This is a genomic window from Candidatus Tokpelaia sp. (genome assembly GCF_008636115.1).
Lineage (GTDB): Bacteria > Pseudomonadota > Alphaproteobacteria > Rhizobiales > Rhizobiaceae > QLZD01.
Genome location: NZ_QLZD01000016.1, coordinates 57672 through 102294 on the forward strand (window position 1 = coordinate 57672; position 44623 = coordinate 102294).

Sequence of the window (44623 nt, forward strand, 5' to 3'; positions counted from 1 at the left end):
CGTGCTGGAAGAACTGGGGATTGGCTTTGTGCCCTTTAGCCCATTGGGCAAAGGGTTTTTAACCGGGGCAATGACAGCAGCAACCAGGCTGGAAAAAAATGATTTTCGCAGCACTGTGCCGCGTTTCTCAGCAGAGAATCGCCAGGCCAATCAGCCGCTGGTGCGCAGGCTGGAGGCACTTGCTGCCGCCAAAGGCGCTACCCCGGCGCAAATCGCTTTAAGCTGGATTCTGGCGCAAAAACCGTGGATTGTGCCTATTCCCGGTACCAGCAAACAAAGCCGCCTGCGGGAGAATTGCGGCGCTGTTAAACTGCGGCTGACAGAGCAGGATCTGGCCGCAATCGCCGCTGTGCTGGCTGCTAATCCGGCACAAGGCGCGCGTTATGCCGAGGCACAGCAGCGTTTGATTGACGGCTGAAAATGGCGTCCGGCCTTCAGAGAATGATGAAAACGGCCTGTCTGACATGCAGGCCGTTTATCTTTGCTGCCTGGCCGGGCCGCCTTTTCCTGTGATTATGTGTCGCTGGCCGATAAAGCCATTGCGCTTTGGCGGTTTTATGCTTTATGCTGGACGGTAAATATAAAAGAGCAGGGGCGCTGCCTGTTGCTGCGTAAAAGCGGCGCGCTCTCGGCTCTCACTCTGTTGAAAAAACGGTTTGTCTCTCATGGAAAAAAACTCTGCGTTTCAGGCTGCCGGTTATATTCAGGCTGTTTTGCGGCAAAACCTGCCGGATTTCAAGCCGCGCGCCGCCTGTATTCTCGGTTCGGGCCTTGGCAGGCTGGCCGATAAACTCACGGATAAAGTGACTATTCCTTATCAGGATCTGGCTGCTTTTCCCATCAGTTCGGTAGAAGGCCATGCCGGCGAACTGGTTGCCGGCCGGCTTGCCGGTGTGCCGGTTTTGTGTATGAAAGGGCGCGGTCATTTTTATGAGGGGCGCGGCATTGGTATTATGACGGCGGCCATACGCACATTCAAACTTTTGGGCTGCGATTTTGTTTTTGTAACGGCTGCCGCCGGCTCGCTGCATAAAGAGATTGCTCCGGGCAGCCTGGTGGCGATAAGTGATCATATCAATTTATTGCCGCAATCACCGCTGGTAGGGGCAAATGATGCGGCTTTCGGCCCGCGTTTTTTCAGTATGGCCAATGCTTATAATGCCGATTTGTGCTCTTTGCTGCGGCAGGCTTTGGTAAAAAACGGGGTTGAGCCGGCGCAAGGCGTTTATGTTGCCTGGAGCGGGCCGAATTTTGAGACAGCGGCAGAAATTCGTATGATGCAGATTATTGGCGGCGATATTGTCGGCATGTCGGTAGTGCCGGAGGTAATTGCCGCCCGCCATTGCGGCCTGAAAGTCGTAGCCGCGGCGGTGATTACCAATTATGCCGAGGGGCTGTCGGATACTGCCTTGTCGCATGAGCAGACTTTGCATTGCGCCGCTCAGGCGGCCGATAAATTTGTGCAGGTGATGACCGGCTTTTTTGCTGAGCTGGCAGAGCCGCCGGCCGGGTGAAGGGGGAAAGTGCGCTATGTCCCGTAACAATCAGGCAGCGGCGCCGACAGGGAGTGAGCGGGAGCGACAGCGTTTTATCACCGGCCTGATAGATTTAACCTCATTGCGTGATGATGACACAAAAGCGCGCATTGCCGCTTTATGTGAGACTTTGTCGCCGCTTTACGACCTGCCGGCCGGTTTATGTATTTACCGGCAGTTTCTCCCCGCGGCCGATAAAATTCTGGCGGCCAAAGGCTTGCGGAAGCAAATAAGGCTGGTGAGTGTGGCCAATTTCCCCGCCGGCGGCACAGATAGTGCCAAAGCGGCGGCTGAGGTGAAAGAGGTGCTGGCACTGGGCGCCGATGAAGTGGATATTGTTTTCCCCTATCATGCTTTAATGCAGGGTGAGGTGCGGGCCGGGCGGTCATTATTGCGTGCTGCCCGGGCGGCGGCCGGTGGAAAAGTGCTGAAAATAATTTTGGAAAGCGGTGTATTGCAGCAGCCGTGCTGGATAAAGCAGGCGGCAGAAATTGCTGTTGGCGAAGGGGCGGATTTTCTCAAAACTTCTACCGGCAAGGCGGCGACTAATGCCACATTGCCGGCCGCGCGGCTCATGCTGGAAGTCATAGCTGAGCATAATCGGAATTGCGGTTTGAAAATTGCCGGCGGGGTGCAAACACAGGCACAGGCAGAAGATTATCTGGCGTTGACTGCCGAAATTCTGGGGCATGGCTGGATAGATCCGCTGCATTTCCGTTTCGGCAGCTCAGTGCTGTATACGGCCTTGCGTGAATCGCGCGGTAATTGCGCTGTTTCTTCTGTTGATAAAGCGGCGGCAGAGCAGTTGACGGCGCTTTCTACCACGTATTAAACGCCCTGAAAAAGGAATTATGGTATATTTGTGAACTTAGCAGCTTGCGCCGGTATTGAGCTGCGGACAGGAAACAGGGAATGGACTATGTCCATAAAGGAAAGAATAAAAATGATTATTCGGGATTTTGTGCTGCAATAATTGGCGGTTGGCCTGGGCGGTATGCGTGCCGGTTTTATCAACCGGCAGAAAGGAATGCCGTTGCTGCCGTGCACATCGGATAGAGCCGTGCCGCCGGCGGAAGTGCTGGAATTTTCGGTTTCCCTGCCGGCAGTATGGTTTGCATTTATTCCGAATGCCGTGTTAACCGGGGCAGTGTCGGTGTTTGCCGGCTGGTTTCTGAAACCTTCGGGCATAATATCGGGGCATGGACAAGAGAGATCTTCCGGCAATATTACCGCGATCACTATAGCGCCGGATAAAGTAATATTGTAAAAAGCTGCGGGGCGAGGTCAATGGCGAGAGCTTTTATTCTGGTTCTGGATTCCTTTGGTATCGGCTCGGCGCCGGACGCCGGCAAATATGGTGATAAAGGTGCCAATACTTTATTGCATATTGCCGAATTTTGCGCTGCCGGCCGGGCTGATAATAAGCGCCGCCGCGGGGCTTTATCCGTTCCCAATTTATGCCGGCTGGGCTTGAATGAAGCGCTGGCGGCAGCCTGTGGCCGCCGTCTTCCTGCTGCTGCGGGTGAAAAAGCGCAAAAATTGATTGGCGCTTATGCTGTCGGGCAGGAAATCAGCGCCGGCAAAGATACGCCCTCCGGCCATTGGGAAATGATGGGTCTGCCGGTGCCAAAGGCCTGGGGCAGCTTTCCGCCGCCGCGGCCGGGTGACCCGGCTTTTGATAAAGGCAGTTATTTTCCGCGCGCGCTGCTGGAAAAAATTTATCAAAAGGGGGGGATTTCCGGCTCACTGGGTAATTGTGCCGCTTCGGGGACAGAAATTATTGCGCGTTTGGGCGCGGAGCATGTCGCCGGCGGCAAGCCGATTTTTTATACTTCCGGCGATTCGGTTTTTCAGGTAGCGGCGCATGAAGATATTTTCGGCCTGGCGCGCCTTTATGATTTATGCACCCTTATTCGCCAGGAAATGGATTTTTATAATGTCGGCCGGGTGATTGCCCGCCCTTTTGCCGGCACGGCCGAACAGGGCTTTAAACGCACCAATAACCGCCGTGACTGGACTATGCCGCCGGCCGAGCCGACTTTATTTGATTATGTCAAAAAACAGGGCGGCACGACTATTGCCATTGGTAAAATTGCCGATATTTTTGCCCATCAGGCTATAGACAAGGTCATCAAGGCCTATGGCACGGCAGATTTATTTGCTGCAACTGTGCAGCAGATAAAGGCGGCGCCTGACAACAGCCTGACCATGACCAATTTTGTTGATTTTGATCAAAATTTCGGCCATCGCCGCGATATTGCCGGTTATGCCGCCGAGCTGGAATTGTTTGACCGGCTGCTGCCGCAAATTTTCCCATTATTGCGTCCGGAAGATTTACTGGTGATCACCGCCGATCACGGTTGCGACCCGACATGGAGCGGCAATGATCATACGCGTGAATATGTGCCGCAATTATTTCACAGTGCCGCTATTGCGCCTGTTAATTGCGGCAAGCATTTGGGTTTTGCCGATATGGGGCAGACTGTGGCGGCCTGGCTTGGTGTCGGCCCGCTGCGGCATGGCATATCATATCTGGATATAATGCTGGGTAAAAGCCCTGCGATGTGAGCCGCCGGCTTTGGCAGCGCCGTCTGCCTGGGGAGCAAATTTATGACTATTCAGGCAAGATTGAAAATCATGTCTTTCCTGCAATTTTTCATTTGGGGAAGCTGGCTGATAACGCTAGGCTCCTATATGATAAAAACGCTGGCCTTTAGCGGCACGCAAGTGGGCAATATTTACAGTATGCAGGGTATCGCCGCCTGTATTATGCCGCTGCTGCTCGGCATAATTGCCGATAAATATATTGCTGCCAACCGGCTTTATGCCTTGTGCCATTTAAGCGGCGGCGTAATATTGCTCATAATGGCGCAAATTACCAATGCCGAAACCATGATATGGGTTATGCTGCTTAATCTGATGGCCTATATGCCCAGCCTGGGGCTGGCCAATGCCATTGCCCATTTTTGCCTCAAGCAAAAACAACTGGATACGGCGGTGCATTTTCCTTCTATCCGTGTTTTCGGCACAATCGGCTTTATCGCCGCTATGTGGATTATCAGCCTTTCCGGCAATGAATTAAGCCCGGTGCAGCTTTATATTGCTGCTGCCGCCTCTTTTTGTCTGGCGCTTTACAGCCTGACCCTACCCTCTCAGCCCGCCGCTGCCGCGCAGGTGCGGGGCGGGTTGGACAGGCCAGCCTGTGGCGGCGCCCCGCGACAGAGGGGCGGGTTGGAGGCTCTCACCTGTGGCGGCGCCTTGCAACAAAAAGGCGATAGCGGTCGGCCGGCTGCGACAGAAAACTGGGCGCACCGCTTAGGCCTGGAGGCTTTGGTGCTGTTAAAACAGCCGCGCCTGGCGGTATTTTTTGCCTTTGCTATGTTGCTGGGCGTGGTTTTGCATATTACCAATACATTTGGCAATCCGTTTTTGCATGATTTGGCTGCCCGCCCGGAGGCGGCAGGCAATGTGCTGCTGCGCTACCCGGATATTTTATATTCGCTGTCGCAAATTTCGGAAATTGCTTTTATTCTGACCATTCCCTTTTTTCTAAAAAAATTCGGTATTAAAATTGTTATGGCGGTGAGCGTTTCGGCGTGGATATTACGTTTTGTTTTTTTTGCTTTTGGCGGCGCATCGAGCTTTGGTATGAGTTTGCTGGTTCTTTCTATGCTGGTTTACGGCTGCGCTTTTGATTTTTTCAGCATTTCCGGCTCTATTTTTATTGAGAAAGTGGTGGATAGTTCCATGCGTTCCGGGGCGCAAGGCCTGTTTATGACGGCGGTCAACGGTTTCGGCACTTTTATTGGCATGTATCTGGGCGGTCGCATTATTGATTATTTTACCGATGAAACAGGGCGCAACTGGCAGGCTGTCTGGCTGGTTTTCGCGGCCTATAGCGCCGTGCTGCTTGTGCTGTTTCTGGTGATTTTCCGCGCTAAAGAGCCGGCTGCTGCCGCAACCGGGCCGCATAATGTATAATGCGGGTGAGCCGGGCGGCGGCTTTGGCCGGCTGCCTCTTGCTGTTCTGGCCTTGCCTGCTATGTATTGGCATCAGACGGTGCGGTTATGCCGGCCGGGCGCAGAGCAGGTAAAAAGAGGAATTTATGTCCAGATTATCACAATGGCTACGGCGTATCCGGCATAGCAATGCCGTTATTGCGCATTTGCCGCAGGATATGGCGGCGCTGGCAGAAAATGTGAAAACAACGCAGCAGGAGATACAAAACGCGGCGGCCTTGTCTGAGGAACAAAGCCGCCGTCTGCAAGGCGAGCTTTATAAAATCAAGCAGACGGTAAATCTGGTTGCCGGCGCTCGCCCGGCCGGCAAAAAAATAAAAGCGGTGTTTCTGATTCACCATATTGAGGCATGGGACAGCCTGGCCGATATTTATGAGGCCATGCTGGCGGCGGAAGATTTCGCACCGCTGGCTGTTTCTATCCGCCGCCGCTTCCCCGGTGAGCAGAATTACGGTTTTGAAAATATAATTCACCAGAAATTGTTGGAATTGGGCATTGAGCATTTGCGCTTCAGCATGGAAGACAGTTTTGAGGGGCTGGATATTTTAAAGGCGCTGGCGCCGGATATTATTTTTCGCCAGTCGCAGTGGGATTGGGATATTCCCCCCGGTTTTCATGTAGAGGAGCTGCGCTTTGCCAGGCTGTGCTATGTGCCTTATGCGGTGACAGCGGTGGCGGATACACGGCTTTTGGCTAAAGAACGCGACCCTGCCACGGATTCCGATTTTCACCGCACTGCCTGGAAGATTTTTTATGCCACGGAAGATCAAAAAACGCGGTTTAAAAAGCATGCCGTGCGCTATGCGCAAAATATGGAAATTGTCGGCCACCCCAAGGTCAAGCGCCTTATCCGCCTGGGGCGGGAGCAGGAGCATTGGCCGATAAAACAGCAAATTTCGGGGCGCCGTTTCCGCCTTATCTGGTCGCCGCATCACAGTGTCGGCAAGGAGTGGCTGCGTTTCGGCCTGTTCCCCGCTATTTATCAGGATATGTTGGCCTGGGTAAAAAGCGACAATAGTATAGAAATGGTGTTAAGCTTTCACCCGGCGGCAATTTCCAAAATAACGGAAGCCGGCGGCCCTTTATCATCTGAGGAAATGGCTGCCTTTTTGCAGGAATGGGATAGCCTGCCCAATACGGCGCGCCATAGTGCCGGCAATTATGCCGGGCTGATGCAGGCTTCTGATTGTATGCTGACGGACGGTATCAGTTTTCTGGCGGAATATCAGTTTTTCACCAAGCCGGTGATTTTTTTGGAGCGCGCCGATCATTTGCCGTTTTCGCCCGCGGGGGAGAGAATTATTGCCGGCACGCACCCGGTGAAAACAGTGGCAGAGGCCAAAAAACTGGTGCATGATTTTGCCGCCGGCTGTGTTGATGTAAAAGCACAGGTTCAGCGCGATAATACGGCCTGGCTGGCGGGTGAAAAACTGGCGGCCGGCACGGCGGCTGAGCGTATTTTGCGCTCTATCCGCCGCGGCATAAGGGAGGAAGAGCGGCCTTAGCTGCATTATTTCTGTCAGCCGGAGAGGCGGCAATCTGCCGGCACGTTTATTTGTCATGGCAGCAGGGGTCGGTTTTGCGCCCTGCTTTTACCGGGGCAGGTTCTTGGCATTTTTACGAAAACAGGGTGAAACCCGGCAGAAATTTCCTAAATCCGGCGCGCGAACGGCAAGAGCATAATTTTTTAGAAAATAAGGCTGAACCGCAACACTGTGTCCTGCGCGTCACGATTGCGGTTGCACTATAGCTATCCAGAAAATGCGGTCAGGCTGCAACGCCAACGCCACAATGGACGCGCAGTCCATGACTATAGCTATCCAAAAAATGCGGTCAAGCTGCAACTCTCTTTTGCTGACAGGCTTAAGGCCGAGGACTATAGTTATCCAGAAAATGCGGTCAGGCTGCAACAGAGGCCGGCCGCTGCCTCATTCAGGAAAAACTATAGTTATCCAGAAAATGCGGTCAGGCTGCAACGATAAGACCGCCATAGCTTATCAGAAAACGCAGACCGGCCGGAATTATAGCCGCCGTTTATTATCGGGATTGCCATTATGCCGCCGCATAATGGCGGTGAGAGAGGGATTCGAACCCTCGATACGGTTTCCCGTATACACGCGTTCCAGGCGTGCGCCTTCAACCGCTCGGCCACCTCACCGCAATATCAACCGCTCGCGCCGCAAAATAACAGGGCGAACGGCCAATAGATTGCCCGCACTATAGCGGGAAGTTCAGGCGGTGCAAGATTATTTTCTGCCTTGCCGGTAAAAATCATGGGAATTTTGCCTTAAAAGCAGTGAAAGCCGCTATAGCAGGCTATTATAACCGGTTTTAGGCCGGGAAACAGCATTTGCCGATTATTTTAAAGATAAGTGAATTTTCACGGGGAGGGCGTCTGCGCCGGTCGGGGCGGCGGCGAAAGCCGGAGGATTCGCCTTACAGGTAATGGTTCGCGCTTCGCTGGTTTTAAATCTGTTGCCGGCTCTGTCGCTGCCGAACGGCACCATAATTGGCCGTTTTTGCATTTCCTTTCCCGGTAATAGTGAAATTAAAGGCAGGGGAGATAAAGCGGCCCATAATTTTACCGCAGCGAAAAACGGGTTAATGCCCTGCCTGGTCGGATTCCCGCACCAGCAGTGAAAAAATATCCATCTGACAGGGTTTGCCGGCAGCATCGCCGCCAATATAAAATTGTGCCGCTTTGCTTAATTTTTGCGGAACCGGCAGACGGAATAAAAGCGGTGTTACTGTTGGCGACAGTTCAAAACGGTAATGCGTGACCGCACCATTGCCAAAATCAGCCATAAGATTAAGCTGACCAATGGCATTATCCCCATTGCGCGCCACCAGTTTGAATGTGGCTGTCTTGCCTTGCAGCGGTATCAGGGCGCCCTGGCCGATTTCTATAATCGCCGCATCATCGGCTTTATAGGAGGTCAGGCGAATAAAATCGGCATCAGGCTCATTATGCAAATCGGCAGAGGCTGTTCCCTGCACGTCCAGGCCGGCAACATTGGCCGGGTTAAAAACTTCAACCCAGCCGTTTTTGCCATAATCATTTTGCTGCGCCGGAGCGGTAGATAAAGCTGTCTGCTTTTTTGCCGCGCCGGGCCGGCCAAAACTGTTATAAAACGACCAGGCAACAAAAACAGCAACAAAAACAGCCAGAATACCGATAATATAACCGCCCGACCGGGCTTTTTTAAGCAATGAAGGCGCGGTTTTATCAGATTTTTTGGCGACTTTTCTGTTGACTTCCTGCTCCAGATAATAAAGCGAAGAATCGTTTTTTTGCTCCTTTTCCCGGTTGTTTACGGCGGCAGCCCGATTATTTGGAGGGGAGGCTGTTGATTGTGCTGCCTCAGCCGTTTTTTGCGGCTCAATCGCGGGAGGCATTTCCGGCGGCAAGGGTGCGTGCTGTTTTTGCCCGTGCTCCCCGCTGCCTGCTGCCTCGGCCTGTGTCAGGCGATATTGCTTTTCTGCCGCTTTCAGCAATTCAGTCAAATGCCGGCGCTTTTCCTGCTTTTGCTCATTATCCGTATTTTGGGCAATAAGAGATTTTTCCTGTATAAGCCAGATATTCTCATAGACTTTTTGCCGCATTTGGGGATCAGATGCGTCAATTTTGGCAAAAGCCTGATGAATAAGCTGCTGGAATTTTTGCAATGCGAACCCCTTTTTTCTGGTTCATCAGGCGGGTAGCGGGTATTGAAAATCACCATATATTTCGCGCAGTGCCCCGCCGAGCATAGGGCAGCAAAAGGATAAATGCAAGGCGATAAAACCACCCCAATACAGTGCCAAAGCCGGTGGAAAGACGGCGCAAACAGCCCGACAGGCGAATCAGGCTGGTGCCGCATACCGGGCTTGAACCAGTGACCCCATCATTACGAATGATGTGCTCTACCAACTGAGCTAATGCGGCATGAGAATCGGCCAAAGCCGGAAACCACCGGATTTGATAGCTAAACTATCCGGCAAAAGCAAGAGAATTTTGCCTTGCCCGGCCTGTTTTGGCCCGGCCGCTCTTATTGGCGGCACAGGCTAATAAAGCGCCGCCAGCAGCAGCGCCAGGCCGCTGAGAAAAATAAAAAGCGCGGCCGCCCATTCCATAATATTTTGCACCCGCCCGGCGCCGGCTTTACCGGCGCTGAGCTTGAGCGCCAGTTTTTTGGCATTGACAGCAATATAAGCAAGGGCGCAAACAATCAGAAATGTGCCGAAAGACATGGCCAGAACAGCGGCTGCCCCCAGAGTGAATAGCCCATTTATCAGGGCAAAACCCATCACTACCAGCGCGCCGGTGCATGGGCGCAGGCCGATAGAGAGAATAAGCGGCAGCGCCTGCCGCCAATTCATGGTTTGCAGGCTATCGGCGGTGCCAATATGACCATGGCAGGAGCAGTCTCCTTTGCCGTGCCGGTGATTATGCGCAGTCTCATAACCCGGCCCACACAGATTCTCGCCTGTTTTTGCTTTATGTCTGAACAAAGCCGCGCTTTTGCGCCATAGCAGCCGCAAGCCCAAAAACATAATCAAGGCGGCACCGATAAGCTCCAGATTATGGGTGGCGGCCTGTTGCGCCTGTTTGCCGGTGATAACAGCAAATATCAGGCCGACAAGAAAAATAGCAATTACTGCCTGTAGCAATGATGACCAGAAGGCCAGCACAATACCGCGCCTTAAAGTCTCATTATTGGCAATAAGATAAGAGGAAATTATCGCTTTGCCATGCCCGGGGCCGGCCGCGTGCAAAACGCCGTAAAGAAAAGACAGGCCAATAAGCCACCAGCCGGCCTGGCTATCCTGACGGAAAGCGCTCATAAGCGCGGTGATTTCCGTATCAAAATTTTGTGGCAAAGCTTGCAGGGCATAAAACAGCGATGACCACAGCCCTGTTGCTGCCTGGGCTGTTTGCTCTGCCGCTGCCTGAGCCGGGCCAAGGCTGAGCGCAAGGGGCAGCAGCATAAGCAACAGGCAAAACCGGCAGAAACGATTCTTGTTACAGCGCATAAATTTCCTTTTTCGCAAATTGCTCATATAGAAAATTATTTTCTCTCCCTTTTTTTGACAGCAGCAAAAAAACGGGAAAAAGGGGTGAGGGTGAGGAGGAACAGCATAAAAGCCATAACCACAATAGAGGGGCCTGAAGGCGTATCAACATAATAAGAGGCATAAAGCCCGCTAATCGCAGCGCCAACAGCAAGAAAGACAGCGGCGAGCGCCATTTTTTCCGGCGTGGCGGCCAGGTGACGCGCTCCGGCCGCCGGCAAAATCAGCAGGGCGCCAATCAGCAGAATGCCGATAATTTTCATGGCAATGGCAATAATCAAAGCCAGCAGCAGCATAAAAGCCATACGCGCCGGCCGCGGGTGCAGCCCTTCGGCCTGTGCCAGCTCATCACTGATTGTGGCGGCAATCAGCGGCCGCCATAAGCGCGCCAGCGCTATGAGCGCCAGCGCCCCGCCAAGCCAGATAAGCGCCACATCGCTGCGCGAGACAGAAAGAATATCGCCAAATAAATATGTGCTTAAATCCTGCCTTACTTGCGGCAGAAAGCTCAGGACAACCAGGCCGAAAGCCAGGCTGGCATGAGACAAAATACCCAATGAGGCATCACCCGACAAAAAAGGCCGGCGTTGCAAAAACAGCAGCATAAGGGCAATAAGCAGGCTTACCAGAAAAACGGCCAGGGTCATGGATATATTAAAGGCAAAGGCCAGAGCTACCCCCAAAAGTGAGGAATGCGCCAAAGTCTCGCCGAAATAAGCCATACGCTGCCACACAACTACACAGCCCAATGGCGCTGCCGCCGCGGCCAGGCCGACGGCGCCGATTAAAGCCCGCATAAAAAAATCGTCAAGCATAGGGTCTTATCCCGTTTTGTTGCAAAAGCCGATTATCAGCACAGACCGGGCTGCCGGCACTCTGCGCCTAATCATGCCGATGGTCGTGGCGGTGCTCATAAAGCGCCAGCAGCGGCGGCTTCGGCCCGGCCCCGGCCCGGTGACCGAACAGGCTCAGATATTCGGCACTTTTGGCTACTTCCTGCGGCTTGCCGCTACAGCAAATATGGCCGTTAAGGCATAAGACACGGTCGGAAGCAGCCATAACAATATGCAAATCATGCGAAATCAGCATAATGCCGCATTGCAGTTTTTGGCAATATTCGCTTATTTTTTGATAAAGAGTTGCCTCCCACGAAAAATCTACGCCTTGCAGCGGTTCGTCCAGAATAAGCAGATCCGGCCGGCGCGCCACAGCACGTGCCAGTAAAACGCGCTGTAACTCGCCGCCGGAAAGGGTGGCAACCTCTTCCTGTTGTTTATGGGCCATGCCCACTTCTGCCAATGCCTGGTCTATATCTGCCTGCGGCAGCTTTGCTGTCAGGCACATGAGACGGCGCACATTTAACGGCAGGCTTTTGTCAAAATGCAGTTTTTGCGGCACATAGCCGATTTTTAGCTTAGGCCAACGCTCTATTCTGCCTTCTGTCGGTGCTAAAATGCCGGCTGCCAGTTTGGCTACAGTGCTTTTACCCGAACCATTGGGGCCGATAAGGGTAATAATTTCGCCCCGCGCCACAGAAAATGTGATATGGCGCACACGCCAATGAGCACCATCGGCAATCCCGGCCTGATAAAGGGATACCAGTTTTTGTTTGCCGGCAGCCGGCTTGTTTTTTGCCGCTTTATGGCGTTTTTCAGGGTTAAACAAAGTGTGAAACTGTGCCATGATAAATCTGCCGGAAATCCGACATAAATTATAAATAATAAATGAAGCCGCTGCTAGCCACAGCCTGTGCAGCATAAAGCAAAACGGCTTTTATGCAACAGATTTTCCCCGCCTCAAGGCGGGTTGCCGTAACAAAAGTGGAAGAAAGGCCTGGCAATGTCTGTTATCAAAAACAGCAAAATCGGCAATAAAGCGCCGCCTTATGGCAGGTGGCGGCTGTGCCGGGCGGCCTGCTTTGCTTTTTATCTGGGTTTTACCGGTTTTTTACCCGCTTTTGCCGGTTTGCCGGGGAGCGAAGCGCCGGCGGTCAAAAAGCCGCCCAAAATTGCCGTGTCGATAAAGCCGCTGCATTCTCTGGTGAGTGCGGTTGCGCAAAATATAGCAGAGCCGGCGCTGATTATGCAGGGCAGCGGGTCGGAACACGGCTATGCCTTGCGGCCGCAAGATGCGGAAAATTTGAGCCAGGCGGATATTGTCTTTTGGGCCGGGCCGCAAATGGAAACTTTTTTGCAAAAGCCCTTGCAGAATTTAAGCCCGCAGGCCGAAATTATTGCTTTGGCGACCGCGCCCGGCATAGAATTATTGCCTATGCGCCGTGGCGGCGTTTTTGTTGTGCCTGATAGTGAAAAAGGTCACAGCTATAGAGAGAGGGGTGAAGAGCAAGGCGCTGATTTGCATTTCTGGCTGGATCCGCAAAATGCCAAAGCGGCCGTGACTTATATTGACAGGATTTTGTCACAAAAAGACCCGGCACGGGCGGCCTTATATCACAGTAATGCAGAAAATTATCGCCGGCGGCTGGATAGGCTTATCGGCCGGGTTAATGAGGAACTGGCACCGGTGCGCGGCCGCCCCTTTATTGTTTTTCATGATGCCTATCAGTATTTTGAGCGGCGTTTTGCCATGCCGGCCATGGGTGCGATAACAGTCAACCCGGAGCAGGCGCCGGGCGCGCGGCGGGTAGCGGCCATGCGCGCCCGGATAGTAAAATTTGCCGGCAAAGCGCAGGCAGGTTTTTGCATATTTTCCGAGCCGCAATTTGAGCCGCGGCTGGTGCGGACAATAAGTGAAGGCACAAAAGCACGCACCGGAGTGCTCGACCCGCTGGGGAGTAATTTACTGCCCGGGCCGGAGCAATATCCGGCACTTATCCAAAATCTGGCGGATTCCCTGACCCAATGCCTTTCCGGTGCGGCGCGTCAGGTAAAAGCAGGCCTTTCACCATAGGCCAAGAATTTTCCACCACAGGCCGCCAATAAGGATAAAAACCAGCATATTGACAATACTCATAATAAAACCTGCCCCCCACCACAGCCCAAGGCTGACAAAACCGCTGCCGAAAATAATTGGCGAAGTGCCGGTGGCGTAATGGGTGAGTCCCATCATCACCGTAGAAGCGGCGAGCATAAGCAGCATAAAAACAGCGAGATATTCTGCCGGGATAAGATGGGCGCCGACAGTCAGAAAAGCGAGCATCATGGCGCTGACATGCGCCGTGGTGCTGGCAAAAGCATAATGGGAATACATAAAAGTAGCAATCAGAATTGCCATGGCAATGGGCCAGCTAACGCCGCTCTGCTCAATCGCCAGGCGCAAATTATCGGAAAACCAGGCAATAATGCCGAGTTTGTTTAACTGCCCGGCCAGCATAACCAGTGCCCCAAACCAGATAAGCGTATCCCAGGCACTTTTTTCTGCCAGAATATCCTGCCAGCTTAACGTGCCGCATAAGAGCAGGACAGTGAGGCCGATAAGCGCCACTAATGTGGAATCCAGCGCATAAGCAGGGCCGAAAACGGCAGCCGGCCCGCCTGCCCACAAAACCAGCATCAGCAGAAAAGTCAGCATCATCACAATTTCTGACGCTTTCAGCCGGCCAAGATTTTTTAATTTTTCCCGGGCAAAGGGCACGGCGTCCGGTGTTTGTTTTAATTGCGGCGGCGAGAGCACATAAATCACCAAAGGCATGAGCAAAAGCGCGGCCAGGCTGGGGATCAGCATATAAAGCGCCCAGCTATTCCAGCTTAAGCGAAAGCTGCCGCCTGTGGCCTCGGCAATATAATTGACCGCGAGCGGGTTAGGCGCGGTGGCGGTGACAAACATAGCGGAAGTGATAGGATTGGCATGATAATTGACCAGCGCCAGATAAGTGCCGACTTTGCCTTGCGTGCCTTTGGCCGGGTCGGAATTAAAGGCCAGGGCGATAGAGCGCATAATCGGGTGCATAATGCCGCCGCCGCGCGCCGTATTACTGGGGGTTATCGGCGCCAGCAGCAATTCACACAGCGCCAGGCCATAGCCGATACCGATAGTATGTTTGCCTAAAAGGGCGATAAAACAATAGCCGAGCCGGGCGCCCAGCCCGGTTTTAATCAGCCCGCGCGCCACAAGGACAGAAACGACAATCAGCCAGATAAGCGGGTTATTATAGCTGTTCAGCGCATCGGCAACGGCCTTGGCTGAAGTGGCGGAAGTGGTTTTTGACAGGCTGACTATGGTAATGGCAATAATGGAAACCGCGCCAATCGGCATGAATTTCAGGATAATGGCCAAAATAGCGGTGACAAAAATGGCAACAAAATGCCAGGCTTCCAAACTCAGACCTGCCGGCTTGGGCGCATAATAAAAGACGCAATAGGTAATAAGGCAGATTAAAGCAGGGATAAGGCGAAATGGGAGCTTTTCCTGCAATAAGTGATAGAAACCCGGCTTATTCATTCGTCTCTGCTTTCATTTTGCTGCCTTTCTTGACCACATATTACCCATGCCCCACAAGCGCCGCCATCATAGAGGCAGGATTTCGCCGCGGCAAGAGTGGTGCCGCACTGTCCCAGCCCTGTGCAAAACGGCGGGAAGCCGGTAAGGCAGAACGAAAAGGCATAAATCACCGGACGAAATAGTAACAGCCGCGCTTTCCCGCAATGGCGAAACCTGAAAATGCGGTGGGCGTTTTTGGCAATGGGCCATAGGCTGCGGGGCAATCAGCAGCATTGCTGCCGACTTTGCCGGAATTTTTATAAAAATGCGTGAGAAGTCTGGACAAAAGGCATGATTATCCTTATGAAGAGTAGCGCCGCCGGGCTTTATTCAAGATGCGGCGGCACATGGTTATACGCCGCGAATATGCGGCTTTTGCGGGTGATTAGCTCAGTTGGTAGAGCAGCTGACTCTTAATCAGCGGGTCGTGGGTTCGAGCCCCTCATCACCCACCATTTACCGCCCGGTCTATTTGATTGGCGCCGGATTTGCCTTAATATGGGGCTGGGGGCGGGCTGCGGCAAAAATGTAAAGCGTGGTTTGGCGCTGTTTTTCATCTGGCAATTTTTTTGAATTTCAGGTTATATAAACAAAAATGCCGCATTTTTGGCAGCAGGCGCTGTCGCTCTTCTGTCTGAATCTGAGAGAAAAATTTAACAGGAAAAGAGTTTTTCATGGAATGGCTTGCCGATCCCAATACTTATATCGGGCTGGTAACACTGATTTTACTGGAAATTGTTCTAGGTATAGATAATCTGGTTTTTATTGCTATTCTTGCCGAAAAATTGCCCGTTAGCCAGCGGCATAAAGCGCGGATAACCGGGCTTTTCTGCGCTTTGCTTATGCGCCTTTTACTGCTGAGCCTGGTCAGTTATATGGCGCATTTGACCCGCCCGCTTTTTACTGTTTTAGGCTTTGGTTTTTCCATACGCGGCCTGATTATGATTTTCGGCGGTGTTTTCCTGCTCGGCAAGGCGACAATGGAGCTGCATGAAAGGCTGGAAGGCTCGGGTGAGCGGCAGCAAAATCGTGGTATAGGCGCCGTATTCTGGCAGGTTATTGCGCAAATTGTCATTCTGGACGCTGTTTTTTCGCTGGACAGTATTATTACCGCTGTAGGCATGGTGCAGCATGTGCCGATTATGATGGCAGCGGTTATTATTGCTGTCGGTATGATGATGCTGGCTTCCCGTCCGTTAATGGATTTTGTCAATCGCCACCCCACTATTGTTATTTTATGTCTCGGCTTTTTGATGATGATCGGTTTTAGCCTGGTAGTAGAAGGTTTCGGCTTTGATGTGCCGAAAGGCTATCTCTATGCTGCTATCGGCTTTTCTGTGCTTATTGAAGGGTTTAACCAGCTTGGCCGCTATAAGCGCGAAAAGCGTATAGGCACTAATGATTTGCGCTCGCGCACGGCTGATGCGGTGTTGCGTCTGCTGGGCGGCGGCAAAGGCGACAGCAGCCTGAGTGACAATAATGTTGATATTATCGCCGAACATGCGGCTGCGGCTGCGGTGTTTCGTCCTGAAGAAAAGCAGATGATTCGCGGCGTGCTGGATCTGGCGGAACGCCCGGTGCGGTCGATTATGTCGCCGCGGCATGAAGTGGAATGGCTGGATCTCGCCGGTAATGAAAAGGAAATGCGGACAGAACTGGAAAAATTGAAACATAGCCGCATTATTCTGGCGCGGGAGAAAGTCGATGAATTTGTCGGCGTGGCTTTTACCAAGGATTTATTGCTGAATCTGGCAGAAGGCAAAAAGCTGAACTGGCAGAAATCGATGCGTCAGCCGCTGGTGGTGCATGAAAATACCAATGTGCTGCGGCTGATGGAACAATTACGCCGTTCTCCTGTTCAACTGGCAATAGTGGTGGACGAACACGGCTCTTTTGAGGGCATTGTGACCCCGACTGATATATTGGAAGCGATAGCCGGCGATTTCCCCGATGATGAAGACGAGGCGGTAATTATTGCGCGCGAGGGCGATAATACGCTGATTGCTGAGGCCTATGCCGATATAAGGCAGTTGGGCGGGCTTCTGGATTGTAATCTGGTTGATGACAGCAAACGCTATACTACTTTGGCCGGCTATATGCTGTGGCATTTTGGCCATTTGCCGCAAGTGGGCGAAGCTTTTGAGGCAGACGGCTTCCGCTTTGAAGTGGTAGAAAAAGAGCGCCGCAATATTAGCAAAGTGCGCATTACGGCGCTGCCGCGCGAGGAAATGTAAAATGCCGGCGCCGGTTTGCCTGCCTGCCCGGCTTTATGCGCGCCGTGTGAGAGTATAAAGCGTAATGGTGAAATTTTTGCTCAATATTGGCGCGCCAGAGGCAATAAGGCCTGATTGGCGCGCTTATGCCGATATTTTTGTGCTGAAGGCCGAGACAGGATCAGCCGAGGCTTTGGCTGCGCTGCAAGCTTTTATTGTCCGCGCCGGCAAAGGGGCAGGCAGCAAATTGGCGGCAATAAAGGCTGGTGATTCAGGGGAGCCGCCTGCGGCAGACCTGCCGGATTTAGCGCTGCTTTTGCCCTTTTCCCTGTTTCAAGGCGGGAAGAAGGCAGGGGAAGGCGGCACTGTTTTGGCACAGGCGGCCAATATAGCGGACATATCGCTTTTTTGCTTTGCTCTGCCGCAAAAGGCCGCATTGATGCAAAAGGAAGATAAAGCAATAGCGGCAGCCTGGGAGAGGGCCGCTGCCTTTGCTGCCCGGCATGAGAGTTTTTTGCTGTTGCCCTGGCGGCAGGAAGATTATGAGCCGGGGGCAAAAAACCGGGTGGAGGCAAGAGAGGCTTGGCTGCAATATTGGCTGGGAAAGGCGCGCGACAGCAATTTTAAGGGAATTTTGCTTGTTTGCCCGCTCTTGCCGGCAGCAAAGCGTGCCGATTTTATCAGATATTCAGGATATTTTGTGCAAAAGGCGCAGCAGGCGGGCTTGCGTGCCGGCATTACAGGAGCGCTGCAGGCGCCGGATATTCCGCGTTTATTGCCGTTTGCGCCGGATTATCTGGGGCTGGCTCAGCCGGCGCGCAAGCAGCAGGCAATATTGGCTGATAAGTGCCAAAAGGTTAACACAATGAATAAAATGAGGAATAAGGCCAAAACCGAGGTAGCGGCTGGGGCGCCGGCCGGAAATTGCGACAAAATTCTGGTTTCGGATTTTATTATACCGGTGCATATTGGCGCTTATGCGCATGAAAAAGGCACAGCCCAGCCCGTCTGTTTTAACATTACGGCAGAAATTACCCGTCCGGCACGGCTGCCGCAGACTATAGAGCATGTTTTTTCTTATGATATTATTCTGGACGCAATAGAGTGTTTCGCTGCGGCCGGGCATATTGAGCTTGTAGAAACATTGGCGGAGCAAATTGCCGCTTTTCTGCTGGAATTTCCGCGCGTGCAGCGGGTAATTGTGCGGGTAGAAAAGCTGAATCTGGCGCCGCGCGCTGTCGGGGTGGAAATTAGCCGCAGCCGCGAAAAATCTGACTGACATTTATTATTACGGCTTATTGGATTTCCTGCTGCTTTTGTTCTGCCTGTGTTTTTGCCGCTGTTTCATCTGTGCTTTTTGCTGCCGGGCCATTTTCTTCCGTTTGCTGCTTTTTTTTTACCAATGGCAGGGCCTCGCTTTCCTGTTTTATTGCCTCGCTCTGAGCTTCGCCTCTTTCTGCCCCGGCTGTCGGCGGCGCGGCTTCCGCCGGGGCATTGGCAATAGGCCTGTATTTCAGGCGGCGGTAAATAAATTGCTGCGCTTCAAAAACCGCAACAATAAAAACAGAAATAATCAGCGGAATAATCAAATAAAGCAGGCGAAAAACAATGAGAGCCGCAATGACATCGGTCTCGTCCATAGTCGGCATGCCTTTGATAAAGATAATTTCCAGCACACCAAGGCCGCCGGCCGGCGCATTTACCAGCAAAGTTGCGGTAAATGAAGCCAGAAAAACGGCAAGAACGACAATAAAACCGGGATTGCCGCTCTCCGGCAAAGCCGCATAAATAATCCCCGTTGCTCCCAATAATTCCAGCGGGCCAATAAGTAATTGCTGGAAAACAATTCTCGGCTTTGGATAGACAAGCTGAACTTTGGCGCCGATTTTAAGCGGGCGCAGACGCAACAGGCTGCCCAGAATATAAAGGCCGACTATTGTCAACAGGCCGCAGCCGATAGCAAAAATAACACGCTCGGAGGATTCTTCATAAATAAGATTTATTACATCAGGGCGCAGTATCAGCACTATGCCGAAAAGCAGCAATGTGCCGAGGATAAAGGTGAAGGAACAAAAAGCTACCAGAATGGCAATTTCTGCTCCGCTCAAGCCCTTGCTGCTATAAGCGCGGTAGCGCACCAGAGCGCCGGAAAATACCGAAGCGCCAATATTATGCGACAAAGCATAAGTGGTAAAAGAACATAAAGTGATAAACAGCCAGGAAATATGTTTGCCTAAATGGCGCAGGGCAATGCGATCATAGCCGGCCAAAGCGGCATAAGAAAAAAGGGCGGAAATAATGGCCAGTGCCCAATGGCGGAAACTGAGCGCCCGCAGGCGTAAAATCACATCTTCAAGCGAAATATTCTGCAGCTTGTTATAAAGCAGATAGATAGAGACAAGCATGGCCACAAGACCAATTAAAGTCCAACCATATTTTCTCAATCCTTGCATGATCATAATAGCGGCAGGCCTTCCATTCAAGAATACCGGTCTTATTCCCCTGTTATAGAATCGGCTCGGCAGAAAGACCCGGCGCGGCATTGGCCGCAGGCGGCAATAATTCCAGCTGTATTTCGCCATTTTCTGCTGTTTTTTCCGTCTTTATGTGCTGCTTTGCTGATAAAAGCAACATCATAGCGGCGGCAATTTCCTTGCTGTCTGTGGCGACAGCCTGAACGCCGCTATGCACAAATTGCTGTTTATCCTCTTCCGTGCGGGCGCGCGCAATAATATGCAGCCCGGTATTATAATGTTTGGCCAGAGTGGCAATATGCGCCGCCTCATAACTGTTATTGATTGTCAAAACCAGATTTTGCGCCTGTTTTATATTGGCATTTGCCAATATATCTTCATGCACGGCATTGCCCATTATAGTTTCAAAACCGGCAATACGCGCTTTTTCCACCAGACGCGGCGCATTTTCAATAATTACCAGAGGCTGTGCCGCTTTTTGCAAATGCTGCGCCATGATTTCTCCTATGGCGCCAAAGCCGATTACAATATTATGCCCGGTTTTGGCGCAAGGGGCATCTTCTTCCGGCCTTATAGTTTCTTCTGCCAGGGCTGTTTCACTTGCCGGCAGGGCGGCGGCCGTGGAAATTTTATGGATATTGGCTTTTTTCAGCCTTTGCGCGGCGCGCTCAGAAGCGGCAAAAATAAGCGGGTTAAGCAAGATGGAAATAATGGCGCCGCCAATAATGCAATCGCGCGCCTCATGGCCAAGCAGCCCTGCGGCATTACCGAAACTGGCCAGAATAAAGGAAAATTCGCCAATTTGTGTCAGGCTGGCAGCGACTGTCAGCGCGGTTTCTACCGGCTGCCTGAACAGGCGCATCAGCAAAAAAGCAGTCACAGAATTGCCGATAAGAATAATGGCCAGCACCGCCAGCAGCGGCACAATATCCTGCACAATTTTGCCCGGCTGGAACAACATGCCGACCGAGACAAAAAACAAAACGGCAAAAGCATCACGCAAAGGCAGGGTTTCTTCTGCCGCGCGCTGGCTTAAATCGGACTCACTCATAATCATGCCGGCAAAAAAGGCGCCCAAGGCCAGCGAGACACCAAAAAGCTGGGCTGAGCCGAAAGCCACTCCCAGCGCAATAGCCAAAACAGACAGGCTGAATAATTCACGCGAGCCGGTTTGCGCCGCCATTTTAAGAATTTTGGGGATAAGGCGGCGGCCGACCAGCATCATAACGGCAATAAAAACGGTAAATTTGGCCAAAATTGCCAATACCAGCCCGCCAGTGCCGAAACTATTGCCAAAATGCAACCATGTTGCCAGGTGATTTGAGGCATCAGCCTGTGCGCTGCCTCTGCCGGCGAGAACCGGCAATAATACCAGCAGCAGCACCATAATCATATCTTCAACAATCAGCCAGCCGACAGCAATGCGGCCGCGCTCACTCTCCAGCAGCGATTTTTCCTGCAGAGCGCGCAGCAGCACTACTGTGCTGGCCGTTGCAAGAGCCAGCCCGAAAACCAGGCCGCCAACTGTGCCCCAGCCTTGGCTTAAAGCAAATAACAGGCCGAGACAAGTGCTGCAGGCCATTTGTATGATCGCGCCGGGAATGGCAATATGGCGCACAGACAGCAAGTCTTTGAGTGAAAAATGCAGACCGACACCGAACATGAGCAGGATAACGCCGATTTCAGCTAATTGCTGCACCAGATTGGAATCTGCCTGAAAACCGGGTGTATTGGGCCCCACCAGCACCCCGGCCAGCACATAGCCGACCAATGGCGAAATACGCAGACGATTGGCAACAGCGCCAAAAATAAAGGCAAGGCAAAGCCCGATAACAATGGCGGTAATAAGAGGAGCATCATGTGCCATGCTGGCGCGCGGGCCTTTCTTTGTTTAATATTTTACCGCCGGTTCACCTGTTCATATATGTCTGCCGGCTGCGAGAGAAGGTGAGACAGAGACCCGCCGGTTTCGCCGGCACTCTCAATGCGGCCTATTATGGAAGAAAAATCTTTATCAGTTTCTAACACGTGCTGCCTTGCCGGCAAAATTCCCCATTATCAGGTGATAAGTCTAGAAAAGAATTGCGTCTTAAAAATGATAAGGCCGCGGCCGGCGAGTCTTTGGTCTGAGAATTACCAATAAATATAGGAAGTATCAGAAAATATTATAGTCTCAAATAGTTGCAGAAAGCATATTTGCCGGCTATGGCAGCAGTAGAGGGCCGGCAATATTCTGCTGACAGACCGATACTGATTACAGGCAGGCGGGGCGCCTATAGGCGGGCCGGGCGGGGAGGGAAAACAATAAAGGACAGAAAGGCGGATAAACCGCAAAGGGTATATGCTTGCTGCTTTAAAGGCACTGCCGGCTCAGCCCGGCCTTCAATTTTAAAACCCTGTATCGGCAGGCGCGACAAAAAAGCTGCCGGCACCGCTCGCCTGAATTGGAGCCTTAAAACTCTGTATCGGCAGGGTATTAAAGGCTGTTTCCAGCGGCGCCGGGAAGCGGACACCTATGCCGGGACTCAGGCCGCCGGCGCCATATTCGCCTTTTTTTGCCGATGTTTTTCCTGCCAGTTACCGAGGAAAAGCAAAATCGGCGCCGCAATAAAAATAGAGGAGGACGTAGCAATAATAACGCCGATAACAATGGGCAGGGCAAAATTATGCACAGCCTCACCGCCCCAAATGGCCATAGGCAACATAGAAAGCACAGTGGTAGCAGAGGTAAAAATACAGCGCACCAAAACCTGATTAATCGACATATCAATAATTTCCCGCAGCGTTTTTTTGCGGAACAGGCGCAAATTCTCGCGCATTCTGTCATAGACCACGACTTTATCATTGACCGAATAGCCGACAATGGTCATTAAAGCGGCAATAGCTGTCAGGTTAAAGTCAAACTGAAACAGGGCAAAAACACCGACCAGCTTGGTTGTATCCAGAATAAGGGTAATAATGGCGCCGGCGGCAAAAAACCATTCAAACCGCCACCAGATATAAATTGTCATGGCAAGAGCTGCCAGAATAACGGCCAGAAAGCCGCTGCGCGCCAGCTCTCCCGATATTTTGGGGCCGACAACCTCGGTGCGGGGGAAGCTGACACCGGGATAAAGCCCTTCTATCGCTTCTTTTACCCTCGTGACAGCGGCTGTTTGTGCTTCTTCCCCGCCATTTTGGCGCTGCACCCGCACCATTACCGCTTTGTCGGAACCGATATTTTGCAAAGCAACTTCCCCCAGCTCCAGGCCGGATAAAGTAGAGCGCAACTGCGCCAGATCAGCCGGGGCTTTGGTTGCGGCCTCCAACTGAATGCCGCCTTTGAAATCAATGCCGTAATTCAGGCCGGGTTTGAAAAATAAAATCGCAGAAGCAATGGAGAGCAGGATTGAAACGCCAATGCCGATAAAGCGGGCATTCATAAAGCGGAAATTTGTGTGCTGGGGAATAATATTGAAAACAGAATGAATGCGCAGCACCTTTATTTTCCGCTTGCGCACTACATAATGCATCATCAGCCGCACGACTGTCACATCGGTAAACAGTGAAATAATAATGCCGAGCGACATAGTGACGGCAAAACCGCGCACCGGGCCGGTGCCGAAATACCATAGAAGAGAAGTGGCAATAATAATAGTGACATTGGCGTCAACAATAGTAGAAAAAGCATGTTTGAAACCGCGATCCAGCGCTGCCAGCGCCCCCATGCCGCGCTCGCTTTCTTCCCGTATGCGCTCATTGATAAGAATATTGGCATCGACGGCAATGCCGATACCCAGAATAATGCCGGCAATGCCGGGCAAAGTGAGCGTGGCTCCCAACAGGCTCAAGGCGGCAAAGGTCAAAATTGTATGCAAAGCCAGCGCAATATCGGCAATCAGCCCCCACAGGCCGTAAAGGATAAAAACAAAGGCCGCCACCAGGATAAAGCCGATAATGCCGGTATAAAGCCCCATTTTAATAGCATCGGCGCCCAGATCAGGGCCGACACTGCGCTCTTCAATGACCTTGAGCGGCGCGGGCAGAGCACCGGCGCGCAGCAAGGCCGATAAAGTGACAGCTTCGCCTGAGGTAAAATTGCCGGTAATCTGGCCGCGGCCATTGGGAATGACAGATTGAATAACCGGCGCGGTCAAAACTTTATTATCCAGCACAATGGCAAAAGCGCGGCCAATATTATCACGGGATATTTGGGCAAATTCCCTCGCACCCTGGCTGTTAAGCTCAAAAGAAATCATTGGCCGGTTGGTATCCGGCTCATAAGCGGCGCGCGCATCTGTCAGGGCGGCGCCGTCTAATGAAATTTTATCTTCAATGGCGTAGCGTTCGCCTGAACCTTCTTTATAATCCGGCAGCACGGAAATACCGGGCGGCGGATTGTTAAAATCTACCCCGCTGCGCACCAGATGAAAGCTCATTTTAGCCGTGGAACCAAGCAAAGTGCGTAATTGCGCCGGATCCTGCAAACCGGGAACCTGTACTTGCAGGCGGTCGTCGCCCACGCGCTGGATAGACGGCTCAGACACACCGACACTATCTACACGCTGGCGGACAATTTCCAGGCTTTGATCAAGCGCATTGCCAATATAATAGGCCATGGCGCCGTCCGCCGGCGCCATTTTTATGGTATCGCCCTCTTCCGTGACCGTATAATTGTAAACAGGGGCAGAAAAGGCGCCGGCTGTTAACGGCGTAATCAGGGTTTTGAGCTGCGCCAGCGCTTTTTGCCGCAACAGGGCATCGGGGATAGTGGCTGTTACAGCATTGCCGGCAATGCGTGTGGCCTGTGCCTGAATTTGCCCGGCGCGTAATTGTGCGCGCATGGCGTCAAGCAGGCTGCGCAGGCGATCCCGCTCCATTGCCTGGGTATCAAGCTCTAATTGCAGTGACGAGCCGCCGCGCAGATCAAGGCCAAGCGTTACCCTTGTATCGGGGAAAAAAGGAATATAGTGACGAATAGCGGCAATCTGGCTTTCGCTGAACAGATTGGGCAGGGCAATAAAAAGGCCGAAAACAAGAATAATACTGTAAAAACTGACAAGCCAGCGGGGGGTGCGCATTCGATTTTAAACCCAAAAATTTGTCATTGCGCCGCCTTTGTGAAAAGCGGCCTGTCACATGAGCGGGGACACTCAGCGGAAAACAGCAAACCGGCACCGGCAAACTGCCTGGTGCGCCGGCTCTCCCCAGCCTCTTGCTCCAGCCCCGGCGGCGATATAGCGTCTATATTTCCTGCAAATTACGCTATTACTGTCTCTAGCAGGGAAAATGGGTTGAAACAAGTCAAAGGCAAGTTGTGCGGCAGATAATTGACAGGAAAAAGGCCGCTTGCCGGCAAAAGCGGCAGGCGGCCAAAAGATCTGGCGATTTTTGCGCCGGTTGCATGGCGGCAAAGGGCGCAGAAAAGGGCAATTCCGGCGGGGCGGGCCGGATTCTCAGGCGGCCTTGCGCGGGGGCTGCTGTTTTGCCCCGTTTTTGCGCCACAGAGCGGCAGAGTGTTTGAGAGGCCTGCCGGCGCGGTTTTCCCTGACTATTGCTGTAAGTGAGGCGGCAAGACCGCCGCCAATAGCTGTATTATAAGCCGCCTGGCGGTTGCCATAGGCCAGGCCCAGCAAAAATTCTGCCGCCAGAGCCGGGGCATTATCATCATGCAAAGCAGCGAGAACAGCGCCGTGTTTCATGGCTTTTTGCACGGTTTTTTGCCAGTTGCGCGGCCAGTTGCGGCAAATAGTGGCTGCATGCAGCCTGGCCAGCCGCCCGGCTTTTTCATATTGTTCGCCAAAGGGGCGCTGCTGCGGCATGCAGATAAAAGGTTTGCCGGCTGCGGCAATGGCAGAAATCAGGCAGTCACTGGCCGCTCCGGCCACAAGATCGGCTTTGTTGATAAAATCTTCCATATGCTCTACCCAGCCGTGAAAATGCAGATTATCCGGGCACGCCGTCTCTATGGTTCTGGGGCAGGCCTGGCCGATAATGTGAAGCTGCCAGTCAGGCAGAGCCTGCGCTGCTTTGAGGAATTGATGGGCTTTGGCGCTCATATGGCGTTTGCCCAGGCATTCATGCCCGGTGACAATCAATAATGTGCGCCTTTGGGGCGCGGCAGGCAAGGCCGGTTTTTGCGCAGCGGCGGCTTTCTCTGCCGATATTTTTGTATTTGCGGCGGTGTGAAGAAAATTATCCTTTTGAGTCAGGCCGGGAAAATAGCGGGAATGCGCGCGCAGCCATTGCGGCGTGGCCTCTGATTCCAGCAAAGGGTGGAACGGGCATAAAACTGCCTCAGCCCCGGCAAAAGCGCGTAAATGCGCCGGGTCATAATGCTTGCCTGAAAGGCGCATATAGACAGTCGGCACGCCTTTTAGCTGCGCCAGGCTTGCCACTTCCACGCAGGAATCAATCAATAACAGCGCCGGGTCGGCAATATCAATCCACTCGGCAATGCGTTGCAGGCGGTGCTGCCGGCCTAAACGGTTTTGGGCAGAAAAATCAGGCTCCGCCGCAGAGGCAGAGGTAGAGGCATTTGTGTGAAAATATAATTCATCAGGCAGATCAACAATAGGCAACGCCTCAGATTTGCCTTTCAGCCCGGTGCCGAGCAGTGTGAAATAGCCGGGAGCCTGTCTGGCAATGGCAATAGCGCGCTGGCGATGACCTTCCCCATGATGGTCTACATAAATACCGATTGGCCGGCAACCGCTATTTTGGTATGTTTTCCCGTGATATATCATGTTTAATACCCGAAAAATGCGCTGCAGTTTAACTTTATAGACTGAAAAAAGGTTCCATAATCGGTTTATTTTTACGAAATATCTATGTGTTTAGTCAATAAATACTAAGAAAAGGAAAAATTATTCTTAAAAATACTGTTTAATGCAATTTTCCGGATAATTTTATTGCCATGGTCGAAATACAGGCGCGCGTGTCGGCGCGTTTGATTTTTATCTTTTCTGCCTTTTTTTATCCATAAAGTTTTTGGATAGAGTGGACAGCGACAATATGTCCCACACAGACTATGCGCTGAAGAAAGCAGTTTTCACAGGAAAAAAGGGATTTTTGAGCCTTTATTAACCTTTTGCGTTTTGAGTCGCAATGTTCGCGGCGCGGGTTTTGTCTAAAGTCGCTCTGTATTGCGTATCCCGGGTTAAATTGGGGAGGCGGGCTGTTTTGCCGGCTGGCCGGCGGCGCTTGCCTCATGTTCAATAATGAATGTAAGCAAGTTGAATTTGAGGAGTTTTTAATGCGTGATGGTGATGTGGATTATGTTTTGCGTAATTGCGGAGTGCGTATCCCGCTTGTGGAAGATATTATGCTGTCTTCCACTTTGGCAGAAGGAGAAATCAGCCAGGGAGATTTGCAGCTTATTGACAGTTTTGCCGGCTTGCATAAAGCTAAACGGCAAATTGTGCTGGATATGGTCAGGCGCGGGCTGCATGAAAAACTGCCCGCAAGGCCTGAGTAAATTTTGTGATGAAAGTAAGGCGTTTTAAAGCCAAAAATTTTGAGCGGCAGCGGCGTTAGAGGGGGGGGAGGCCGGCAGCCGCAGCCTGGCGGTAAAAGGGGAATTCGGCCTTTGTGGTGCGGACGGCGGGACTTGAACCCGCAAGGTCTATGACCGAAGGATTTTAAGTCCTTTGCGTCTACCGGTTTCGCCACGTCCGCTTGCGGCTTTTGGCCTGTCTCAGCCTGCAATGCACATATCGGCCGGGTGCCGGGCAGGGGCGCCAATATCTGCTTTACAATTTTCGGTTCGATTCGGTTTGCAGCAATCGCCACGGATAAAGCCTGAGCCGGGAGCCGAATCTATTGCCTATGCTGTTTTCGCATGCCTTTGCCTGAATTATTTCCCCTCTATCATAAATCCGGCATGGCTGTGAAGCGTTTTTTGCCGGAAATCTGTATATAAAGCGAAAAATGCCGCAATATTTACTATGTTCCGGGGCAAAATTCTTAATTCTGGCGCCTGGCTGCGGCCTTGCGGTTACAGGCAGCTAAAGAAAATGTGTCCAACCAGGCAAAAATGAGAAAAAGGCAAATATGTTGAGAAAAATAAGGCTGTTTATTGCCATTATGGCAGTGTTTGCTTTGAGCGACCGGGTTCAGGCCGATATGGTTTCAGACCTGCAGAAAAAAGAGCTGGTGCTTTTGGTCAATACTGTTAATAATGCAGCCGAACGCAAAGATGCCGCCCTGATTGCCGCTCAGATGCCTGAGCGCCTTTACCGGGAAATGGCAGCGCGCATACATGTGAGCGAACAGGCGCTGCGTGCCGGTTTGCAGCAGTCTATTGCCGGGCAGTTTGCCCATTTGGCGGCGCATGGCTATCGGCTTGACAGCGGCAATATTGCTTATGCTGCCGCCCGGGGCGGCATAATTTACGCTTTGGTGCCCACACGCGTTGAAACCGATAAAGCAGTGACGGAGTTTATGACGCTGGCTATTTATGACAATACCAAATGGCACTTGATTTACGGCGGACAGAAGACAGTGCAAAACCCTGTTTTTATCGAAATTTATCCTTATGCCGCCGATATTGCCATGCCCGCTGCCAAAATTATGACCAAATGACAAGCTAAACGCTGTTTTAGCGGGTCTATAGGCTTGCCAAATAAATGCACTCAGTATAGAAGTGCCGGGAAGGACTGAGGATTGCAAGCGGCGGCGAAATATTTATATGTGCTGCCGGCGGCTTTGTTTTCGGCCGTGTCAATGTCGCATTGATTATACGCAAAAGGGGCGAAACAGGCTCCGTTTGAAAATGCCTTCCTCCTGATAACAGCTTGACAGCGCTATCTCGCAGCAGATTTGAGCCGGATCTTCAGGGCGTATTTTGAATATATGTTAACAGCAAAAGCGGCAGCGCATCACAGCCCGGTAGCGCTGTCGCAAACGGATATAATCGGCCAAAGCGTAATTGGGCATAAGCGGGCAATAGCCGGAACGGATAGATAAGAAATGACGGAAAATTTGCAAAACGGCTTTGCCGCCATGAATCTGCCGCCGGTTTTGGTGAAAAATCTGGCGCAAATGGGGATTTCGGCGCCCAAGCCTATTCAGGCCAAAACTATTATGCCGTTTTTGCAGGGGCGCGATATTCTAGCTATTGCCCAGACCGGCTCCGGCAAAACTTTTGCTTTTTCCTTACCCATTCTGGCAAAAATTATCAGCCTTGGCACTAAGCGGCAGCCGAAAACTGCGGCGGCGCTTATTTTGGCGCCGACACGTGAGCTGGCCGTGCAGATAGAAGAGGCTGTCCGCCTGGCAAGCAAAAATATGCATTTGCGCGCCGGGCTGGTTTTAGGCGGTGTTTCCCGCTTGCGGCAGATAAAGCAAATGGCCGCCGGTGTTGATGTGCTGATTGCGACCCCCGGGCGGCTGATGGATCATGTGCGTGAGGGCAATATTGATTTGTCGCATACGCGTTTTTTCGTGCTTGATGAAGCGGATCGTATGCTGGATATGGGGTTTATCCGCGATGTGCGCGCTATTGCGGCGCGGCTGGCCAAACGGCGGCAAACGGCTTTGTTTTCGGCCACTATGCCGAAAGAGGTAAGCGGCCTGGCCGACAGCCTGCTTGTTTCTCCGCTCAAGGTAGAAACTGCGCCGCAAGGCACAATAGTGGCAGAAATCCGCGAAACAGTTTATGCTGTGGCACAAAAAGATAAAAAAGAAGTTTTGACGCGTCTGCTGGCGCAAGAGGCTTTTCGCTCGATTATTGTTTTTACCCGCACCAAACACGGGGCTGATACTGTAGGGCGCGTTTTGGCCAAAGCAGGCTGTCCGGTTGAAGTTATTCATGGTAATAAAAGCCAGAATGCCCGCCAGCGCGCTCTGGATTCTTTCCGCCGGGGGGAGACGCGCGTTTTGGTTGCCACGGATATTGCCGCGCGCGGCCTTGATGTTCCCGGTATTACGCATGTGGTAAATTATGAATTTCCGGTTGAGGCGGAGACTTATGTGCATCGCATTGGCCGCACCGGGCGTAATGGTGCGGCAGGCGAGGCTGTCACTCTATATGATGCGGCGCTGGAAGCCTCGCGCTTGCGCGCTGTTGAGAAAGTAACAGCCAAAAAATTGCCGCTTGACCCTTTGCCGGTTCTGGCGGCAGCAGTTTTCCCCAATTCTGAAAAGCCGGTTACTGCCGGGGCTACAGTTGAGATGGGCAGGAAGGCGGCTGATAAAACAGGCGTTGCGGGGAAGAAAAAGCGTTTCAGAACCGAATTTGGCCGGGCAAAGGCGGCAAAGGCGGTTGCTGCTGAAGCGGCAATGACCGACAGGCAAGGCGCGGACAGGCGGCGAAGATATTTTGCCTCCGGGCGGGAGAAACCCGGCCGCCGGGAAGGCAATGTGACGGCAAGGCCGGGCTGGAGACCGGGAGCCGGGAAAATGTTTGTTGAGCCGGGAAGAATAGAGCCTGGCCGGGAAGAGGCGGCAAGTCCCGAACAAAAAGCCGGTAAACAGCGTAAATCGGCGCCGGGTTCCCGCGTTTTGTCCCGGCATAAAAGGCGGGCTGAAGCTATGGCCTCGGCCGGCGCTGAACAAAAGGCGCGCCGGTGGAGCCGGCGCAAATAGCAGCCCGGCGGCTGAAACAGGAAAAATATAACGGCTTTCGCGGCCCGCGACTGTCTATTATGATTGCGCAGCCCGGCCGCTGAAATGGGGAAAATATGACGGAGCAGAAAAAACAGGCAAGGTTTTTGCCGGCGCGGGTTACATTTTTGGAAATGCGCGCCCGCCCGCTGCGCCGTTTGCCGGCGCTTGCTGCCGTTCATGGCGGCCGTTCTTTGGCGCTTATGCGGGCAGAAGGCTGTCCTGTTCATTTTTATCGTTATTTATATGAGCAAATAGGGCGGCCGCATCACTGGCATATGCGGCGGCACCAAAGTGACGCAGCGCTTGCCGCAATTTTGCAGGCAGAAAATACAATTTTGCAGATTTTATATTGCGGCGGCTGCCCCGCCGGTTTTGCCGAAACAATACTGCACAAAAAAGGTGAGAGCAGTGAGGCCGAGCTTTTATATTTCGGCTTGCTGCGCGATTATCAGGGCCTGGGGCTTTCCCGTTTGTTTCTGGACGAAATTGTGCAGGCAGCCTGGGCAGTTGAAATAGATAAAATGCGTGTTCAGACCAATTCTCTGGACAGCCCCCGTGCCTTGCAGCTTTACCAGCAGGTTGGTTTTGCGCCGATTGCGGTGAAAAATGTGGAAATTGAAGCCTGGGATTAACCGGCACCGGAACAAACCCGGTGAAGTGAGCAAAAAAACCGGTTTCCCAAAGCGGAAATATAAAGCCGCTATAGAGTCAAAGCCGGACTTTCGATTTCCCGGTGATTACCGATATTCATGTAATACAGAATTTCACGCAGACAAAAATACAAAGATAAGATGGCTCCCCGGGCCGGATTCGAACCAGCGACCAACCGGTTAACAGCCGGTTGCTCTACCGCTGAGCTACCGGGGAACAGCGCCTATTGACAGCATGTCCTGCCTATAGCAAACAAAGCACGGCTTTGCCAAGGGGGAATTTTCAAATTCACAAAAATAATTGCCGTAAATAGATAATGCCGCTTTTTATCCGCAAGTCAGTGTTCTCATTATCGGGTTGATGGCCTTAATTATCAGGCCAAAGACGCCGGCAGATCTGTTGGGGAGAAAATTGCCGCAAGGCCGGCACTGCAATAAAAATATGCCGGGAGCGGTGAACACGGCTTGACCTTTTGGCCGCTTTCACTTATTGCTTGGCAAAGCTTCCCGGCCTCATGGCGGAATGGTTACGCAGAGGACTGCAAATCCTTGTATCCCGGTTCGATTCCGGGTGAGGCCTCCAATTATTTCTCCGTTTTGCAGCTCATCTTGGTGAGAATTATTATCGGTCTGTGTGCATTCGGTTTGAGTTGTAACTTGGCTATACTTGCAGTAAAACAGGTTTTTCTGTGCCTGGAGGGCAGAATTAGTGATAATTCTGTTAATCTTTTACGCGATATTGGTTTATTTTTTGCAAACAGTATGAGGCTTGTGCTAGACTGATAATGTAAGCGGAGGCCTTTCCGGCAATGGGCTGTCAGGGGGCTGTGCGTTCCGGTTTTATTGGGGTTTTTATAAGCGGGTGCGTATCAGGGGCGTAAATGAGGCGTGGCTGATGAATATGGATTTTGTGCAATTACGGCAAAAAATGGTGGACAGCCAGATAAGAACCGTTAATGTTACCAGACTTTCTGTCCTTTCTGCTTTTCTGAATATGCCGCGTGAGCTTTTTGTGCCGCAAAAATGGCGCGGTGCCGCTTATGCCGATGGCAGTGTTATGGTGGCTGCCGCCAAAGCGGGGGTGCCCGCCCGCTATATGATGCCGCCTGCGGCTTTGGCGCGGCTTATCCAGCTTGCCGATATTGGTAAAGATGATTTTGTGCTCGATATAGGCGCCATGACCGGTTATGGGGCGGCGCTTATGGCAGAGCTTGGCAGTGCGGTTATCGCGCTGGAATGTGATGAAGAGCTGACTGCCTGGACTGAAAATCTTATCACTGCCTATAAATGTGAAAATATAACAGTGGTGAAAGGTAACTTGCCGCAAGGCTGGACAGCGCAGGCGCCTTATGATGTTATTTTGCTGGAAGGGGCGGTGGATTTTGTGCCGGAGCCTTTATTTGCCCAATTACGTGAAGGCGGCCGCCTGATTGCGGTGGAGGGGCGAGGCAATGCGGCTGTCGCCTGGCTTTATGAGCGCGAAGACGGTATTGTTTCGCGCCGGCGAGGATTTAATCTGGCGCTTGAGCCTTTGCCCGGCTTTACCGAAAAGGCGACATTTACTTTTTAGTCATTTGCCGCGGCTATAAGGCGGTAAAATCGGGAGGGGCGCGTAATTCTGCGTTTTTATTGCAGTTTTGCCGGTTTTCTGTATAAAATCCGGTATTTTTGGTCGGCGGAAGGTCTGAAACTCGTATAAGGTTTTGTCGAGTGGCGTGGGTTCTGAATACTATGAAAAAGAAATTATTGGGAGTATTATTATCCGGTGTGACCCTGGTGGCGATTCAATCGGCTCATGCCGAAAATTTGCGCGGCGCCTTGACCAAGGCCTATACCAATAATAGCGCTCTCAATTCAGACCGGGCTTCTGTTCGGATTTATGATGAAGATGTTGCCATTGCCAAATCCGGTTATCGCCCTTATATCAATGGTTTCGGCTCTTATTCGCGCGGTCGCAGCGCCACGACAACGCGTTATACCACGGCGGGTTCTATCGGTATCCAGCTAAGCCAGAAGATTTTTGACGGTTTTGTGACCAAAAATTCGGTAGCGGCAGCCAAAACACAGGCACAGGCGCAGCGCGAATATTTGCGCAATAGCGAGCAAAATCTGCTGTTTTCTACGGTAGAGGCCTATGCCGATGTTTATGCCGCCCGCCGTATTGCTGCTTATCGGGCGGAGAATCTGGCCGCTTTGGAAGAGCAGGTGCGCTCAGATAAGGCCAAGCTTGATGTCGGTGACGGCACTCGCACTGATTTGGCGCAATCTGAAGCGCAACGCTCACAGGCGATTTCGCAGCTTTCTCAGGCTAAGGCTGATGTTAAATCCAAGGAAGCGACTTACCGGCGTATTGTCGGCGAAACAGCGGGGGTGCTGGAGCCGCCTCCTGCTTCCGGCGGCCTGCCGAAAACATTGGATCAGGGGTTTTTTATCGCTGCGGCAGAGCACCCTGCGATTTTATCAGCCAAATATGCGGTTGATGCCGCTTCCTATAATGTCAAGACCAAAGAAGGCGCCTTATTGCCGAGCGTTGATGCGACAGCCAGCACCTCTTATACCGATATTTATAACGGCTATAGCGGGGCGAATTCCGGCCAGGGACGTGCCAATTCTATCGGCCTGACATTAAATGTGCCGGTTTATCAGGGCGGCTCTTTATCGGCGCAGGTGCGTCAGTCCAAAGAGCAGTTGGGCCAGGCGGAAATTCAGGTGGATTCCATTCGGGATCAGGTGCGTGAGCAACTGATTTCCGCCTGGTCGCAACTGGAAGGTTCGCGTTCGGCCACTTATGCCTATCGCGACAGCGTCTCTGCTGCCAGAATTGCGCTTGAAGGCCGCGTTCAGGAAAATATTGTCGGCCAGGCTACGACTTTAGATGTATTGAATTCTCGCTCTGCGCTGATTGATGCGGAAGTTGGGCTGGTTGATGCCGAGCGTGATCTGATTGTTGCCGGTTATGCGGTGAAAGTTGCTCTTGGCAGTATGGGCGCTGCCGCTTTGGGGCTGCCGGTGCATATTTATGACCCCAAGGAACATTATAATGCCGTTCGCAACAAGGTAATCGGTATATATACGCCTGACGGCCGTTAAATTTCAGTCACAGTTTTTCTATCCAATACTCTGTTTTGTTTATGCTTTACCTGGTTTCCGCTGTCACTCGTGCCGGCTGGTGCCTGTTTCTTTTTCCGGTAAATAAAATTTATTTACCTTTTGATAAGTTAAAAAAAGCTGTTCTTGTTAGTTTTTTTTTAATATCCTTACAGGGTATAAGTATTTTGCCGATTCGGGCGTGGATTGGGCAAGTGAGACATTTTGCGCGAGTCTATTTGCGGCAAGGTAACAGGCCGGGTTCCGGTTTTTGCTGGCAGCGTGTGTTTTTTCAGGAATTTGAGGTTAGAGAGATTCTATGGCACAAAATTCAGACGCATTACAAGAACCCAGTATGGACGAGCTGCTGGCATCAATCCGAGAAATAATAGAAGAAAATACCGGAGCCGCTCCACAAGGGGGGCAGGCTCAAGGAGGGGGTAATGCCGCCAGAAATGCCCAGGGTGACAATACTGCGTCGATGCAGGTGCGTAATCATGATGCGACAATGCCGAATTTGAAGCAGGATATTCGTCTGCGCAATAATGGCGATAATGGTAATGCCGTATCTTCCCGGCCAAATGGTTATAATGCTGTCGGCAATTTTGCCCCTGGCCATAATGGCGGGCGGGATAATGGTTTCCCCCATAATGGTTTTGTCGGGCATGCCGAGGGTAATGCTATGCCGATACGCAGTAATAATGCCGGCCGCAATGGCCGGCCTGTGCAGGATTCGATGAATGCTCTGGCTGAGCGGATCGGCCTGCACCGCGCTAATGCCTCTGCGAATAATTCTGCCGCAAAGGCGGAAATTGGCGGCAGGCCGTATCAACCGGATAATAATGCCTCCTCTTTGCCGCCTTTTGTCACAGCGCCGGTGCGTAATGGCTCTGCCGGCAATGGCCGCCCCTTTTCGCCTGCCAATAATGCCTGGCCGCAAAATGGCGGACAGGCCGTGCAGGGCGGCAATATAGCGCGCGCGCGCGTTAATCCCGCTGCCGCAGAAGCAGATTTCCGCAATAATGGTTCTGCCCGGCCGGGGAGGTTCCAGGCGGCGGAGGTTAAAGGAGGGCAGCCTGTAGCCGGCCAGCCGCCAATGGGAGCTGAGCGCTCCGGGGATAACCGTTCTGCCGAGATACATTTTGCTGAGAAGCAGGCGGCTATTACCGATTTTGATAAAAATCTGCCGGCAGATGTGGAGCATTCTACAGAAAATTTGTTGCGCCCGTTTATTGCGCAGTGGCTTGATGAGCATTTCCGCAATTTGTTTGAGAAAATATTACGCGAGGAAGTGCAACGCTTTATCCAGTCTATGCGCCGCGGCTGAGGATTTTTTTGCCGGTAAATATCGTCCGCCCTCATAGTATGGATAATAAGAAGGCCACTATGGCTCAGGGTCTCTGGCTGTGGGGTGTCGATGTCTGCCTTGCCGGTTTTGCTTTTGCCGGCTTTCTGTGTTTATAGCGCCGTATTATATTTCAGTCGGCTGATTTTGCCAAAGCCTGATACCGGGGTTTCGCCTATAGCTCACAGCCTGGCGGTTTTGGCCTTTTATCTATGCCTTTTAATTTTTATATTTACCGCTTATGGGCGAGATAAGGGAAAGCGCGCTTTTTCTTATTTATGGGGTGATTTTGTTGATTGATAGATTGCCTCTTTTTTTCAGAGAAGCTTTTTCCTGCTCTATACTCTATAGGCCTTGCCTTTTGGCAAGGCTTGCATTTATAGATAGATAAATGTCAGCTATTAAAGCATTATCAGGTCTATACAATGCTCGATAAAACATATGATCCGAAAGCAATAGAGCTGCGTGCCGGCGCAGTATGGGAAAAGCAGGGCGCTTTTAAAGCTGGTGCCGGTGCCAGGCCGGGGGCTGCACCTTTTTCTGTGATGATGCCGCCGCCTAATATTACCGGGTCGCTGCATATGGGGCATGCGCTCAATGCGACAATTCAGGATATTCTGGTGCGTTTTGAAAGAATGCGCGGCAAAAATGTGCTGTGGCAGCCGGGCATGGATCATGCGGGTATTGCCACGCAAATGGTGGTGGAGCGCCGATTGGCGGCCGGCAAGGGGCCTTCACGCCGCGATATGGGGCGGGAAAAATTTATCGACCATATTTGGCAATGGCGTGAGGAATCGGGCGGCATAATTGCCGGGCAGTTGCGCCGGCTGGGGGCTTCCTGCGATTGGTCGCGTGAGCGTTTTACTATGGATAAGGGCCTGTCGCAGGCGGTTATGACTGTCTTTGTAACCTTGTATAAGCAGGGGCTTATTTATAAGGATAAACGCCTTGTTAACTGGGATCCGCAGCTTTTAACCGCTATTTCCGACCTGGAAGTGGAGCAAAGGGAAGTTCAGGGCAATTTGTGGCATATGCGTTATGCGCTGGAAGGCAAAGTTTTTAATGCCGAAGATCCCGCAAGCTTTATCACAATCGCCACAACAAGGCCGGAAACCATGCCGGGTGATGTCGCTATTGCCGTTAACCCGGCAGATAAGCGTTACCGGCATCTTGTCGGTTCCCATGCTGTTTTGCCTTTTGTCGGCCGCAAGCTGCCGATTATTGCCGATAATTATGCCGATATGACAACCGGTAGCGGTGCGGTGAAAATAACTCCCGCCCATGATTTTAACGATTTTGAGCTTGGCCGCCGCCATAATTTGCGGCTTATTCGCGTATTGGACGAATCGGCCCATATAAATCTAAGCGGGAATGAAGATTTCTGGCAGGATCTGGAAGTAAATGCCGCCTTGCAGGAATTTGCCGCTGTTTTGGACGGGCAAGAGCGTTTTGCCGCGCGCCGGCAGCTTGTCGCTCTGTTGGAAGAGGCCGGTTATCTGGCGAAAACAGAGCCGCATAAGCATATGGTGCCGCATGGTGATCGCAGTGCGGTGCCTGTTGAACCAATGCTGACCAATCAGTGGTATGTTAATGCGGCGCATTTGGCCCGGCCCGCTATTGCCGCTGTGCGCTGCGGCAAGGTAAAATTTGTGCCGCAAAATTGGGACAAGACCTATTATAACTGGCTGGAAAATATTGAGCCCTGGTGTATTTCCCGCCAATTATGGTGGGGGCACCAAATCCCCGCCTGGTATGCGGAAGATGGCACAATTTTTGTTGAAAAAACAGAGGCGGAAGCTTTGGCGGCGGCCAAGGCGCATTTTGGCAAAACTGTGCCGCTGCGGCGCGATGAAGATGTGCTGGATACCTGGTTTTCTTCCGCTTTATGGCCGTTTGCCACTTTAGGCTGGCCAGAAAAGACGCCGGAACTGGCGCAATATTATCCGACAAGCGTTCTGGTTACCGGTTTTGATATTATCTTTTTCTGGGTAGCGCGCATGATGATGGCCGGGCTGCATTTTATGGATAATGTGCCGCCTTTCCACACTGTTTATGTGCATGCGCTGGTGCGCGATAAATATGGGGCAAAAATGTCCAAATCCAGGGGCAATATTATTGACCCGCTGGAGCTGATTGAAGAATTTGGCGCCGATGCGCTGCGCTTTACCTTGGCCATTCAGGCGGCGCAAGGCCGTGATGTGAAGCTTGACCCGGCGCGTATTGCCGGTTACCGCAATTTTGGCACAAAATTATGGAATGCTACGCGCTTCGGCCAGATGAATTTTATGCAATATGCTGCCGATTTCAGCCCTGAAGCTGTAAAATCAACAGTTAATCGCTGGATTTTGACCGAGCTTGCGCAAACACAGGCTGCAATAAGTGAACATATTGAAAAATTTCGTTTTAATGAAGCGGCGGCAAGTCTTTACCGCTTTGTCTGGCACAGTTTTTGCGATTGGTATCTGGAGCTTTCCAAGCCGGTTTTGCAAGATGAAAATCAGCCGGATTTAGTGGAGACGCGGGCCTGTTTGCAGTATTGCCTGGAGCAGATTTATAAAATGCTGCACCCGTTTATGCCGTTTATCACCGAAGAGCTTTGGGAAAAAACAGCACTTACGGGGCAAAAGCGGCAACAATGCCTGGCTTTGACATCATGGCCGCAAATCGATTTTATTGATAAAAAGGCGGCAGCCGATATTAACTGGCTGATTGATATTGTCAGCCTGGTGCGCTCTGTGCGGGCGGAAATGCGTGTGCCGGCCGCCAAATTGGCGCCTTTGGTAATATTGGGCGCCGATAAGGCCGTGCAGGAGCGCCTGAAGCGCCACGAGGCTGCGCTGAAGAGGCTGGCGCGGGTTGAAAGCCTGGACTTTGCCGATAAAGCGCCCGAGAAAGCGGCACAGGCAGTCTTATCCGGGGTAGTTTATTGCCTGCCACTTGGTTCGCTGATTGATATTGAGGCGGAAAAAGCCAGATTGATGAAAGATCTGGCTAAAATCAGGGATAATATTGATAAAACGCAATATAGGCTTGATAATAAACAGTTTATTGCTCATGCCCGGCCTGAGATAATTGCCGCGGAGCGGGAGCGTCTGGCTGAATATCAGGAAAGCTGCGCCAAGACGGAACAGGCTTTGGCGCGGCTTGGCGGCGCTTGAAAGGCCAGGCGCGCTTAAGGCCGCTTGCGCTGCCGGGTTTGCCCTTCATAGAGGGAAATTGTTCAGCTTTGTCGCTCCCGCCGGCTGTGCGGCTGTGTTTCCGGCCGGCGGTTAAGGGCTGGGTTTATGCCTCGGAGATTTTTTAAAAAGACAGCGGAACAGAAAATGAATTTAAAATTCACACCAAAATATGCTGTGTTTTGTTATTGTTTCTCTCTGCCTGTCTTTCTGCTTGCCAGGAGTGCGGCTCCTATATGCTTTGATGTTGAATGTCAACAAAAGCGTGGAGGCTATCATAAATGATATTCACAATGGAATTTACGATGATGTCCGTAAAGTTGCCATTGTAAAATTTGCCCCTGTCCAGGGAGTCAGAATGATTTCTAATACAATTTGTGTCTTAGGTTCCGGAAAAATTGAGGGGGAGGCTGTAAGGGTTGCTGATGTTTTGGCGGCAGAACTTGCGCTGTTTAGCAAAAATCAGATTGATTCATATGTAACTCAAAGGCGCCTGGGGAGACAGGGTAGGTGTAATGATCTTAATCATTAGCCGCCAAATTTATGATGAAATTAAATCCAGATGCGTTCCGAAAGTAGAAAAATAATACTAATGCAGCCACCCTCCCGAAGGATAAGGTGCTTACCCCGGCAGCGGGCTGCTTTTTGTTCGGCTGCCAGAGGTGTTTCTCTTCTCAATGATTGAGGATTTTAGATAAAAAGTCGCGCGCCCGCGCTGTGCGTCCTTGCATATTGGTAAAAAATTCTTCACTTGGGCAATCTTCCAGAATTTCACCTTTATCCATAAAAACAACCCGCTTGCTTACTTTACGGGCAAAGCCCATTTCGTGGGTTACGCAAACCATGGTCATACCTTCCTCAGCCAGGCTCACCATAACATCAAGCACTTCTCCCACCATTTCAGGGTCAAGAGCCGAAGTCGGTTCGTCAAATAAAATCACTATCGGATCCATCGTCAAAGCGCGAGCAATGGCAACGCGCTGCTGCTGCCCGCCCGAAAGCTGGGCCGGATATTTATCCTTATGCTCCACCAGGCCGACACGGCGCAAATAATGGCATGCTTTTTCTTCCGCCGTTTTTTGCGAACGTTTGAGAACCTTTATTTGCGCAATAGTCAGATTCTCCATTACCGATAAATGCGGAAACAGCTCAAAATGCTGAAAAACCATGCCGACATGGCTGCGCAATTTCGGCAGATTGGTCTTTTTATCGTGAATGGCAATATTATTTACCCAGATTTCGCCTGCCTGTATCGGCTCCAAGGCATTGATAGTCTTGATTAAAGTAGATTTTCCAGAGCCTGACGGGCCGCAAACGACCACAACCTCACCTTTATCAATATTCAGGGAACAATCTTTCAGAACCTGAAAATTGCCATACCATTTATTGACACGTTTCATCGCAATCATATGGTGTTGTGTCATATAATCTCCCATAAGGCGCCCGCGGGCACGAATAATGCCGGGAAAATTTAATAATCCATCTCTTGCAGATAAGCCGCCGGCACGGCCAAAATATAGATTTTGCTTCTCCAAGTCCAGCACCTGGGGCTGATTTCAGTCTTTTTGCTTATTGGCCCGGTTGAACAGAGAGCCCTGTCCTGATGCGGCAGCTTTATTCGGCTATTTCTATCCACACAGGCACATGGTCGGAAGCTTTTTCCCAGCCGCGTATCTCTTTTTGAACAAAAGCACAGCGCAGCCTGTCTGCTGCTTCCGGTGAAAGCAGCATATGATCAATGCGAATGCCGTTATTTTTCGGCCAGGCACCGGCCTGATAATCCCAGAATGTATAGGCTTCTCCGTTTGAAACGGCCCGCAGGGCGTCTGTCAGGCCGAGATTGAGCAATTTACGAAAGCCTTTATGTGTAGCCGGCAAAAACAAGGCGTCCTGCTGCCATTGCTCCGGCCGGGCCGCATCTTGCGGTGCGGGAATCACATTATAATCACCGGCGAGGATAAAATCTTCTTCAAGGGCCAGGCGCTGCCGGGCAAAATGATAAAGCCGCTCTATCCAGGCAAGTTTATAGGCATATTTTTTGCTGATACCGGCCGTATCTGCCGTTATTTCTGCCGCAGAATCGTCCCAAACGGGATTACCATTGGGCAGATAGAGTGAAGCGACCCGAATCGCCCGGCCTTTTAGAGAATAAACGCCTTCAATAAAGCGCGCTTGCGGGTCTTCTGCTGTGTTTCCCCCTTGCGGCAGCCCGCGGCTAATATCATCAGGCCGCATTTTGGATAATAAGGCAACACCGTTAAAGCTTTTCTGCCCATGCGTCTCAATATAATAGCCCAAATCTTCAATACGTTCACGCGGGAAGCTGCTGTCCGTCGTCTTGATTTCCTGCAGGCAGGCAATATCAGGCTGTGTCTGCCGGAGCCATAGTAAGAGATTATCCAGCCTTGCTTTAATACCGTTAATATTCCATGTCGCGATTCGCATAATATTTATCCTGAAATGAGACAGTCTCCCCCTTAATTTGCCGATATAAGCGCAAAACTGCTTCGCTCAAGGCGGCAGCCCGTTTATCAGGCTCCCGCGTCAAAGTGCCTGACAGTGATAAGGCTGTGCGCGCGTTTGGAGCAAAATACAAGGGGAGTATACAAGAAAAAACTGCTGCAATCGTTAAAAAAGGCCTAAAAAGCCCAGGTTTTGAAGATTTTTTCAAGTCTGCCCTTGACGCAAATCCTTTCTCGCGCTAAGAGGGCACTATCAAACTTGCTGTGAGATAGGCTGTGTCCGTTGTGCCTCATAATGGATTATATCTCAAACAGAGTTGGTTTTACAATTTTGGTGGATCATGTCGTTCACATGAAGCTTTAGGGCTTCCTCTGTTTTGGAGCAAATCGCTGTTGCAGGAGGTTTGTCCGTTTTTGTGCATGTATCATTGGCTGGCCCTGTGGGGCGTGGAAGTTTTTGAATAGAGGAAGGTTGAATGCCTACCGTAAATCAGTTAATTCGCAGGCCGCGCGCAGTGCCGGTAAAGCGCAATAATGTTCCTGCTCTTCAGGCGAATCCGCAGAAGCGCGGCGTGTGTACCCGGGTTTATACGACTACGCCCAGAAAGCCGAATTCGGCTTTGCGTAAAGTGGCCAAGATTCGCCTGACCAACGGCTTTGAGGTGATTGGTTATATTCCCGGTGAGGGGCATAATCTGCAGGAGCACTCTGTGGTGATGATTCGCGGCGGTCGTGTCAAGGATTTGCCGGGTGTGCGTTACCATATTATTCGCGGCGTTCTTGATACGCAAGGGGTCAAAAACCGTAAGCAGCGCCGTTCCAAATATGGCGCAAAGCGTCCGAAATAAGTGAGAGGTTGAATTATGTCTCGTCGCCATAGAGCTGAGAAGCGTGAAGTCAATCCGGATCCCAAATTTGGGGATATGATTCTCACAAAATTTATGAATGCCGTTATGTTTGATGGTAAAAAATCTGTTGCTGAGCGTATTGTTTACGGGGCGCTTGATACGGTCGCGGGTAAGGCAAAAACGGATTCTCTCATTTTATTTCATCAGGCGCTGGAAAATGTTTCGCCGCATGTTGAGGTGCGTTCACGCCGTGTCGGCGGAGCTACGTATCAGGTTCCGGTTGATGTTCGCCCTGAGCGTCGCCAGGCTTTGGCTATTCGCTGGCTTATCAATGCTGCGCGTTCACGCAATGAGACGACTATGATTGATCGCCTGTCGGGTGAGTTGATGGACGCGGCCAATAATCGTGGCGCTGCCGTTAAAAAGCGTGAAGATACGCATCGCATGGCCGAGGCAAATCGTGCTTTTTCGCATTATCGCTGGTAATAATGCTGTAAATTAGGGTAGGGCAAATGGCTCGCGAATATAAAATTCAGGATTATCGCAATTTCGGCATTATGGCGCATATTGATGCCGGTAAAACAACAATGACAGAGCGCATTTTGTTTTATACCGGTAAAAACCATAAAATCGGCGAGACGCATGACGGTGCCTCCACCATGGACTGGATGGCACAGGAGCAGGAACGCGGTATTACTATTACTTCCGCTGCGACAACCACTTTCTGGCAGGGGCGTGACGGCAAAAAACGCCGTTTCAATATTATCGACACGCCGGGGCATGTGGATTTTACGATTGAAGTAGAGCGTTCGCTGCGTGTTCTGGATGGTGCTATTGCTCTTCTTGATGCTAATGCCGGCGTTGAGCCGCAGACAGAAACTGTATGGCGTCAGGCTGAAAAATATCGTGTGCCGCGTATGGTTTTTGTCAATAAAATGGACAAAATCGGTGCCGATTTCTACCGCAGCGTGGAAATGGTGGCTACGCGTCTTGGAGCCAAAGCACTGGTTGTCCAGTTGCCGATCGGTGCTGAAAATGATTTTGCCGGTATTATTGATCTCGTTGAGATGAAGGCTTACACATGGGACGGTAATATTGGTTCGCCGGCTGAAATTGGTGAGATTCCTGCTGATATGAAAGATAAAGCAGCGGAATATCGCGAGAAAATGGTGGAAATGGCGGTTGAGACTGATGAAACTGCCATGGAAGCCTATCTGGAAGGCAAGGAATTTACCGCTGGTGAGCTGCGTGCTCTTATCCGCAAGGGGACAATAGCCGTTGCTTTTCACCCGATTATGTGTGGCACGGCTTTCAAAAATAAAGGTGTGCAGCCGCTTCTTGATGCGATTATTGATTTCCTGCCTGCGCCCGTTGATGTTCCAGCTATTGCCGGTATTGATGTTAAATCGGGCGAACATACAACGCGCGAATCGTCAGATGACGCGCCGCTCTCAATGTTAGCCTTCAAGATTATGAATGATCCGTTTGTCGGTTCTTTGACTTTTTGTCGTATTTATTCGGGGAAGCTGGAAAAAGGTGTTTCTCTGCAAAATACGGTTAAGGAAAAGCGTGAGCGTATTGGCCGTATGCTGCAAATGCACTCCAATTCGCGGGAAGATATTGATGAAGCCTATGCCGGCGATATTGTTGCTCTTGCCGGTTTGAAAGAGACAACAACAGGCGATACGCTTTGTGATCCGCTAAAGCCGGTTATTCTTGAGAGAATGGAATTTCCGGAGCCGGTGATTGAGATTGCGATTGAGCCGAAAACCAAGGCCGATCAGGAGAAAATGGGGATTGCCCTTAATCGCCTGGCAGCAGAAGATCCTTCTTTCCGGGTGAAGTCTGATGAAGAATCCGGTCAGACTATTATCGCCGGCATGGGTGAGCTGCATCTGGATATTATTGTTGACCGCATGCGGCGTGAATTCAAGGTTGAGGCGAATATTGGCCAGCCGCAGGTTGCTTATCGTGAAACTATCACAAAGCAGGCTGAAATTGATTATACGCATAAAAAACAATCCGGCGGTTCCGGTCAGTTTGCGCGCGTTAAAATCGTTTTTGAACCGCATGAGGGTGATGATTTTATTTTTGAGTCCAAAATTGTCGGCGGCGCGGTTCCGAAAGAATATATACCGGGCGTTCAGAAGGGCATTGAAAGTGTTATGGGTTCGGGGCCGTTGGCTGGTTTCCCTATGCTTGGTGTAAAAGCAACATTGATTGACGGCGCTTATCACGATGTTGACTCTTCGGCTTTGGCTTTTGAAATTGCTTCGCGCGCTGCTTTTCGCGAAGGAGCGCAAAAAGCGGGTGCGCAATTATTAGAGCCCATAATGAAGGTTGAGGTGGTGACACCTGAAGATTATATGGGCGATGTGATTGGCGATCTTAATTCCCGCCGCGGACAGATTTCCGGTACGGAAGCGCGCGGTGTGGCGGCCGTTGTCAATGCAATGGTGCCTTTGGCCAATATGTTCGGTTATGTTAATACATTGCGCTCCATGAGTCAGGGGCGGGCGCAATATACAATGCAATTTGATCATTATGAGCCTGTGCCTGCCGCTGTCGCTCAGGAGATTCAGAAAAAATACGCATAATCACTGGATTATGCAGTGAGATTTTAACGCTGCCCTTTAGGGATTTATATGGAGAGCTCAAATGTCGAAGAGCAAGTATGAACGGACTAAGCCGCATGTCAACATAGGGACGATTGGTCATGTAGACCATGGGAAGA

35 protein-coding genes, 6 tRNA genes and 2 pseudogenes (1 of these 43 running past the window's edge) are annotated in these 44623 nt (G+C 51.5%); 27 read left to right on the forward strand and 16 right to left on the reverse strand.

What is annotated here, in order from left to right:
• The 8 genes from DPQ22_RS01800 to DPQ22_RS01830 all read left to right on the forward strand — a co-directional run.
• Positions 1–418 carry the 3' end of an aldo/keto reductase gene (locus DPQ22_RS01800; protein ID WP_150212877.1) on the forward strand. The gene continues 572 nt to the left of window position 1, outside the view, so only the last 418 of its 990 coding nucleotides appear in the window; its start codon lies beyond the left edge, outside the window; its stop codon occupies positions 416–418.
• Positions 408–578, forward strand: coding sequence for a hypothetical protein (locus DPQ22_RS08740; RefSeq protein WP_190323093.1), 171 nt, complete (start codon positions 408–410; stop codon positions 576–578). The genes DPQ22_RS01800 and DPQ22_RS08740 overlap by 11 nt, the downstream gene beginning before the upstream one ends.
• Positions 579–665: 87 nt before the next feature.
• Complete coding sequence (gene xapA / locus DPQ22_RS01805; RefSeq protein ID WP_150212878.1) at positions 666–1514, forward strand: xanthosine phosphorylase; 849 nt, start codon at positions 666–668, stop codon at positions 1512–1514.
• A gap of 16 nt (positions 1515–1530) precedes the next feature.
• Positions 1531–2367 (forward strand): deoxyribose-phosphate aldolase, encoded by an 837-nt coding sequence (gene deoC, locus DPQ22_RS01810; protein ID WP_150212879.1) that lies wholly within the window; start codon positions 1531–1533, stop codon positions 2365–2367.
• 195 nt (positions 2368–2562) lie between these two features.
• Positions 2563–2802 (forward strand): hypothetical protein, encoded by a 240-nt coding sequence (locus DPQ22_RS01815; RefSeq protein ID WP_150212880.1) that lies wholly within the window; start codon positions 2563–2565, stop codon positions 2800–2802.
• A gap of 20 nt (positions 2803–2822) precedes the next feature.
• Positions 2823–4103, forward strand: a complete 1281-nt coding sequence (locus DPQ22_RS01820; RefSeq protein WP_150212881.1) for a phosphopentomutase — start codon at positions 2823–2825, stop codon at positions 4101–4103.
• Between the two features lie 42 nt (positions 4104–4145).
• A complete protein-coding gene (locus DPQ22_RS01825) occupies positions 4146–5516 on the forward strand; it encodes a nucleoside permease (RefSeq protein WP_150212882.1) in 1371 nt (456 codons plus the stop codon).
• Between the two features lie 125 nt (positions 5517–5641).
• Positions 5642–7060 (forward strand): hypothetical protein, encoded by a 1419-nt coding sequence (locus tag DPQ22_RS01830; protein WP_150212883.1) that lies wholly within the window; start codon positions 5642–5644, stop codon positions 7058–7060.
• Positions 7061–7623: 563 nt separating this feature from the next.
• On the opposite strand, the gene DPQ22_RS01835 is transcribed toward DPQ22_RS01830, so the two are convergent.
• Positions 7624–7713 (reverse strand) — tRNA-Ser (locus DPQ22_RS01835).
• A gap of 287 nt (positions 7714–8000) precedes the next feature.
• Here DPQ22_RS01835 and DPQ22_RS09030 point away from each other — a divergent pair.
• Positions 8001–8195, forward strand: coding sequence for a hypothetical protein (locus tag DPQ22_RS09030; protein WP_150212884.1), 195 nt, complete (start codon positions 8001–8003; stop codon positions 8193–8195).
• Here the strand turns inward: DPQ22_RS09030 and DPQ22_RS01845 are convergent.
• The 5 genes from DPQ22_RS01845 to DPQ22_RS01865 form a co-directional block, all read right to left on the reverse strand.
• Positions 8157–9221: a hypothetical protein gene (locus tag DPQ22_RS01845; protein WP_150212885.1), complete on the reverse strand. Its 1065-nt coding sequence runs from the start codon at positions 9219–9221 to the stop codon at positions 8157–8159. The genes DPQ22_RS09030 and DPQ22_RS01845 overlap by 39 nt on opposite strands.
• Before the next feature lie 183 nt (positions 9222–9404).
• Positions 9405–9480 (reverse strand) — tRNA-Thr (locus DPQ22_RS01850).
• A 119-nt stretch (positions 9481–9599) separates the two neighbouring features.
• On the reverse strand, positions 9600–10568 hold the full coding sequence (locus DPQ22_RS01855) for a nickel/cobalt transporter (protein WP_190323094.1): 969 nt from the start codon (positions 10566–10568) through the stop codon (positions 9600–9602).
• 35 nt (positions 10569–10603) lie between these two features.
• Entirely contained in the window at positions 10604–11422 is an 819-nt protein-coding gene (locus tag DPQ22_RS01860; protein WP_150212887.1) for a metal ABC transporter permease, read from the reverse strand.
• Positions 11423–11489: 67 nt separating this feature from the next.
• On the reverse strand, positions 11490–12290 hold the full coding sequence (locus DPQ22_RS01865; protein ID WP_150212888.1) for a metal ABC transporter ATP-binding protein: 801 nt from the start codon (positions 12288–12290) through the stop codon (positions 11490–11492).
• 156 nt (positions 12291–12446) lie between these two features.
• Between DPQ22_RS01865 and DPQ22_RS01870 the strand changes: the two genes are divergently transcribed.
• Positions 12447–13517, forward strand: a complete 1071-nt coding sequence (locus tag DPQ22_RS01870) for a zinc ABC transporter substrate-binding protein (RefSeq protein ID WP_150212889.1) — start codon at positions 12447–12449, stop codon at positions 13515–13517.
• On the opposite strand, the gene DPQ22_RS01875 is transcribed toward DPQ22_RS01870, so the two are convergent.
• Positions 13509–15008: a DASS family sodium-coupled anion symporter gene (locus tag DPQ22_RS01875; protein WP_150212890.1), complete on the reverse strand. Its 1500-nt coding sequence runs from the start codon at positions 15006–15008 to the stop codon at positions 13509–13511. The two genes, DPQ22_RS01870 and DPQ22_RS01875, sit on opposite strands and share 9 nt — an antisense overlap.
• Positions 15009–15426: 418 nt before the next feature.
• Here DPQ22_RS01875 and DPQ22_RS01880 point away from each other — a divergent pair.
• The 3 genes from DPQ22_RS01880 to DPQ22_RS01890 all read left to right on the forward strand — a co-directional run bounded on the left by DPQ22_RS01880 (position 15427) and on the right by DPQ22_RS01890 (position 18539).
• Positions 15427–15502: transfer RNA gene (locus DPQ22_RS01880), tRNA-Lys, on the forward strand.
• A gap of 219 nt (positions 15503–15721) precedes the next feature.
• Positions 15722–17281: a TerC family protein gene (locus DPQ22_RS01885; RefSeq protein ID WP_150212891.1), complete on the forward strand. Its 1560-nt coding sequence runs from the start codon at positions 15722–15724 to the stop codon at positions 17279–17281.
• A 64-nt stretch (positions 17282–17345) separates the two neighbouring features.
• Positions 17346–18539 (forward strand): dihydroneopterin aldolase, encoded by a 1194-nt coding sequence (locus tag DPQ22_RS01890; RefSeq protein WP_150212892.1) that lies wholly within the window; start codon positions 17346–17348, stop codon positions 18537–18539.
• 223 nt (positions 18540–18762) lie between these two features.
• Here the strand turns inward: DPQ22_RS01890 and DPQ22_RS01895 are convergent.
• From DPQ22_RS01895 to DPQ22_RS01910, 4 genes and pseudogenes are all read right to left on the reverse strand, one after another.
• Positions 18763–19713, reverse strand: a pseudogene (locus DPQ22_RS01895) (lysylphosphatidylglycerol synthase transmembrane domain-containing protein); the annotation flags it as partial.
• 52 nt (positions 19714–19765) lie between these two features.
• Positions 19766–21601 (reverse strand): YbaL family putative K(+) efflux transporter, encoded by a 1836-nt coding sequence (ybaL, locus tag DPQ22_RS01900; protein ID WP_150212893.1) that lies wholly within the window; start codon positions 21599–21601, stop codon positions 19766–19768.
• 658 nt (positions 21602–22259) lie between these two features.
• Positions 22260–24794 (reverse strand): protein translocase subunit SecD, encoded by a 2535-nt coding sequence (secD, locus tag DPQ22_RS01905; protein ID WP_150212894.1) that lies wholly within the window; start codon positions 24792–24794, stop codon positions 22260–22262.
• A gap of 375 nt (positions 24795–25169) precedes the next feature.
• Positions 25170–26459 carry a hypothetical protein gene (locus DPQ22_RS01910; protein ID WP_150212895.1) on the reverse strand — a complete coding sequence of 430 codons (1290 nt, stop codon included), beginning with the start codon at positions 26457–26459 and terminating at the stop codon, positions 25170–25172.
• A 509-nt stretch (positions 26460–26968) separates the two neighbouring features.
• Here DPQ22_RS01910 and DPQ22_RS01915 point away from each other — a divergent pair.
• Positions 26969–27190 carry a hypothetical protein gene (locus DPQ22_RS01915; protein ID WP_150212896.1) on the forward strand — a complete coding sequence of 74 codons (222 nt, stop codon included), beginning with the start codon at positions 26969–26971 and terminating at the stop codon, positions 27188–27190.
• Positions 27191–27304: 114 nt separating this feature from the next.
• Here the strand turns inward: DPQ22_RS01915 and DPQ22_RS01920 are convergent.
• A tRNA-Leu gene (locus DPQ22_RS01920) sits at positions 27305–27390 on the reverse strand.
• A gap of 375 nt (positions 27391–27765) precedes the next feature.
• Between DPQ22_RS01920 and DPQ22_RS01925 the strand changes: the two genes are divergently transcribed.
• The 3 genes from DPQ22_RS01925 to DPQ22_RS01935 all read left to right on the forward strand — a co-directional run bounded on the left by DPQ22_RS01925 (position 27766) and on the right by DPQ22_RS01935 (position 30953).
• Positions 27766–28296, forward strand: a complete 531-nt coding sequence (locus DPQ22_RS01925; RefSeq protein WP_150212897.1) for a hypothetical protein — start codon at positions 27766–27768, stop codon at positions 28294–28296.
• A 387-nt stretch (positions 28297–28683) separates the two neighbouring features.
• The gene (locus DPQ22_RS01930; protein ID WP_150212898.1) at positions 28684–30300 is read left to right on the forward strand and encodes a DEAD/DEAH box helicase; all 1617 of its coding nucleotides are present in this window, start codon (positions 28684–28686) and stop codon (positions 30298–30300) included.
• 95 nt (positions 30301–30395) lie between these two features.
• A complete protein-coding gene (locus tag DPQ22_RS01935; protein WP_150212899.1) occupies positions 30396–30953 on the forward strand; it encodes a GNAT family N-acetyltransferase in 558 nt (185 codons plus the stop codon).
• A 160-nt stretch (positions 30954–31113) separates the two neighbouring features.
• Here the strand turns inward: DPQ22_RS01935 and DPQ22_RS01940 are convergent.
• Positions 31114–31188 (reverse strand) — tRNA-Asn (locus tag DPQ22_RS01940).
• 292 nt (positions 31189–31480) lie between these two features.
• Here DPQ22_RS01940 and DPQ22_RS01945 point away from each other — a divergent pair.
• From DPQ22_RS01945 to DPQ22_RS01965, 6 genes are all read left to right on the forward strand, one after another.
• A tRNA-Cys gene (locus DPQ22_RS01945) sits at positions 31481–31554 on the forward strand.
• Between the two features lie 312 nt (positions 31555–31866).
• Positions 31867–32541, forward strand: coding sequence for a protein-L-isoaspartate O-methyltransferase family protein (locus DPQ22_RS01950; protein WP_150212900.1), 675 nt, complete (start codon positions 31867–31869; stop codon positions 32539–32541).
• Positions 32542–32702: 161 nt separating this feature from the next.
• On the forward strand, positions 32703–34061 hold the full coding sequence (locus DPQ22_RS01955; RefSeq protein WP_150212914.1) for a TolC family outer membrane protein: 1359 nt from the start codon (positions 32703–32705) through the stop codon (positions 34059–34061).
• Positions 34062–34377: 316 nt separating this feature from the next.
• Complete coding sequence (locus DPQ22_RS01960) at positions 34378–35385, forward strand: DUF2497 domain-containing protein (protein ID WP_150212901.1); 1008 nt, start codon at positions 34378–34380, stop codon at positions 35383–35385.
• 8 nt (positions 35386–35393) lie between these two features.
• Complete coding sequence (locus tag DPQ22_RS09245) at positions 35394–35522, forward strand: hypothetical protein (RefSeq protein ID WP_256371530.1); 129 nt, start codon at positions 35394–35396, stop codon at positions 35520–35522.
• Positions 35523–35828: 306 nt separating this feature from the next.
• Complete coding sequence (locus DPQ22_RS01965) at positions 35829–38561, forward strand: valine--tRNA ligase (RefSeq protein ID WP_150212902.1); 2733 nt, start codon at positions 35829–35831, stop codon at positions 38559–38561.
• A 692-nt stretch (positions 38562–39253) separates the two neighbouring features.
• On the opposite strand, the gene DPQ22_RS01970 is transcribed toward DPQ22_RS01965, so the two are convergent.
• From DPQ22_RS01970 to DPQ22_RS09250, 3 genes are all read right to left on the reverse strand, one after another.
• Complete coding sequence (locus DPQ22_RS01970; protein ID WP_305764090.1) at positions 39254–40003, reverse strand: amino acid ABC transporter ATP-binding protein; 750 nt, start codon at positions 40001–40003, stop codon at positions 39254–39256.
• 190 nt (positions 40004–40193) lie between these two features.
• On the reverse strand, positions 40194–41024 hold the full coding sequence (gene xth, locus DPQ22_RS01975; protein WP_150212903.1) for an exodeoxyribonuclease III: 831 nt from the start codon (positions 41022–41024) through the stop codon (positions 40194–40196).
• Complete coding sequence (locus DPQ22_RS09250; protein ID WP_256371531.1) at positions 40999–41127, reverse strand: hypothetical protein; 129 nt, start codon at positions 41125–41127, stop codon at positions 40999–41001. The genes xth and DPQ22_RS09250 overlap by 26 nt, the downstream gene beginning before the upstream one ends.
• Before the next feature lie 390 nt (positions 41128–41517).
• On the opposite strand from DPQ22_RS09250, the gene rpsL reads away from it, so the two are divergent.
• The 4 genes and pseudogenes from rpsL to DPQ22_RS08745 form a co-directional block, all read left to right on the forward strand.
• Positions 41518–41889 (forward strand): 30S ribosomal protein S12, encoded by a 372-nt coding sequence (rpsL, locus tag DPQ22_RS01980; protein WP_150212904.1) that lies wholly within the window; start codon positions 41518–41520, stop codon positions 41887–41889.
• Positions 41890–41904: 15 nt separating this feature from the next.
• Positions 41905–42375: a 30S ribosomal protein S7 gene (gene rpsG / locus DPQ22_RS01985; protein WP_150212905.1), complete on the forward strand. Its 471-nt coding sequence runs from the start codon at positions 41905–41907 to the stop codon at positions 42373–42375.
• A 26-nt stretch (positions 42376–42401) separates the two neighbouring features.
• Entirely contained in the window at positions 42402–44486 is a 2085-nt protein-coding gene (fusA, locus tag DPQ22_RS01990) for an elongation factor G (RefSeq protein WP_150212906.1), read from the forward strand.
• Positions 44487–44547: 61 nt separating this feature from the next.
• Positions 44548–44623: pseudogene (locus tag DPQ22_RS08745) on the forward strand (GTP-binding protein); the annotation flags it as partial.

Excerpts from the sequence above, each read along its gene's own strand:
- DPQ22_RS01855 (WP_190323094.1), bottom strand. The coding sequence starts at position 10,568 with ATGCGCTGTAACAAGAATCGTTTCTGCCGGTTTTGCCTGTTGCTTATG.
- xapA (WP_150212878.1), top strand. The coding sequence starts at position 666 with ATGGAAAAAAACTCTGCGTTTCAGGCTGCCGGTTATATTCAGGCTGTT.
- rpsG (WP_150212905.1), top strand. The coding sequence starts at position 41,905 with ATGTCTCGTCGCCATAGAGCTGAGAAGCGTGAAGTCAATCCGGATCCC.
- DPQ22_RS01870 (WP_150212889.1), top strand. The coding sequence starts at position 12,447 with ATGTCTGTTATCAAAAACAGCAAAATCGGCAATAAAGCGCCGCCTTAT.
- ybaL (WP_150212893.1), bottom strand. The coding sequence starts at position 21,601 with ATGGCACATGATGCTCCTCTTATTACCGCCATTGTTATCGGGCTTTGC.
- DPQ22_RS01960 (WP_150212901.1), top strand. The coding sequence starts at position 34,378 with ATGGCACAAAATTCAGACGCATTACAAGAACCCAGTATGGACGAGCTG.
- fusA (WP_150212906.1), top strand. The coding sequence starts at position 42,402 with ATGGCTCGCGAATATAAAATTCAGGATTATCGCAATTTCGGCATTATG.
- DPQ22_RS01925 (WP_150212897.1), top strand. The coding sequence starts at position 27,766 with ATGTTGAGAAAAATAAGGCTGTTTATTGCCATTATGGCAGTGTTTGCT.
- DPQ22_RS01910 (WP_150212895.1), bottom strand. The coding sequence starts at position 26,459 with ATGATATATCACGGGAAAACATACCAAAATAGCGGTTGCCGGCCAATC.
- DPQ22_RS01875 (WP_150212890.1), bottom strand. The coding sequence starts at position 15,008 with ATGAATAAGCCGGGTTTCTATCACTTATTGCAGGAAAAGCTCCCATTT.
- DPQ22_RS01955 (WP_150212914.1), top strand. The coding sequence starts at position 32,703 with ATGAAAAAGAAATTATTGGGAGTATTATTATCCGGTGTGACCCTGGTG.
- xth (WP_150212903.1), bottom strand. The coding sequence starts at position 41,024 with ATGCGAATCGCGACATGGAATATTAACGGTATTAAAGCAAGGCTGGAT.
- DPQ22_RS01830 (WP_150212883.1), top strand. The coding sequence starts at position 5,642 with ATGTCCAGATTATCACAATGGCTACGGCGTATCCGGCATAGCAATGCC.
- rpsL (WP_150212904.1), top strand. The coding sequence starts at position 41,518 with ATGCCTACCGTAAATCAGTTAATTCGCAGGCCGCGCGCAGTGCCGGTA.
- secD (WP_150212894.1), bottom strand. The coding sequence starts at position 24,794 with ATGCGCACCCCCCGCTGGCTTGTCAGTTTTTACAGTATTATTCTTGTT.
- DPQ22_RS09030 (WP_150212884.1), top strand. The coding sequence starts at position 8,001 with ATGGTTCGCGCTTCGCTGGTTTTAAATCTGTTGCCGGCTCTGTCGCTG.
- deoC (WP_150212879.1), top strand. The coding sequence starts at position 1,531 with ATGTCCCGTAACAATCAGGCAGCGGCGCCGACAGGGAGTGAGCGGGAG.
- DPQ22_RS01865 (WP_150212888.1), bottom strand. The coding sequence starts at position 12,290 with ATGGCACAGTTTCACACTTTGTTTAACCCTGAAAAACGCCATAAAGCG.
- DPQ22_RS01950 (WP_150212900.1), top strand. The coding sequence starts at position 31,867 with ATGAATATGGATTTTGTGCAATTACGGCAAAAAATGGTGGACAGCCAG.
- DPQ22_RS01860 (WP_150212887.1), bottom strand. The coding sequence starts at position 11,422 with ATGCTTGACGATTTTTTTATGCGGGCTTTAATCGGCGCCGTCGGCCTG.
- DPQ22_RS01820 (WP_150212881.1), top strand. The coding sequence starts at position 2,823 with ATGGCGAGAGCTTTTATTCTGGTTCTGGATTCCTTTGGTATCGGCTCG.
- DPQ22_RS01935 (WP_150212899.1), top strand. The coding sequence starts at position 30,396 with ATGACGGAGCAGAAAAAACAGGCAAGGTTTTTGCCGGCGCGGGTTACA.
- DPQ22_RS01930 (WP_150212898.1), top strand. The coding sequence starts at position 28,684 with ATGACGGAAAATTTGCAAAACGGCTTTGCCGCCATGAATCTGCCGCCG.
- DPQ22_RS01885 (WP_150212891.1), top strand. The coding sequence starts at position 15,722 with ATGGAATGGCTTGCCGATCCCAATACTTATATCGGGCTGGTAACACTG.
- DPQ22_RS01915 (WP_150212896.1), top strand. The coding sequence starts at position 26,969 with ATGCGTGATGGTGATGTGGATTATGTTTTGCGTAATTGCGGAGTGCGT.
- DPQ22_RS01965 (WP_150212902.1), top strand. The coding sequence starts at position 35,829 with ATGCTCGATAAAACATATGATCCGAAAGCAATAGAGCTGCGTGCCGGC.
- DPQ22_RS01970 (WP_305764090.1), bottom strand. The coding sequence starts at position 40,003 with ATGACACAACACCATATGATTGCGATGAAACGTGTCAATAAATGGTAT.
- DPQ22_RS01825 (WP_150212882.1), top strand. The coding sequence starts at position 4,146 with ATGACTATTCAGGCAAGATTGAAAATCATGTCTTTCCTGCAATTTTTC.
- DPQ22_RS01890 (WP_150212892.1), top strand. The coding sequence starts at position 17,346 with ATGGTGAAATTTTTGCTCAATATTGGCGCGCCAGAGGCAATAAGGCCT.
- DPQ22_RS01815 (WP_150212880.1), top strand. The coding sequence starts at position 2,563 with ATGCCGTTGCTGCCGTGCACATCGGATAGAGCCGTGCCGCCGGCGGAA.